At 66.0% G+C, this 42,779-nt stretch carries 41 protein-coding genes, 1 tRNA gene and 3 pseudogenes; 26 read left to right on the forward strand and 19 right to left on the reverse strand.

All coding sequences use genetic code 11. The annotated features are described in order from the left end of the window. Window positions 1-277 precede the first annotated feature (277 nt). The 9 genes from scpB (at window position 278) to lpxC (ending at window position 13,469) form a co-directional block, all read left to right on the forward strand. Window positions 278-940 (forward strand): SMC-Scp complex subunit ScpB, encoded by a 663-nt coding sequence (gene scpB / locus ACESMO_RS04930; protein ID WP_372707064.1) that lies wholly within the window; start codon window positions 278-280, stop codon window positions 938-940. A gap of 208 nt (window positions 941-1,148) precedes the next feature. Beyond that, the gene (gene murC / locus ACESMO_RS04935) at window positions 1,149-2,579 is read left to right on the forward strand and encodes a UDP-N-acetylmuramate--L-alanine ligase (protein WP_372707065.1); all 1,431 of its coding nucleotides are present in this window, start codon (window positions 1,149-1,151) and stop codon (window positions 2,577-2,579) included. Between the two features lie 12 nt (window positions 2,580-2,591). Continuing rightward, a complete protein-coding gene (gene murB, locus ACESMO_RS04940) occupies window positions 2,592-3,515 on the forward strand; it encodes a UDP-N-acetylmuramate dehydrogenase (protein ID WP_372707066.1) in 924 nt (307 codons plus the stop codon). Window positions 3,516-3,527: 12 nt separating this feature from the next. Continuing rightward, on the forward strand, window positions 3,528-4,463 hold the full coding sequence (locus ACESMO_RS04945) for a D-alanine--D-alanine ligase (RefSeq protein WP_372707067.1): 936 nt from the start codon (window positions 3,528-3,530) through the stop codon (window positions 4,461-4,463). Then, window positions 4,451-5,338: a cell division protein FtsQ/DivIB gene (locus tag ACESMO_RS04950; RefSeq protein WP_372707068.1), complete on the forward strand. Its 888-nt coding sequence runs from the start codon at window positions 4,451-4,453 to the stop codon at window positions 5,336-5,338. Before ACESMO_RS04945 ends, ACESMO_RS04950 begins: the two co-directional genes overlap by 13 nt. Window positions 5,339-5,350: 12 nt before the next feature. After that, window positions 5,351-6,679 carry a cell division protein FtsA gene (gene ftsA, locus ACESMO_RS04955; protein WP_372707069.1) on the forward strand — a complete coding sequence of 443 codons (1,329 nt, stop codon included), beginning with the start codon at window positions 5,351-5,353 and terminating at the stop codon, window positions 6,677-6,679. Between the two features lie 300 nt (window positions 6,680-6,979). After that, on the forward strand, window positions 6,980-10,366 hold the full coding sequence (locus ACESMO_RS04960) for a TonB-dependent receptor domain-containing protein (RefSeq protein WP_372707070.1): 3,387 nt from the start codon (window positions 6,980-6,982) through the stop codon (window positions 10,364-10,366). Between the two features lie 239 nt (window positions 10,367-10,605). Then, the gene (ftsZ, locus tag ACESMO_RS04965; RefSeq protein WP_372707071.1) at window positions 10,606-12,183 is read left to right on the forward strand and encodes a cell division protein FtsZ; all 1,578 of its coding nucleotides are present in this window, start codon (window positions 10,606-10,608) and stop codon (window positions 12,181-12,183) included. Window positions 12,184-12,569: 386 nt separating this feature from the next. After that, complete coding sequence (gene lpxC, locus ACESMO_RS04970; RefSeq protein ID WP_372707072.1) at window positions 12,570-13,469, forward strand: UDP-3-O-acyl-N-acetylglucosamine deacetylase; 900 nt, start codon at window positions 12,570-12,572, stop codon at window positions 13,467-13,469. A gap of 88 nt (window positions 13,470-13,557) precedes the next feature. Here the strand turns inward: lpxC and pgeF are convergent, their stop codons facing one another. From pgeF to lgt, 3 genes are read right to left on the reverse strand one after another with little or no spacing between them, the layout of a single operon-like run. Further along, on the reverse strand, window positions 13,558-14,328 hold the full coding sequence (pgeF, locus tag ACESMO_RS04975; protein WP_372707073.1) for a peptidoglycan editing factor PgeF: 771 nt from the start codon (window positions 14,326-14,328) through the stop codon (window positions 13,558-13,560). 2 nt (window positions 14,329-14,330) lie between these two features. Next, on the reverse strand, window positions 14,331-15,419 hold the full coding sequence (locus ACESMO_RS04980) for a class I SAM-dependent methyltransferase (protein WP_372707074.1): 1,089 nt from the start codon (window positions 15,417-15,419) through the stop codon (window positions 14,331-14,333). Window positions 15,420-15,423: 4 nt separating this feature from the next. Next, window positions 15,424-16,296, reverse strand: a complete 873-nt coding sequence (gene lgt, locus ACESMO_RS04985) for a prolipoprotein diacylglyceryl transferase (RefSeq protein ID WP_372707075.1) — start codon at window positions 16,294-16,296, stop codon at window positions 15,424-15,426. A 188-nt stretch (window positions 16,297-16,484) separates the two neighbouring features. On the opposite strand from lgt, the gene ACESMO_RS04990 reads away from it, so the two are divergent. From ACESMO_RS04990 to ACESMO_RS05000, 3 genes are all read left to right on the forward strand, one after another. Further along, window positions 16,485-16,772: an accessory factor UbiK family protein gene (locus tag ACESMO_RS04990; protein ID WP_372707076.1), complete on the forward strand. Its 288-nt coding sequence runs from the start codon at window positions 16,485-16,487 to the stop codon at window positions 16,770-16,772. Window positions 16,773-16,836: 64 nt separating this feature from the next. Beyond that, window positions 16,837-17,340 carry a YbjN domain-containing protein gene (locus ACESMO_RS04995; RefSeq protein WP_372707102.1) on the forward strand — a complete coding sequence of 168 codons (504 nt, stop codon included), beginning with the start codon at window positions 16,837-16,839 and terminating at the stop codon, window positions 17,338-17,340. Between the two features lie 5 nt (window positions 17,341-17,345). Then, window positions 17,346-18,167 (forward strand): pyrroline-5-carboxylate reductase family protein, encoded by an 822-nt coding sequence (locus ACESMO_RS05000; RefSeq protein WP_372707077.1) that lies wholly within the window; start codon window positions 17,346-17,348, stop codon window positions 18,165-18,167. On the opposite strand, the gene ACESMO_RS05005 is transcribed toward ACESMO_RS05000, so the two are convergent. The 3 genes from ACESMO_RS05005 to ACESMO_RS05015 form a co-directional block, all read right to left on the reverse strand. Continuing rightward, window positions 18,164-18,655 (reverse strand): hypothetical protein, encoded by a 492-nt coding sequence (locus ACESMO_RS05005; RefSeq protein WP_372707078.1) that lies wholly within the window; start codon window positions 18,653-18,655, stop codon window positions 18,164-18,166. The genes ACESMO_RS05000 and ACESMO_RS05005 overlap by 4 nt on opposite strands. Window positions 18,656-18,730: 75 nt before the next feature. Continuing rightward, a complete protein-coding gene (locus tag ACESMO_RS05010) occupies window positions 18,731-20,074 on the reverse strand; it encodes an ATP-binding protein (protein ID WP_372707079.1) in 1,344 nt (447 codons plus the stop codon). A 136-nt stretch (window positions 20,075-20,210) separates the two neighbouring features. Then, window positions 20,211-20,942, reverse strand: a complete 732-nt coding sequence (locus ACESMO_RS05015) for a response regulator (RefSeq protein ID WP_372707080.1) — start codon at window positions 20,940-20,942, stop codon at window positions 20,211-20,213. Between the two features lie 88 nt (window positions 20,943-21,030). Here ACESMO_RS05015 and ACESMO_RS05020 point away from each other — a divergent pair, with 88 nt between their 5' ends. Continuing rightward, entirely contained in the window at window positions 21,031-21,906 is an 876-nt protein-coding gene (locus ACESMO_RS05020; RefSeq protein WP_372707081.1) for a branched-chain amino acid aminotransferase, read from the forward strand. A 53-nt stretch (window positions 21,907-21,959) separates the two neighbouring features. Here ACESMO_RS05020 and ACESMO_RS05025 read toward each other — a convergent pair whose 3' ends face one another. Both ACESMO_RS05025 and ACESMO_RS05030 read right to left on the reverse strand, forming a co-directional pair. Further along, on the reverse strand, window positions 21,960-22,592 hold the full coding sequence (locus ACESMO_RS05025; protein WP_372707082.1) for an NrsF family protein: 633 nt from the start codon (window positions 22,590-22,592) through the stop codon (window positions 21,960-21,962). Then, on the reverse strand, window positions 22,582-23,091 hold the full coding sequence (locus ACESMO_RS05030; RefSeq protein ID WP_372707083.1) for a sigma-70 family RNA polymerase sigma factor: 510 nt from the start codon (window positions 23,089-23,091) through the stop codon (window positions 22,582-22,584). The genes ACESMO_RS05025 and ACESMO_RS05030 overlap by 11 nt, the downstream gene beginning before the upstream one ends. 196 nt (window positions 23,092-23,287) lie before the next feature. Between ACESMO_RS05030 and ACESMO_RS05035 the strand changes: the two genes are divergently transcribed. From ACESMO_RS05035 to ACESMO_RS05060, 6 genes are read left to right on the forward strand one after another with little or no spacing between them, the layout of a single operon-like run. Continuing rightward, complete coding sequence (locus tag ACESMO_RS05035; RefSeq protein ID WP_372707084.1) at window positions 23,288-23,569, forward strand: DUF2282 domain-containing protein; 282 nt, start codon at window positions 23,288-23,290, stop codon at window positions 23,567-23,569. A 3-nt stretch (window positions 23,570-23,572) separates the two neighbouring features. After that, window positions 23,573-24,424 carry a DUF692 domain-containing protein gene (locus tag ACESMO_RS05040; protein ID WP_372707085.1) on the forward strand — a complete coding sequence of 284 codons (852 nt, stop codon included), beginning with the start codon at window positions 23,573-23,575 and terminating at the stop codon, window positions 24,422-24,424. After that, complete coding sequence (locus ACESMO_RS05045) at window positions 24,421-25,209, forward strand: putative DNA-binding domain-containing protein (RefSeq protein ID WP_372707086.1); 789 nt, start codon at window positions 24,421-24,423, stop codon at window positions 25,207-25,209. Before ACESMO_RS05040 ends, ACESMO_RS05045 begins: the two co-directional genes overlap by 4 nt. Continuing rightward, on the forward strand, window positions 25,206-25,649 hold the full coding sequence (locus tag ACESMO_RS05050; protein WP_372707087.1) for a DoxX family protein: 444 nt from the start codon (window positions 25,206-25,208) through the stop codon (window positions 25,647-25,649). Before ACESMO_RS05045 ends, ACESMO_RS05050 begins: the two co-directional genes overlap by 4 nt. Before the next feature lie 60 nt (window positions 25,650-25,709). Beyond that, a complete protein-coding gene (locus ACESMO_RS05055) occupies window positions 25,710-26,981 on the forward strand; it encodes a NupC/NupG family nucleoside CNT transporter (RefSeq protein ID WP_372707088.1) in 1,272 nt (423 codons plus the stop codon). Window positions 26,982-27,010: 29 nt separating this feature from the next. Further along, window positions 27,011-27,631, forward strand: coding sequence for a glutathione S-transferase family protein (locus ACESMO_RS05060; RefSeq protein ID WP_372707103.1), 621 nt, complete (start codon window positions 27,011-27,013; stop codon window positions 27,629-27,631). A 58-nt stretch (window positions 27,632-27,689) separates the two neighbouring features. On the opposite strand, the gene ACESMO_RS05065 is transcribed toward ACESMO_RS05060, so the two are convergent. After that, window positions 27,690-27,827 (reverse strand): hypothetical protein, encoded by a 138-nt coding sequence (locus ACESMO_RS05065; protein WP_372707089.1) that lies wholly within the window; start codon window positions 27,825-27,827, stop codon window positions 27,690-27,692. Window positions 27,828-28,307: 480 nt separating this feature from the next. Between ACESMO_RS05065 and ACESMO_RS05070 the strand changes: the two genes are divergently transcribed. The 4 genes from ACESMO_RS05070 to ACESMO_RS05085 all read left to right on the forward strand — a co-directional run bounded on the left by ACESMO_RS05070 (window position 28,308) and on the right by ACESMO_RS05085 (window position 33,245). Continuing rightward, on the forward strand, window positions 28,308-28,481 hold the full coding sequence (locus ACESMO_RS05070) for a hypothetical protein (RefSeq protein WP_372707090.1): 174 nt from the start codon (window positions 28,308-28,310) through the stop codon (window positions 28,479-28,481). A gap of 65 nt (window positions 28,482-28,546) precedes the next feature. Continuing rightward, a complete protein-coding gene (locus ACESMO_RS05075) occupies window positions 28,547-30,880 on the forward strand; it encodes a heavy metal translocating P-type ATPase (RefSeq protein ID WP_372707091.1) in 2,334 nt (777 codons plus the stop codon). 381 nt (window positions 30,881-31,261) lie between these two features. Continuing rightward, on the forward strand, window positions 31,262-31,777 hold the full coding sequence (locus ACESMO_RS05080) for a cyclic nucleotide-binding/CBS domain-containing protein (protein ID WP_372707092.1): 516 nt from the start codon (window positions 31,262-31,264) through the stop codon (window positions 31,775-31,777). Window positions 31,778-31,952: 175 nt separating this feature from the next. Next, entirely contained in the window at window positions 31,953-33,245 is a 1,293-nt protein-coding gene (locus tag ACESMO_RS05085) for a DUF3422 family protein (protein ID WP_372707093.1), read from the forward strand. Between the two features lie 975 nt (window positions 33,246-34,220). Here the strand turns inward: ACESMO_RS05085 and ACESMO_RS05090 are convergent. The 9 genes and pseudogenes from ACESMO_RS05090 to ACESMO_RS05130 all read right to left on the reverse strand — a co-directional run. Continuing rightward, window positions 34,221-34,832: pseudogene (locus ACESMO_RS05090) on the reverse strand (IS6 family transposase); the annotation flags it as partial. Between the two features lie 272 nt (window positions 34,833-35,104). After that, window positions 35,105-35,194, reverse strand: a tRNA-Ser gene (locus tag ACESMO_RS05095). An 84-nt stretch (window positions 35,195-35,278) separates the two neighbouring features. Further along, the gene (locus tag ACESMO_RS05100; RefSeq protein ID WP_372707094.1) at window positions 35,279-36,217 is read right to left on the reverse strand and encodes an NAD regulator; all 939 of its coding nucleotides are present in this window, start codon (window positions 36,215-36,217) and stop codon (window positions 35,279-35,281) included. Window positions 36,218-36,219: 2 nt separating this feature from the next. After that, window positions 36,220-36,813 (reverse strand): YfbR-like 5'-deoxynucleotidase, encoded by a 594-nt coding sequence (locus ACESMO_RS05105; RefSeq protein ID WP_372707104.1) that lies wholly within the window; start codon window positions 36,811-36,813, stop codon window positions 36,220-36,222. Between the two features lie 123 nt (window positions 36,814-36,936). Next, window positions 36,937-37,779 (reverse strand): methyltransferase type 11, encoded by an 843-nt coding sequence (locus ACESMO_RS05110; RefSeq protein ID WP_372707095.1) that lies wholly within the window; start codon window positions 37,777-37,779, stop codon window positions 36,937-36,939. Window positions 37,780-37,885: 106 nt separating this feature from the next. Continuing rightward, window positions 37,886-38,758: an AAA family ATPase gene (locus ACESMO_RS05115; protein WP_372707096.1), complete on the reverse strand. Its 873-nt coding sequence runs from the start codon at window positions 38,756-38,758 to the stop codon at window positions 37,886-37,888. A 79-nt stretch (window positions 38,759-38,837) separates the two neighbouring features. Next, the gene (locus ACESMO_RS05120; RefSeq protein WP_372707097.1) at window positions 38,838-39,050 is read right to left on the reverse strand and encodes a hypothetical protein; all 213 of its coding nucleotides are present in this window, start codon (window positions 39,048-39,050) and stop codon (window positions 38,838-38,840) included. Window positions 39,051-39,061: 11 nt separating this feature from the next. After that, window positions 39,062-39,508 carry a hypothetical protein gene (locus ACESMO_RS05125; protein WP_372707098.1) on the reverse strand — a complete coding sequence of 149 codons (447 nt, stop codon included), beginning with the start codon at window positions 39,506-39,508 and terminating at the stop codon, window positions 39,062-39,064. A 35-nt stretch (window positions 39,509-39,543) separates the two neighbouring features. Continuing rightward, the gene (locus tag ACESMO_RS05130; RefSeq protein WP_372707099.1) at window positions 39,544-41,349 is read right to left on the reverse strand and encodes a tetratricopeptide repeat protein; all 1,806 of its coding nucleotides are present in this window, start codon (window positions 41,347-41,349) and stop codon (window positions 39,544-39,546) included. 130 nt (window positions 41,350-41,479) lie between these two features. Between ACESMO_RS05130 and flbT the strand changes: the two genes are divergently transcribed. The 3 genes and pseudogenes from flbT to ACESMO_RS05145 form a co-directional block, all read left to right on the forward strand. Then, the gene (flbT, locus tag ACESMO_RS05135; RefSeq protein ID WP_372707100.1) at window positions 41,480-41,902 is read left to right on the forward strand and encodes a flagellar biosynthesis repressor FlbT; all 423 of its coding nucleotides are present in this window, start codon (window positions 41,480-41,482) and stop codon (window positions 41,900-41,902) included. After that, the gene (flaF, locus tag ACESMO_RS05140) at window positions 41,862-42,230 is read left to right on the forward strand and encodes a flagellar biosynthesis regulator FlaF (protein WP_372707101.1); all 369 of its coding nucleotides are present in this window, start codon (window positions 41,862-41,864) and stop codon (window positions 42,228-42,230) included. Before flbT ends, flaF begins: the two co-directional genes overlap by 41 nt. A 179-nt stretch (window positions 42,231-42,409) precedes the next feature. Next, a pseudogene (locus tag ACESMO_RS05145) lies at window positions 42,410-42,654 on the forward strand (flagellin); the annotation flags it as partial. Between the two features lie 8 nt (window positions 42,655-42,662). Here ACESMO_RS05145 and ACESMO_RS05150 read toward each other — a convergent pair. After that, window positions 42,663-42,779 (reverse strand): annotated as a pseudogene (locus tag ACESMO_RS05150) (IS5/IS1182 family transposase); the annotation flags it as partial.

Raw genomic sequence — 42,779 nt, forward strand, 5'->3', positions numbered from 1 at the left:
ACCCGCTACGACCGATGCGCACACACCTTCATGTCTGCCATCACTATCGCCGCCACGGTGATCTTCTGGCTATGATCAATGAGTCCTGAGCCTAATCAAGTAGCCGCTTGTTGCATTCGACGAACAGTCCGTCCGGTAGGCCTTGATCGCGGAGAGGGCGCATATGGAGTGGCCCGTGACGCCCGGCTGTGGATGACGGGCGGAAGCTTTCCACCCAGATTTTTTGGTATGGGTTGTCTTGTGCCATCGTCCACCTTCCCAAAGATCAGCAAGCAGCATGAGCCTACAATTCGCCCCTGACCACCAAGAGATCGAGCGCCGCGTCGAGGCCCTGTTGTTCGCGGCGGCCGGGCCGCTGTCGGCGGCGGAAATCGCGCGTCGCCTGCCGGAAGGGGCGGATGTCGGCGGTGCCATCTCGGCCCTGCGCGAACGCTATCAGGGCCGGGGCGTCGAGCTGGACTGCGTCGCCGGGCGCTGGCGGTTTCGCACCGCGCCGGACCTGTCGTTCATGATGACGGAAGAGCGCGAGGAGCCGCGGCGGCTGTCGAAGGCCGCGCTCGAGACCCTGGCCATCATCGCCTATCACCAGCCCTGCACCCGGGCCGAGATCGAGAGCGTGCGCGGCGTGTCTCTGTCGCGGGGCACGCTGGATGTGCTGCTGGAGATGGGGTTCGTGCGGCTGCGCGGGCGGCGGCGCACGCCGGGCCGCCCGGTGACCTATGCCACCGCGGACAGGTTCCTGGAGCATTTCAGCCTGACCAGCCTGTACGACTTGCCCGGTGTGCAGGAGATGAAGGCGGCGGGCCTGCTGGACCTGTCCATCCCCGTCGGCTTCGAAATGCCCGATCCGTCGCGCGCCTCTGACAGCGACGACGAACCCCTGCTGCCCGGCGACGAGGACACGCCGGAGTTCGCTCAGGATTTCGTGGCCGAGGACTGATGAGTCCTCTCCCGACGGGGGAGGGGGACCGCCCCCGGGTCTCGCCTTCGGCGAGCCCGAGGACAGGCTCAGCGGTGGAGGGGGTTCACTCCAGACGCCGGGTTTTTGTGGTCGGCCCCCTCCACCATCCTTCGGATGGTCCCCCTCCCCCGACGGGTGAGGATTTTGGGGGTGTGCATTCCCTCCGAACCCTTGCTAATCGCTTCCGATGATCGCTCGCCTTCGCCCCGTCCCCTTCGACCTCGGCCCCGTCCATTTCGTCGGTATCGGCGGCATCGGCATGAGCGGCATCGCCGAGATCATGCTCAAGATCGGCTATTCGGTGCAGGGCTCCGACGCCAAGGCCAGCGCCAATACCGAGCGGCTGGAAAAGCTGGGGGCGCGGGTCTTCATCGGCCACGACCCGGACCACATCGGCGACGGCGTCTCGGCGGTGGTCTATTCGACGGCGGTCAAGCCGACCAATCCCGAGATGGTCGCGGCCCGCGAACGCCGCATCCCGCTGGTCCGCCGGGCCGAGATGCTGGCCGAGCTGATGCGGCTGCAGTTCTCGATCGCGGTCGGCGGCACCCACGGCAAGACCACGACCACTTCGCTGGTCGCCGCCATTCTCGACGCCGGCGGACTGGACCCCACCGTGGTCAACGGCGGCATCATCAACGCCTATGGCACCAACGCCAAGGTCGGCGACGGCGACTGGATCGTGGTCGAGGCCGACGAGAGCGACGGCAGCTTCCTGCGCCTCAAATCAACGGTCGCGATCGTCACCAACATCGACCCGGAACACCTGGACCACTACGGCGACTTCGACGCCTTGAGGAAGGCGTTCGTGGACTTCGTCGAGAACATCCCCTTCTACGGCTTCGCCGCCGTCTGCCTCGACCATCCCGAGGTACAGCGGCTGGTGGCCGCGATCGATAACCGGCGACTGGTGACCTATGGCATCAACCCCCAGGCCATGGTCCGGGCCGACAATGTCGAGATGAAGCCCGACGGCTGTCGCTTCGACGTGATCATACAAGGCCAGGGACTGGCCGCGCTGGACGAGCCGATCCGGATCGAGGGCCTGCATCTGCCCATGGCGGGCTGGCACAATGTCACCAACGCCCTGGCCGCCATCGCGGTAGCGCGCGAGCTGGACGTGTCGGACGAGGCGATCAAGGCCGGACTGGCCGGTTTCGGCGGGGTCAAGCGGCGCTTCACCACCACGGGCGTGGTCGGCGGGGTCCGCATCGTCGACGACTATGGCCACCACCCGGTCGAGATCGCCGCTGTGTTGAAGGCCGCGCGCCAGGTCGCCGAGGGGAGGGTCATCGCGGTGGTCCAGCCGCACCGCTTCACCCGGCTGGCCTCCCTGATGGAGGAGTTTTCGACCTGTTTCTCCGACGCTGACGCGGTGATCGTGGCCGACGTGTATGCGGCGGGCGAGAGCCCGATCGAGGGGATCGACAAGGACGCGCTGGTCGAGGGTATCCGCCGATTCGGGCACCGGTCGGTGCAGCCGCTGGAAAGCGTCGGGGCTCTGCCGGGGGTGATCGACGCCGAGGCGAAGGCGGGCGATCTGGTCGTCCTGCTGGGCGCGGGCGACATCACCCAGTGGGCCTATGCACTGCCGGGGCAGTTGGAGGAGCTGGGATGAGCGGAATTTCGAATGGTGGGGCGTGACTCCCTCCCTCCCGTGCGCGGCAAGCTGCTGCTTGACGAGCCGCTGGGGCCGTTCACCTGGTTTCGGGTCGGCGGAAAGGCCGACGTGCTGTTCATCCCGACCGACGGCGACGATCTGGCCGACTTCCTGAAGGCGCTCGATCCGGCCGTGCCGGTGACGGTGCTGGGCGTGGGCTCGAATGTCATCGTCCGCGACGGCGGGGTCGAGGGCGTGGTCGTCCGGCTGGCCGGGCGGCCGTTCGCGGGGATCACGACCGAGGGCGAGACGATCACCGCCGGGGCCGGTGCGCTGGATTCCATGGTGGCCAAGGCCTCGGCCAAGGCTGGGTTGGCGGGGCTGGAGTTCTATGCGGGCATCCCCGGCACGATCGGCGGGGCCCTGACCATGAATGCCGGCTGCTATGGTGCCGAGACCAAGGACATTCTCGTGACCGCTCGCGGCGTGAGGCGCTCGGGCGAGCGGGTCGAATTCGCCGTGGCGGACTTCGGCTATACTTATCGCCACTCCGAGGCGCCGGCCGACATCATCTGGCTGGAGGCGACCTATCGCGGCACGCCGGATGATCCCGAGGCCGTTGCCGCCCGCATCGGCGAGATCACCTCGCGCCGAGAACAGACCCAGCCGATCCGCGAAAAGACCGGCGGCTCGACCTTCAAGAACCCGCCGGGCCATTCGTCGTGGCAGCTGGTCGACGAGGCCGGGTGGCGCGGCAAGCTATATAAGGCGCCGGACGGTAAAGGCGGAGGCGGGGCGATGTTCAGCGAACTGCACGCCAACTTCATGATCAACCCCGGCGAGGCGACGGCCGCCGACATCGAGGGTCTGGGCGAAACCGTGCGCGCCGACGTTCAAAGTAAACGGAACGTAAACCTCGAATGGGAGATCAAGAGGATCGGCCGCCCGCTCTGAGTTGATCCCAACATGACCCGCCCGTTCGCAGACCTGCACGTCGCCGTCCTGATGGGCGGGCTGTCGTCCGAGCGCGAGGTGTCGCTGTCCTCGGGCAAGGGCTGCGCCGATGCGCTGGAAGGGCAGGTGGCGCAGGTCAGCCGCGTCGACGCTGGGCGCGACCTGGCCCAGGTCCTGACCGAACTTAAACCGGACGTCGTCTTCAACGCCCTGCATGGCGCATGGGGCGAGGACGGCTGCGTCCAGGGCGTGCTGGAGACACTGGGCCTTCCCTATACCCACTCCGGCGTGCTGGCCTCGGCCCTGGCCATGGACAAGGACAAGTCCAAGGCGGTGCTGAAGGCCGCAGGCATCATCGTGCCCGGCGGGGGGCTGTTCGACCGGCACGCGGTGGCGGCGGGCCACGTGATCCCGCCCCCTTATGTGATAAAGCCGAACGCCGAGGGTTCCTCCGTTGGCGTCTATCTGGTGCGCGCGGGCGAGCCGCCGTGCGCCGCGCCCGGCGAGGTGTCCTGGACCTGGGGCGAGCAGGTGATGGTCGAACCCTTCATCGCCGGCCAGGAACTGGCGGTCACTGTTCTTGGGGAGAAGTCCGGACCCCGCGCCCTGACCATCACCGACATCACGCCGACCAAGGGCTTTTACGACTATGAGGCCAAATACGCCCCGGGCGGCTCCATCCACGTGCTGCCGGCGAAGCTGCCGCCGCATGTTTTCGAGGCCGCGCTGCGCCAATCCGAGCGCGCCCACACCGCCATGGGGTGCCGCGGCGTGACCCGATCCGACTTTCGTTATGACGATATTAAGGACGAACTGGTCCTTCTGGAGGTCAACACCCAGCCGGGCATGACGCCGACCTCGCTCAGTCCCGAGCAGGCCGCCCATGTCGGGATGGATTATAAAACCCTGGTCCGGTGGATGGTGGAGGACGCGTCATGCCCGCGGTAGTTCGCGGCGGTCGGCGACAGAGTTCGAACCAGCCTCTGAAGCGCGGACCGTCCCCCAAGGGCGGCCGGGGTCGAGGCGCGGCCCGCAACGCACCCGCCACGCCCGCAAAGATGGCCGCCTTTGGCCGACTGGACCTGACGCCCCGCGCCGTCATGATCTCGATCGCCGCGGGCGTCGTCGTGCTGGTGGCCGTCCTGGCCACAGGCGCGCGCGCCGAGCGCATCGGCGCCTCCCTGTCGACGGGCATGGACGGCCTGGCCGTCGGTATGGGTCTGAAGCTGGAGCGGGTCTTCATCGAGGGCGAGTCCGCCGAGGCGACGGCCGCCATCGAACGTGCGGTCAATCTGAGCGGCGATCAGGCGATGACCTCGATCGACCTGAACGCCGTGCGCGAGCGGGTGGAGACGGTCGGCTGGGTCAAGTCGGCCAAGGTTTTGCGCCTGCTGCCCAACACCCTGATCGTGCACGTCGTCGAGCATGACCGGCTGGCCATCTGGCAGACCGGCGGGCGCAACGTCGTCATCGACGGCCACGGCCAGGTGATCGCGGGGGCCGACGCCGGTCGCTATCCCAACCTTCCGCTGATCGTCGGTCGCGGGGCCGAACAGGCGGCGTCCGAAGTGCTGCCGCTGATCGCCCAGCGCCCACGCCTGCAGAGCCGGGTCGAAGCCCTGGTGCGGGTCGACGAGCGGCGCTGGGACCTGCGCCTCAAGGACGGCAGTCTAATCCAGCTGCCCGCCACCGATCAGGACGCGGCCCTCATTCAGCTGGACGCGCTGGACCAGCGCGAGCGGCTGCTCGAACTGGGCTTCGCCCGCATCGATCTCAGAACGCCATCAGAGGTCGCCGTCCGGCCCTCCGACGACGACGCTTAGCAGGAACGACGAATGGCCGGACGGTCCGTGGACAAATCTGTGGAGAACGCCAAGGGCGCCGCCGGTCGCGCGCCCGTGGTGGCGGCGCTCGATCTGGGTCAGTCCAAGGTGGGCTGTTTCATCATGAAGCCCGAGGGCGTGCGTCATGCCGACCGCACCATCCGGGTCGCGGGCGCGGGTCACGTCCAGTCGCGCGGCATCCGCGGCGGCGGCATCGTCAATATGGACGAAGCGGCCCAGGCCATCGGTCACGCGGTCGAGCGGGCCGAGCGCGCGGCGGGATCGCCCGTGTCCGGCGTCGTGGTCACGACCGCCATCGGCCAGATGGCCAGTCACAGGGTTCAGGCGCGGGTCTCGCTGGGCGCCACGCCTGTCGGCGACGCCGATCTGGCGCGCGCCATCGGCATGGCGCTGGCCCAGATGCGCCTGCCCAATCGCCGCCCGATCCACGTCCTGCCGATCGCCTGGTCGGTGGACGGCGCGCGCGGCGTGCACGATCCGCGCGCCATGCGGGGACATTCGCTCGGCCTCGACCTGCTGGTCGTGTCGATGGCCGAGAGCGCCTTCACCGCCCTGAGCCATTGTCTGGAACTGGCCCATCTCGACCTGCAGGGCGTGGTGGCCGCGCCGGTCGCCTCGTCGCTGGCCGCGCTGGAAGACGATGAGATGGACCTGGGCTGCGTCTGCATCGACATGGGGGGAGGGGCCACCTCGGCCGCCGTCTGGGGCGGGCGGTCGCTGCTGCATATCGAGAGCCTGAACGTCGGCGGCGATCATGTGACCGCCGACATCGCCCGCGGTCTGTCCACGTCCAAGGCCGGCGCGGAGCGGTTGAAGACCCTGCACGGCTCTGCGATGGCCTCGGCCAACGAGGACCGCGAGATGCTGGAGGCCCCGCCGCGCGGCGAAGATCCGTCAGCGGGTCCGGTCGTGGTCCCGCGCGCCATGCTCAAGACCGTCATCGCGCCGCGCGTCGAGGAAACGCTGGAGCTGCTGCGTGACCGGCTGAGAAACGCGGGCGTGGGTCTCGAGCCCGGCGCGGGTCTGGTTCTGACCGGCGGTGCCAGCCAGCTGAACGGCGTCAGGGAACTGGCGGTGCGGGTGTTTGATCGCCCGGTCCGTCTCGGCAAGCCTCAGCGCGCGCCCCACCTGGCCGACGCGGCCTCGGGCCCCGCCTTCTGTTCCGCCGCCGGGGTGCTGCTGCGCGCCGCCTATGGTCCGCGGGAAGCGGTGTCGGCGCGCAAGCTGATGTCGCGCCAGATCACAGCGGCCGATGCGCCGCGTGTGCACCGTGGCGGGATCGTCGCGCGGGCGGCGGGCTGGTTGCGCGAAAACCTCTGACGCCGCGTGATTCTGGCCGAATGACGGTCGTCCGAAGGGCGGGATTGTGGTGATCCAGCGCCCTTGTCGTAGCGATACTGACCGCCACGCGGCCATTTTTTCAACCCTGACCCATTCAAATAACGATTCAACTGCGTGGCGATAGTGTGTCCGGAGTGTTACATTATGGGCCTTGATTTGACTTTCGGGTGCCACAATCGCTTGTGGACGGGGGCTTTGCTGATACCGTAGCCTCTCTAATCCGACTCCGTCGCAAGGCGGAGCGTGGGTTTTGCATTCACAACTGGTTGGGCCCGACACATGCTTCTCAAGCGCAAGTACCTCTTTGGCACGACGATTCTGGTGGGCGTCATGGCCGCAACGGCTCCGGCCCTGGCTCAGGCCACCCAGCTTCCGGGTGTCACCGTTCAGGGCCAGCAGGATCCTGAGGCCACCAAGGTCGAAGACGTGGTCGTCACCGGTTCGCGCATCCGGCGCGACCCGACCAACGCCCCAACCCCGCTGATCCAGGTCGCGCGCGAAGACCTGTTGAGCACGGGTCAGGCCACGGTCATCGACTATCTGGCCACCATTCCCGCCCTGGCCAACTCGCTGGTGCCTTCGGACACCACGGGTTCGGGCCTCAATGACGGCGGCCTCGAGTTCGCCAACCTGCGCTCGCTGGGTTCCGGCCGGACGCTGTCGCTGGTCGACGGTCGCCGCCACGTCGGCTCGCAGGCTGGCAACCTGGCGCTCGACGTTTCGACCGTTCCCCGCCTGCTGATCGAGAACATCGAGATCATCACCGGCGGCGCTTCGTCGGTTTACGGCGCCGACGCCGTTTCCGGCGTGGTCAACTACATCCTGCGCAAGGACTTCGAAGGTCTCGAGATCGACGCCAACTACGGCCAGCTGGTCCAGGGTGGCTCCGCCGACACCCGCCGCTTTTCGGTTCTGGCCGGCGCCAACCTGTTTGACGACCGTCTGAACATCTATGTTCACGGTGAATACGAGCGCGCCGAGGAAGTGTTCGCCGAGCACATCAACTGGCTGCGAGATGGCCGCATCCAACTGGGCGTCGATGCCGATCCGACCAATTCCCTGATCGGCCCGGTGAACGACGGCATCTTCGACGTTGGTCAGTTCTTCAACGCTCGCCGTCTGGACCGCCCGCAGTGGGGTTCGACGACGCTGGCCAACATGCAGCGCCCGAGCGCGACGAACGATCCGGACGTGCCGCTGCAAGACTGCCCGGGCGCCTCGTTCTCGGGCAACTGCTTCGCCGTCGATCCGGCCAAAACCTACTGGTACAACGGCACGGTCGGGCGCCTGGCCAATTTCGGCCAGCGCATCGGCGATACCGGCATCAGCCGTCCGTGGAACATCGGTGGCGACGGCGAGCTGGCGAACCAGACCGCCTTCAACCAGCGGTCGCGCTTCCCGTTCCAGGAAGCCAAGCGCTTCCAGGCCGGCGTGAACTTCGACCTGACCGACGCGATCCAGCTGTCGCTTGAAGCCAAATATACGACGGAAGACGCTTACGACCAAGGTCAGAAGTCGTTCTGGGACATCTTCGTCTCCGACTTCTCCTTTGCTAGCGGAACGGGCACCGCGACGACGCCGGGTCTGATTTCGGGAACGGCAACGTTCACCACCCGCCTGGACAACGCCTTCCTGCCGGCCAATGTGCGCGCGGCGATCGCGGGCAACACCTTCATTCGTTATGGTGCGCCGACGACCACAGCCCCGGGGGCGGTGATCAACGCCGCTCAAGCCGGCGCCATCGCAAACCACCGCGGCTTCGGCATCGATCGCGGCCAGCAGAACAACCGCGAACTAGAACGTTATGTGGCTGCCATCGACGGCAACTATGACCGTGTCGGCTTTATCGACAACTTCAACTGGAACATCTCCTACACTCGCGGCGAGATGAACAACACCAACCAGGAGTTCGGTGCGGACGCCGTCCGCTTCGGTCACGCCATGGACTCCGTCGTCGATACCGCCGGCCTCGTGAGCGGTCGCCCCGGAGAAATCGTCTGCCGCGTTCGTCTGCTGCGGGCCCAGGGCCTCGACGTTCGTGAGCAGAACCCCTTCACGGCCCGCACGTCCTACGGCGTCGGTGCCGCGATCACGGACCCGGAAGTCACCCAGTGTGTGCCGCTGAATGTGTTCGGCGCCGGAAATCAAAGCCGCGAGGCCCTGAATTTCTTCTCGACCTCCATCCGTGTTCGCGAAACGAACATCCAGGATGGCGCCATCGCCTCGATCTCGGGCCAGCTCTGGGACCTGTGGGGTGCCGGTCCGATCGGCGTCGCACTGGGCGCCGAATACCGGCGTGAATATACCGAAGCCATCGGCCGCAGCGCCGACACCAACAATCGTCTGTTGCAACTGAACACGGGCGCCGACTTGGCCGGTGTCGAGTATGAGACCGAGGAGTTCTTCGCCGAACTCGCGATCCCGCTGTTCCGCGACAGCTGGCTGGGCGAATACGCCGAGCTGAGCGGTTCCTATCGCCAGTTCGACTACACGACGGCCGGCGCAGGCGACGTTTATGGGGTGAACCTGGTCTATCGTCCGATCCAGGACATCACCTTCAAGACCAGCTTCAACACCTCGTTCCGCGCCCCGAACCTGGGCGAAAACTTCAAACCCCTCAGTCAGACTTTCGTCAACGGTTTCGTCGATCCCTGCGCTACGACCGTCATCGCCGGCTTCCAGGGCGACGACGCGGCCCAGATCAAGGCCAACCGGATCGCCAACTGCACCACGCTGGCGGCCGCCAGGGGTCTAACTTACGACTTCGCCGGTGCCACCGTCACCCAGCTCGACGACTTCCTGCCCTTCTACGCGTCCGGTATCGCCAGCGTGGTCGGCGGCAATCCGGGCCTGACGCCCGAAACCTCGGAATCCTTCACCTTCTCGACGGTTCTGCGTCCGCGTTTCTTCCCCGACCTGTCGATCGTGCTCGACTATTACGAGATCAGCTTGAAAGACGTGATCGTTACGCCGGGCGGTCAGTTCCTCGCCAACGATTGCGTCAACGGTGTTGGACTGAACACCCAGTCCTGCAACCTGGTGTTCCGGAACACGCCGGACCGGGGGACTGCCTTCGACGTCTTCATGGTCGGCGCTCGTACGGGCGATCCCGTCGGCGGCTTCATCCTGGCGGCGATCAACCGAGCCAAGCTGGAGACCCGCGGTCTGGACATCGCCATCAACTACCGTCTGGATCTCGAAGAGACGTTCGGCTGGAACCTCGGCCGCCTCAACTACAGCCTCAGCGGCCTGTGGCTGATCGATCAGAAGAACTTCCTGAATCCGGCCAACCCGAACATCTTTACCGACTCGACGACGGGTGTGTTCTTCCCCCGACTGGAAGGCGTCTCGCGTCTGACCTGGTCGCCGAACGACACCTGGGCCGTGACCTGGACCGCCGACTGGACCGTGTCGACGGATCTCAGCAAGTCGCGGGATCTGGTCGCCACGGGGAACCTCGATATCGAGGAGTCGTTCAAGAACACGACGGGTAACTTCGCCCGCCACGACTTCGCCGTTCGCTACAATCTGCGGGACAATCTGACCCTGCGGGCCGGCGTGACCAACGCCTTCGACGCCGAGCCGCCGCCCTACCTGGGCTTCGCCTCGAACATCGATCCCTACGGCCGTCGCTTCAACATCGGCCTGAACTTCCGCCCCTACTAAGACGGACAGACCAAGCGATACGGAAAGGGCGGCTCGAAAGAGCCGCCCTTTCTCGTTGTCCACAGACCGGAAACCGTGCCGAAGGTTAACAATTTCCGTGGCCAGACGGCCGACTCATCCTATCCGGTAACACTCCCTTAAGCAGTTCGGGCGTTTCCTTAACGCGCTCATAACCAATGCGAATCGGCGGGTTTTCGCATCGGGATCGCAAGGGCAGGGTCAACAGGTCGGATATAAATATGTCACTCTCGCTGGTGCGGCCGCAGGCCACGGATTTAAAGCCCCGGATCGTCGTGTTCGGCGTCGGTGGCGCAGGCGGCAACGCCGTCAACAACATGATCGACGCCGGTCTGGAGGGCGTCGAGTTCGTCGTCGCCAACACCGACGCGCAGCATCTGTCGTTCGCCAAGACCGACCGCCGCGTCCAGCTGGGCGAGACCATCACGCAAGGCCTGGGCGCCGGCGCCCACCCCGAGGTCGGCATGAACGCCGCCGAGGAATCCGCCGACGAAATTCATGGGCACCTTGAAGGCGCCCATATGGTCTTCATCACCGCAGGCATGGGCGGCGGCACCGGCACTGGCGCGGCCCCCGTCATCGCCAAATGCGCCCGCGACCGCGGCATCCTGACGGTCGGCGTGGTGACCAAGCCCTTCACCTTCGAGGGCCGTCATCGCATGCGGCTGGCCGACGCGGGCATCGCCGAGCTGCAACGCTATGTCGACACCCTGATCGTCATTCCGAACCAGAACCTGTTCCGCGTCGCCAATGAGCGCACCACCTTCGCCGACGCCTTCGGCATGGCCGACCAGGTGCTGCATTCGGGCGTGCGCTCGATCACCGACCTGATGATCCTGCCCGGCCTGATCAACCTCGACTTCGCCGACGTCCGCGCCGTCATGTCCGAAATGGGCAAGGCGATGATGGGCACGGGCGAGGCCTCGGGCGACGACCGCGCGCTGCAGGCCGCCCAGAACGCCATCGCCAACCCGCTGCTCGACGAGACCAGCCTCAAAGGCGCCAAGGCCGTGCTGGTCAACATCACCGGCGGCATGGACATGACCCTGCTGGAAGTCGACGAGGCCGCCAACGCCATCGCCGGCGAGGTCGATGCCGACGCCAACATCATCTTCGGAGCCGCCTTCGACCCGGCCCTGGACGGCAAGATCCGCGTCTCGGTCGTGGCCACGGGCATGGAAGACCTGTCCGCCGCCAAGGGCACGCCGACCGCCTCGGGCGCGACCTTCGACACCCGCCGTCCAGCCGCGCCCTACGCCGCCTCGCGCGCCGAGCCGGTCCGCGCCGAGCTCTCGCGTCAGCCCGAGCCCGCGCCCGTCGTCCCGACCTTTCAGTCGTCACAGCCCCCCTACGGTGCCGCGGCCCGCGCGCCGGAGCCCAGGTTGGAACCTCGCCCCGAGCCGGTGATCCACGTCGCTGAAGAGCGCAAGCTGGAGCCCATCGTCGATCCCTGGGTCGAGGAGTTCGAATCCTCGCCCCGCGTCGCGACCGCCGCCCAGGGCCAGGGCGACCTGTATATGGACCGTGGCGCATCCAATCCCGCGCCGCAGTCCGCTCCGACCCTCGCCGAGCCGGCCTTTGACGACTATGACGACCGCGACCATCGCAAGAGCGGCTGGAGCCTGTTCGGACGCGGCAAGCGTCAGCAGACGCAGCCGAACTATGCGGCCGAGCCGCGCCACAACGACACCACCTCGCAGATGCGCTCGACCAGCTCGGCGCAGCTGCAGGAGCCGGAACCGGTCGAGGCCCAGGACGATCTGGAAATCCCCTCCTTCCTGCGTCGCCTGGCCAACTAGACCACTTTTGCTTCAGGTCGAATCGACCTGAATCCAAAAAATGGTCCAGAATCATGCTGGAGCGAAATCTGAGCCTTGATGGACTGCGTCCATCAAGACCGATTTCGCTCTAGACCACTTTTGCTTCAGGTCGAATCGACCTGAATCCAAAAAATGGTCCAGAATCATGCTGGAGCGAAATCTGAGCCTTGATGGACTGCGTCCATCAAGACCGATTTCGCTCTAGAACCCGCGTCTCCCTCCCCATCATCGGGAGGGAGAGGGTTATCGAAACCGAAACAATCCGAAACCCGACTTTCATTTTCTGCTGGTCCCCCGCTCGCTAAACGGTTCGTGGGGCGGGGTCCGTATGTTTAACGGGCCGCTGATTTGAAGAGAGCTTGAGTTTGTCGGTCAGCAACGACCATCGCCAGAGGACGACCGTCGCCCCAGCGATCATCGCTGGCGTGGGCGTGCACACGGGCGACAGGGTGCGACTGGCCGTGCGTCCGGCGCCGGTCGGCACGGGCATCGTCTTCGTGCGGACGGACATCAAGGACCGCAACAACCGTATCCCGGTCTCGGGTGAGGCCGTCGTCGACGCCCGCCTGAATACGAAGATCCAGAACGCCGCCGGTGCCAGCCTGTCGACTATCGAACACCTGATGGCCGCCTTCGCCGCCCTGGGCGTATCCAACGCCGTGATTGAGGTGGACGGGCCTGAGTTGCCGATCCTCGACGGCTCGGCCTTGCAGTTCGTCCAACTGCTGGACCGCGCCGGCTTCCGCCGTCAGGAAGCCCCGGTCCGCTATATCGAGATACTCGAGCCGATCCGGGTGCAGGAAGGCGACAAGACCGCCGCCCTGCTGCCGTGCGACCGCTATGAGATGCGGTTCGAGATCGACTTCCCGACGCCGGTGATCGGCCACCAGGTGGTGGACTTCGTCGTCGACGAGCAGACCTTCCGCGACGAGATCATGGCCGCCCGCACCTTCGGCTTCGCCCATGAGGTCGAGGCCCTGCGTGCCGCCGGTCTGGCGCGTGGCGGCAGCCTCGAGAACTGCGTCGTCATCGACGGCGACCAGATTCTGAACCCCGGCGGCCTGCGGATGGAACGTGAGTTCGTCAAGCACAAGGCGCTGGATGCCATCGGCGACCTGTATGTGCTGGGCGCGCCTTTGCTCGGTCGCTACGAAGGCGTCAAGGCGGGCCACCACATCAACAACCTGCTGGTCCGCCAGCTGCTGGCCAGCCCGCAGGCCTGGCGCGACGTCAGCCGCGTGCCCGAATTGGCGATGGCGGGGTAAGTCTGGCCTTCGCGCGATGAGGAATTCAGATACCCGCAACGGATGATTTCGAAGACCGGATTCGAGGATTTGGAAGACAACGGTGCCTTCAGCCCAGACTGATCGCGCTCATCAACCGCCCGAAATCGGACTCTCCATCCAGATAGGCCCGGCGGTTGGAGAAGAACCGCGTCTCGTCCGTCCGCGTGTCGTGCCCGGTCCAGGCCGCGTCTCCGACGCCCGCCTGTTCCAGCCGCCACAGGACGAAGCCGGGCAGGTCGAACAGGCGTTTGTCCGGCGCGATGCCGGGAATGAAGAACCGTCCGCTACCGCTGTCGTGATGCACGAATCGGTCCCGGAAGGCGGTATCGACCTCATAGCTGGTCTGGGCGATGCAGGGACCGACGACGGCGACGATGCGGCGGGGGTCGGCCCCCAGGGTCTGCATGGCCGTGACCGTGGACTGGACGATGCCGCCCAGAGCGCCCTTCCATCCGGCGTGGGCGGCGCCGACGACCCCCGCCTCGGCGTCGACAAGAAGCACGGGCGCGCAGTCGGCGGTCAGGACGGCGCAGATGACGCCCGGTGTCGCCGTGACCGTGGCATCGCCCTCGGGCCGCTCGCCCTTCCAGCCCAATTCGGCGACCCGGGCGACGGCGGAGTGGGTCTGGTAGCAGGCGGCGAGGTCGTCGGGGACGCCGTCAAGATGCGCGGTGACGCGGCGCCGGTTTTCGGAGACGGCGGCGGGATCGTCGGCCGAGCCGACGCCGGTGTTCAGGCTGTCGTAGAGGCCCGTCGAGACGCCGCCGTGGCGCGTGAAGAAGCCGTGGCGGACCCCGACCTTGTCGAGCAGCGGATGGGTGATGGGGCCCAGCGCCATGGTCAGGCCTCGAAGCCGGGCACGACCAGCGTGCTCGGAAAGAAGATCGCGCAGGCCTTGAACAGGGTTCCCATCTGATCGGGGGCGACCAACCGGTTCAGCTGACGATCAATGACGGCGGCGGCGTCGGCGCGACCCGCCTCGGTCACCCCGGCCTTGAGACGCGCCGCCCGGTGCTCGATACCGAGCAGGGTCAAGAACTCGCCCTGGCCGATGGCGCCGGTCACGTCGCCGCCCGCACGCACGGCGGCCTCCAGCACGGTCGGGAAGTCGGCCCACTGGGTCACGTCCGCCTCGCCCGGCGTGGCCAGCGGGTCGACCTTCTGGTGACGACGCAGGGCCTGGAGCGTGTCGCCGGCCTCGGCGCGCGCGCGGCCGTAGTCGACCAGCAGGGCCGCGCCGGATGCGGCCTTGACCAGCGCCGCCACGTCGCGGCCGAATGCGGCCTGCTGGTCGGACATTTCCACCGTCTGGCCCGGCGCGACATCGAGGGCCGGTCGCTTGAAGCCGCCGCTGATCTTTACCAGACCAAAGTGGAGCTCGCCGTCGTCCGTGACGCCGACGCGGCGCTCGGCCCAGCCGTCGTCTGTCTTCACGAACTGCCGGGCGGGCAGGCAGTCCAGCACCTCATTGGCGATCAAGATCACCGGCGCGTCCGTCTCCACCCGGTCGAGCGCCGAGACCCAGCGGGGATGGACGTCGCTCTCGCCCAGCATGCGGGCCTGCGCCTGCCGCAAAGGCGGGCTGGGCTCGATCAGGACGAGGTCGACGGCTTCCTGGAAGGCCGGCTCCAGACGGGCGGCGCGCAGGGCGTCAGCCATCAAGGTGCCGTCGCCGGGACCGACCTCGACCAGCCGGACCCGCTCTGGCGCGCCGAGCCTGTGCCACATCTCGACCGCCCACAGACCGATCAACTCGCCGAACATCTGGCTGATCATCGGCGCGGTGATGAAGTCGCCGGTCGCGCCGATGGCCGGCCGGGTCGCATAATAGCCGTCCTGCGGATCGTGCAGGCAGCGATTGACGTAGTCGGCGACAGTCATCGGCCCGGTCAGAGCGATCTCGCGCGCCAGACGGTCCTTCAGGGCCACGGGATCAGCCCGCGACCGACGGACGGCTCCAGGCCCGCCAGATCAGCCAGGCGCCGATCAGCATCATCGGCACCGACAGCATCATGCCCATGGTCAGCCCCAGCGGCAGTTCGGACAGCTTGCCCGCGTCCGGCTCGCGCACAGTCTCCAGCGACGCCCGGATGAGACCGTAGCCGAACAGGAAGATGCCGGTGACGTAGCCGGGCTTTCGCAGCAGCTTCGCCTTGTAGACGGCAAACCAGAGCACGCCGAGCAGGAGAAGCCCCTCGAGGCCGGCCTGGTAGAGCTGGCTGGGGTGACGCGGCTCATTGCCTGCGGGGCAGAAACCATACATCTGCTCGATCCGGGCGTTGCAGAAGCGGACGGCCCAGGGGACGGTCGTTTCGCGGCCCCACAGCTCGCCGTTGGTGAAGTTGGCCAGACGACCGAAGAGCAGGCCCAGCGGCACGACGGGCGCGACCAGGTCGCCGAGGCTGAGCAGATTGACCTTGTTGCGACGCGCGTAGGCAACGATAGCGATGGCCACGCCGATCAGGCCGCCGTGGAAGGCCATGCCGCCGTCCCACAGGCGGAACAGCCCCATTCGCTCGCCCCAGTCGGCCCCGGTGAACAGGTCCGCGTAGAGCGAAGGCTTGTAGAAGAGCGCATAGCCCAGGCGGCCGCCGAGAATGATGCCGAGCACGATCCACAGCACCAGATCGTCCAGCTGGACCGTGGTGACCGGGGGCTTGGCGGGCTGCCACAGGGCATTGGCCCGGGCCAGTCGATTGGCGTACCACCATCCGCCAACGATGCCCGCCACATAGGCGAGCGCGTACCAGCGGATGTCCAGCGGGCCGATACTGAACAGCACCGGGTCGAACTCGGGAAATTGCACGGGCGCTCCTGATGGCCGTTCGTCATCTGCCGTTTAGCAAGCGGACCGGCCCCCGTCCCTGAAATTTCGGCGGGATGCCGAAGGGCGGCGCCATTCTGTCGCCATCGGTCGCATCGACAGCAAGGTTTCGTTCACCATATCGGGTGAACCTTCGTTAACAACGCTCATCACTTTGAGTCGGAGCCGCCATGCAGACCCGCAATCCCATCCTTGACGAGTTCGCCAAGCTGACGACCGGCGCCATGGGCCTGGCCCAGGCGGCGGGCGAGGAGGCCAAGACGGCGTTCCGGGCACAGACGGATCGCATGGCTGCGGATCTGGATCTGGTGCGGCGCGACGAGTTCGACGCCCTGAAGGCTGAAATCGCCGCGCTGCGGGCCGAGATCGCGACCGTGAAGGGTCCCGCCAAGACCATAAAGAAGCCTGCCACGGGAACGTCCACAGGCCCAGTTCCCCCTCAGGACGCAGCCGGTTGAGCCGAATCTGCGAACCCGCCTACCGTTCCCCGACAGGGCGTGAGTCGCGCCCGGAGATGACTTGATGGACGCCGTCCGGCCCGAAGAAACCGATGTCCCGCACGATCCGCTGGACGTCGTCGAACATGTGCTCGTGGCCGAGAACCTGCCGTTCGACCGCACCGACGACGGCGATCTGGCCTTTGCACTGGCCGGCGACTGGAAGGACTATGAGCTGTGGTTCGCCTGGCGTCCGGAAGGCGACTGCCTGCAGTTGTGCTGTGCCCTCGATCTGCAGGCGTCCAAGTCCAAGCGCGCCGCCGCCTATGAACTGGTCGGCCTGATCAATCAGCGCACCTGGATGGGCCATTTCGAAGTCTGGGCCGAGGACGGCGAGATCGTCTTCCGCCATTCGCTGGCCCTGCCCATGGGCGAGCGCCCGACGCTGGCCCAGGCCGCGTCGATGATCGACGCGGCGGTTGAGGCGGCGGATCGATATTATCCGGCCTTCGACTTCATGATCCGCGGGTCGAAGAAGCCGCAGGAGGCGATCGACGCCTGCCTGTTCGAGACCGTCGGCACGGCCTGACGGCCATGGCCTCCCAGCGCGAACCCAGACCCGTTGTCCTGGTGGGCTGCGGTCGGCTGGGTTCGGCCATTCTCGAAGGTTGGTTGGCGACGGGGACGGTCGCGCCGTCGGCTTTGGTCATCCTTACCCCATCGCAAAAGCCCGCCGCCCAAGCGGCGCTGGCGCTTGGCGCGCGGGTTAATCCGCCGACCGTGGCGTTGGCGCGGGCGACAACGCTGGTGCTGGCCGTGAAACCCGCGATGTGGCGGGCGGCCATTGAGCCCTTGGCGGAGGCGTTAGCCCCCGATGCCGTCGTCGTGTCCGTCATGGCCGGGGTGAAGGCGGGGGACATCGCGTTGGCCATCGGCCGACGGGTGGCGCGGGTCATGCCGACGACCGGGGTGGCTCAGGCGCGAGGCGTTGCGGCGATCTGGAGCGACGTCGATGTGGCGCGCGAGGTCGCTGCGGGACTGTTCCGGCCCATAGCGGAACTGGTGGACCTCGCTGACGAGGGTCTGATGGACGCGGCGACCGCGACGGCGGGGTCGGCGCCGGCCTTTATCCTGGCCTTTACGCAGGCCCTGGCGCGGGCGGGGGTAGCTCAGGGGCTGGATGCCGACGCTGCCATCCGGCTGGTCGGAGGCGCGCTAAGGTCGGCGGCCGCTGGGCTGGAGGCGGGTGAGACCATCGAGGCGCTGATCGCACGGATCGCTTCGCCGGGGGGAACGACCAGCGCGGGCCTGCACGCCATGACGACTTCGGGCGACCTTGATCGCGTCGCAGCCGCCGCTATCGACGCGGCCGTGGCCCGGGCAAGGACGCTCTATCCCGGGACCACACATCTCTAGCGGCGGACGTAACGTCCGTCGGCAAGATTGACGGCCAGCCGGCGATAGGCGCGGTCGGCGTCCTGCCAGGTGTTGAAGCCGCGCACATTATCAATGCTGGACGAATACCAGTCGTACCGGACAGGCCTCACCGCGCCGTCCGCAGTGGTGATCTGACCTTCGATGGTCGCGCCGCCGATGGATATGCTGCGGATTCCATCGAGACCGGGTCGGTCGACCAGTTGCTGGAAGGTGGGACGGTTAGGCTTCAAGTCAGTCAGGATCAGGTCGATCCGGGCCCCGTCCAGGGCTCCTCGTTTCGCCAGGGTGCGCGCCACGATCTGCGCCAGACGGTCGGTCTGTTCGGTCACGTCACGCCGGCCCAGCGTCTCGACCCGATCCTGAAGATCAGGGCCGAGGGTGACGGTGACGGCGGCGGGCTCGGCCAGGGCCGGAGCGGCGACCGCCAATGCGGCGGCGAGCGGAGCAAAGAAGGCGAGGCTGCGCATGGGTTCCTCCATTGGGGTCGGACCCAAAGATGCTCCAGCCCGCCAAGCTTGGCCAGAGCTCGCGCGCAAATGTGATCAGCCGGGCAGGCGGATCAGGGCTCGCAGGCCACCCATGTCGCTGCGCTCCAGGGTGATGTCGCCGCCGTGACCGCGCGCCACGTCGCGGGCGATGGCCAGCCCCAGGCCGACGCCTTTGTGGTTCTGGTTCCGCGAGGCGTCGAGGCGGGAGAAGGGGCTGAACGCCTCCTCGTGCATGTCATCGGGAATGCCGGGGCCGTCATCCTCGACGACCAGTTCCAATCCGCCCGAGGGCAGGGTCCGGCCGGACAGGCGAATGCGCTCGCCATGAGCGGCGGCGTTGCCGGCCAGATTGGTCAGGGCGCGCTTGAAGGCCATCGGACGTAAGGAGGCGGTCAGGCCCGCCGGAACGGACACCTCGACCTCGGCACCGGCGCGCCGGGCGTCCTCGCCGGCGGCGGCCAGAAGGTCCGGGATGGAGACGTCCTGCGCCGCCTCGCCGGCCTCGCCCCGGGCGAAGGCGAGATATTCGTCGATCATTTGCTCCATCTCGTCCATGTCGCTCTGCATCGCCTTGGCCCGTTTGAACGGCGGGGCCAGGGCCAGCTCAAGGCGGAGGCGGGTCAGGGGCGTGCGCAGGTCGTGGCTGACGGAGGCCAGCAGGGCCGTGCGCTGGTCGATATGGCGCTGGATACGGTCGCGCATGTCCATGAAGGCGCGAGCGGCGGCACGGACCTCGCGCGCGCCGGACGGCTTGAAGCGCTCGCGCGGTTCGCCTCGCCCGAAGGCCTCGGCCGCGTCGGCCAGACGCTCGATGGCGCGGACCTGGTTGCGGATGAACAGGATGGCGACGCCCATCAGCAGGACGGTCGCGATCAGCAGCCACAGCACGAAAATATGAGCCTGGGTGGCTACGGCGCGCTCGCGCGGGGCGATGATGCGCAGCACGCCCTGCGGCTGCTGGACACGAATGTCGACGTAGGCAGGATAGCGGATGGTGTCGAACCAGAACGGCTGGTCCAGTCGAGCGGCGAGGGCCTTCTCCAGGGTGCGATCGACGACGCCGACCGGGCCGCGCCGGCGCTCCCCAGGCAGGGTCGCTTCCTCCTGGAGCGCCACGGACAGGGACATGGTACGTTCGGCGCGGCCTGAAATGACCATCAGGTTCTCGGCCGTAGGCTCGTCGCGCCAGCTCTCGGCTACCCAGGCGATGTCGCCGGCCAGGCCGTCGGACAGGCGGGCGGTCACCGTCTGCCAGTGCATGTCGAAAAAGGCCCACGTCACCGCCACCTGCATGACCAGAACGGGCAAGACGATGATCAGCAGCGATCGGCCCCACAGCGAGGTCGGCAGGCGCCGCTTCAGCACCCGGGCCCAGACGCCGGCGGGAAGCAGTCTCATGGTCGTCCTCGCCCAACGGAGGAGGGGGACCATCCGAAGGATGGTGGAGGGGGCAGGATCGGGAAACGGTGCCTGGGGCGGGGCCCCTCCACCGCTTCGCGGTCCCCCTCCCCCGTGGGGGGAGGACAGTGATCCATCAATCCGGAGCCAGCATATAGCCGACGCCGCGCACCGTCTGGAGGTAACGCGGATTCTTGGGGTCCGCCTCCAGCTTGCGACGCAGTCGCGTGACCTGCACGTCAACCGCCCGGCCGGTGATGTCGGCGGTGTCGGGCGACAGGCTCATGCGTTCGACCGCTGAGTGGGCGTGGATGGCCAAGGTCTTCAGAAGCTGCGCCTCGGCCTCGGTCAGGCGCTGCATCTTGCCGTCGCGCATCAGCTCCAGCCGTTCCATGTCAAACACTGCCGGCCCCAGCTTGATCTCGCGCGGCGTCAGGGGTTTGCCGCCGGTTCGCCTGAGGATCGCATCGACCCGCAGCGCCAGCTCGCGAGGGTCAAACGGCTTGGACATATAGTCGTCGGCGCCGCGCGACAGGCCCTCGATCCGGTCGTCGGGATCGCCTCGCGCGGTCAGCAGCAGGACCGGCGTCTTCGACGTCTCGGCCCTGCCCCGGACCCAGGTGGTCAGGTCGAAGCCGCTCTCGCCTGGCATCATGACGTCCAGAACGACCAGGTCGAACTCGATCAGCTCCATCATCCGCTTCGCCGCCGCGGCGTGGGCGGCCCCGGTGACGCGATAGCCTTCGCGGGCCAGAAATTCCTTCAGCAACTCGCGGATGCGGTCGTCGTCATCGACGACCAGCAGATGGCGGCCCGCGCCGGGTCCGGCGATCGGACCAGAGCGTCCATGGGGTCGAGCGTCGCTCATCGCGATGCAGCCCTCGACGCGCCCCGGGCGTTGACCTGAGCGGTTCCGGCGGGTCTAACCCGGAGAGCTTTGCGGGAGACGTTCTTCAATGGCCTTCGTTCCTTTCGACGATCGTGATGGCTGGATCTGGATGGACGGCGATTTCGTGCCCTGGAGGGAAGCGAAAACGCACGTTCTGACCCATGCCCTTCATTACGGATCGTCGGTGTTCGAGGGTGAGCGTATGTACAGCGGCGAAATCTTCAAGCTGACCCCGCATAGCGAACGCCTGAAGCGCTCTGCAAACCTGCTCGATTTCGACCTTCCGTACAGCGTGGCCGAGATCGACGCCGCCTGCAAGGCGACCTGCGAGAAGATGGGGCTGTCCGACTGTTATGTCCGCCCGCTCGCCTATCTCGGACCGGAACAGGTCAGCGTCTCGGCCGCCAACAACAAGACCCATGTGGCCATAGCCGTATGGGAATGGCCGAGCTATTTCGACGCCGAGACCAAGGCGAAGGGCATCCGTCTGGAGTGGGCCAAATGGCGCCGCCCCGACCCGATGACCGCCCCCTCGTCGGCCAAGGCCGCGGGCCTCTACATGATCTGCACCATGTCCAAGACCGCGGCGGAAAAGCGCGGCTATGCCGACGCCATGATGCTGGACTGGCGCGGCTATGTCGCCGAGGCCACCGGGGCCAATGTCTTCTTCGTCCAGGACGGCGTGCTGCACACCCCGCCGGTCGACGCCATCCTGGACGGCATCACCCGGCAGACCGTCATCGAGATGGCTGCGGCCAAGGGCATCGAGGTGGTCGTGCGCCACATCCGCCCCGAGGAACTGTCCACCTTCAGCGAATGCTTCGTCACCGGCACCGCCGCCGAGGTGACGCCGGTGAGCGAGATCGGCGAATACCGATTCACCCCCGGCGCCCTCAGCCTCGGCCTGATGGAAGACTACGGGCGGCTGGTGCGGCGGCTTTAAGCCGTCGCGACGGATTCAGGGCTGAAGCGCGGCTTTTGCGGACGCCTTTCGACCTACCAGCGAAGAGCGAAGCGTCCGATGACGGCTCCGAGTGCGGCGGCGGCGACCATGCCAAGAGTGTACCAGGTGGCCACGAAGGCAGCCGTGGCCTCGGGACAGTACAGGCCATAGGCGGTTGCGGCGACGGCACCAGTCAACAGGCCCGTAGCGGCACCGGCCTGCAAAGGACGGGTGGGGGCTAGCCGGCGAGCGGCGAGAAAGGTCAGCGGGGCGGTGAAGGCCGAAACCTTGAGGATGTTGATGGCGCAGACCTTCCAGTTGAAGCCCAGCCAGTCGTCGACCCGCGCCTCAGGCGGCAGGAGGAGCAACTCGATCGCGCCGATCAGGCCCGCCAGGCCCACAATAGCCAACACAGACCATCCAGCCATTCCTATGGACGCGCCGGGCCGTCCGAGCCGGGTTACCAGCCAGAGAGAGGCAATGGCGAGCGCGCCGGTATAGATGGCCTTGGCCCAGAAGGTCGGACCCTGGACGACCTCGGCCAGATCCGGCCGGATGCCGAACATCAGTACCACCACCGTAACGGCGACGGCCAGCGCCCCGCCGACCATCCAGGGTGAAAGGCGCGCTGGCTTCACCGGCTGAATGCCAGCGGCGAGGGCTTCGATCAGATCATCAGTCTTCATGGTTTTGTACGCTGGCGGACAGCGTCTTCATGCTGCGGTGAACGCTCACCTTGGCGGCCCCTTCGGTAAATCCATTGCGCGCGGCGGCTTCGGCCACGCTGAAGCCGCCGATGCGGACATCCTCGACGAGGCGGCGCTGGCGGTTCGGCAGGATGGCCAGAACCCGGGTCAGGTCGCGGCGAACGACGCCGTCCTCGACCGTATGTTCGGCCAGAAGGACGAAGGAGTCCTCCAGCGGAACCGTGCCGCGCCGGCCCTGACGACGCAGATGGTCGATCAGCTTGTAACGCGCGATCGCATAGGCCCAGGCCGTGAACGGCATGGATCGATCAAAGGTCGCCCGTTTGGCGTGAATGGCGATCAGACAGTTCTGCACAAGATCCTCGGCATCGGCTTCGCAACCGATCAGCCGCCGCTTGAAAAAGGCGGCCATGGCCGGCCGGATATCGGACAGCAGGGCACGCCAGGCCTTGGAGTCGCCGTCCAGGCCAAGCAACATCAGACGCTTTAGATGAGCTTCCCGTTCGACCACGTTGTCTCGTCATACGCTCCCGCCGCCTCAAGCGTTACATCATCGGGCATGAAAGGCGCGGCGCAAATTTCCGAAGCGTCGCCGGTAACCCGGTCGACTTCGGCGACGAACTCCCTCCTGTCCGACCGGCACTCCGACCGGTCAATCTCAGGAGACCACCCTCATGAACACTCCCACAAAGATCGTAATCGGCGCCGGTGCCTTGCTGGCCATCGGTGCCTCCGCCGCGATGGCCCAGCCGCAGGCGCGTCCTGAAATGGACAAATGCTACGGCGTCTCCAAGGCTGGCCAGAATGACTGCGCCGCCGGACCCGGCACCTCGTGCGCCGGTACCTCGACCCGCGACTGGCAGGGCAATGCCTGGAAGCTGGTCGCCAAGGGCACCTGCGCTACCATCCGCACGCCTGCGGGCAATGGCTCGCTGACGCCGATCCCGGGCCGCTGAGTCTTGGCTTTCGCCCCGACCGCCGGATTGAGTCTGAAGCCCCGGCACTATGCCGAGGCCGAGGCATGTCCCGTGGTCGGTGCTCAGGCCGGCCTGTGGTTTGAGGTCCACCCCGAAAACTACATGGCCGAAGGCGGGCCACGATTGCATTGGCTGGAGCGAATCCGGCGGGCACGGCCGCTGTCCCTGCACGGCGTCGGCCTGTCGCTGGCGGGAGACGAGCGGCCGGATCGTGCCCATCTGGCGCGGTTCCGGGCGCTGATCGACCGGTTTGAACCCTTCGTCGTCTCCGAACACCTGGCCTGGTCGCGGCGCGGCGGCGTCTATCATCCCGACCTGCTGCCCATCCCGCGTAACGACGAGATGCTGGCGCTGGTCTGTGACCATATCGATGAGGCCCAGAGCGCGCTGGGCCGAAGACTCCTGATCGAGAACCCGGCCGCCTACCTGGCCCTGACCGGCCACGACTGGGACGAGGTCGATTTCCTTGCCGAGGTTGCACGGCGAACCGGATGCGGTCTGCTGATCGACGTCAACAATGTCCATGTCAGCGCCTCGAACATGGGCTTTTCCGCCGAGACCTGGATCGATGCGGTCCCGGCCGAGCTGGTCGGCGAAATCCATCTGGCCGGCCATACGCCGGACCCCGTCTGGGGCGAGCGACTGCTGATCGACAGCCATGACACACCCGTGTCCGAGGCCGTCTGGGCCCTGCACGCGCGGCTGACGGACCGGATCGGCAACCGCCCGACCCTGATCGAGCGCGACGGCGCGATTCCCGAATTCGCTGTCCTGCTGGCCGAACAGGCCCGCGCCGCTCAGGCGCTGGCTGCCGCAACGAGGCTTGCCGCATGACCGCCTTTCACGCCGTCTTCGCCGACGCGCTCGACGGTCGTCCGGACGCGCTGTGGTCCGAGATGGCGGATGACGACCGATCGCGGGCGGCGCTGGACGTTTATCGCAACACCACGGTCAAGGCGCGGATTGACGCCCTTCAGGCCAACTATCCGACCGTGGCCGAGTTGACCGGCGATGAATGGTTTCGCGCCGCCGCCCACGCCTTCACGGATACGGCGCCCGGAGACGATCCGGCCATGGCAGCGTTTGGCGAGGGTTTTCCCGCTTGGCTGGAGCGGTTCGCGCCGGCCCAGAGCCTGCCCTACCTCGCGCCGGTCGCTCGACTGGACCGGGCCTGGACCGAGGCCCACCTGGCTCCAGACGCCACGCCGCTGACGTCGGATCAGGCGGCGGAGCTCGGTCTGGCGCTGGCGGGCGTGGTCCTGCGCCTGCATCCGTCGCTTCGCCTGTTCCGTTTCGACTGGTCGGCACCCTCGCTCTGGTTGGCGCATCGCTATCCAGAGCTGGACGGCAGTCTCGAGTGGCTGCCCGCAGCCGAAGGGCTGATCATCTGGCGACCCGGACTGGAGGTGCGGGCCCGTCGCATCTCCCCGGCGGAATACGCTTTCCTGCAGGCTTGCCGGCTGGGCCGACCGCTGGCCGTCGCCGCAGCCGCTGCCCAAGGTCCCGCCCAAGGCTCCGCCCCGTCCGGCCGTGTTGGGCGCTCGGACAACTCATCCCTCTTCGCCGATCTGATCCAGGCCGGCGTCTTCGCCCCGGTTGTTCCAGGACCCACACCATGATCTCCGCTGCCGAAAATCCCATCGCCCGCATCCACGACCGGATCACCGCCCTCGTCCCGGAGTCCGCGATCGCCCTGCTGATGCGGATCGGCATCGCGGTTCCGTTCTTCCTCTCGGGCCGCACCAAGGTCGATGGCCTGCTGACGCTCAAGGACTCGACCTTCTACCTCTTCGCCGAGGAATACCGCGTCCCCCTGCTGTCGTCGGACCTTGCGGCCTATGCTGCGACATACGCCGAGCACGGCTTGCCGATCCTGATCGTGCTGGGCTTGTTGACCCGGCCCGCCGCCATCGGCCTTCTGGTCATGACGGCGGTGATTCAGTTGTTCGTCGTGCCCGCCGGGTGGCCCACCCATCTGCTGTGGCTGGCGCCGCTGGTGTATCTGATCGCGCGCGGACCCGGAGCCTGGAGCGCCGACCGACTGCTCAAGCTCGACTGACGCCGCTTGCGCTGATTCACCGTCTCCGGCAGCAAAGGGGGCGATGCGGGGGAGTCGGCCATGTTCAGTGTTCTGAACCTACAAAGCCTGTTGGGCCTCGTCGTCATCGTCGGGGCCTGCTGGGCCCTGTCCGAGAACCGGCGGGCGTTTCCCTGGCGGCTGACACTGGGCGCGGTCGCGGTGCAGGCGGCGCTGGTGCTGGCGCTGTTCGCCATCCCTGGGTCCCAGGTCGTGCTAGCGGCCATCACGGGAGCCGTCGACGGTCTGGCGGTCGCCACCAACCGCGGGACGCAGTTCGTGTTCGGCTATCTGGCGGGCGGGGACCAACCCTATGTCATCGGCAACGAGGGCGCGCTGTTCACCTTCGCCTTTCAGGTCCTGCCGCTGATCCTGGTGATCTCGGCACTTTCGGCCCTGTTGTGGCACTGGAAGATATTGAAGTGGATCACCCACGGCTTTGGCTTCCTGTTCCAGCGGACCATGGGACTGGGCGGAGCCTCGGCCCTGGCCGTGGCGGCCAACATCTTTCTGGGCATGATCGAAAGCCCGATCGTGATCCGCGCCTATCTCGACAAACTGACCCGGTCCGAGCTGTTTCTGATGATGGTGGTCGGTCTGGCCACGGTCGCGGGGTCCACCATGGTGGCCTATGCAGCAATCCTTCAGGCGGTCCTGCCCAATGCGGCGGGCCATGTGCTGGTCGCCTCCATCGTGTCGGCACCGGCGGGTGTGCTGCTGGCCAGGATCATGATTCCCGAGACGCCGGGGCAGGGCGGCGCGGTCGCTGACTATGACTCCGCGCTGAAATACGACAGCGCCGTCGACGCCATCGTCAGGGGTACGGCGGACGGCCTGATGGTAGTGCTGAACATCTCGGCGGTGCTGATCGTGTTCGTGGCGCTGGTGGCACTGGTCAATGTGATGATGGGCGGCCTGTGGCTGTTCGACGGGCCGGTGACGGTCGAGCGGCTGCTGGGCTGGCTGTTCATGCCGCTGGCCTGGTTGATGGGGGTGGAGTGGTCCGAGGCGGGCAAGGCCGGCTGGCTGCTGGGGGTCAAGTTGACCCTCACCGAGTTCGTTGCCTTCATCGAACTGGGCAAGGTGCCCGCCGGCGAGATGAGTGAGCGGACGCGCATCCTGATGACCTATGCATTGTGCGGCTTCGCCAACATCGGCTCGGTCGGGATCACGGTGACCGGGCTTTCGGTCCTGATGCCTGAACGGCGCGAAGAGGTGCTGGGTATGGTGTGGAAGGGGTTGTTCGCCGGCTTTCTGGCGACGGTGATGACCGCCTGCGTCGTCGGTGCCTTGCCGGGCATCATCTTCCGCTGATAGCGTTGCGATAGGAAACGGAGATGAAGATGCAGCTCTACACGTCACACCGCGCGCCCAATCCCCGCCGGGTCCGCTGGGTGATGGCCGAGAAGGGCATCGCCGACGTCGAGGTGGTCGAGGTCGACATCATGCTCGGCGAGCACAAGACGGCTGAATACCGCACGCGCGTCGGCGTGCCCCACTTGCCCGCGCTGTCGCTGGATGACGGCACGACCATCTCGGAATCGATCGCCATCTGTCGCTATCTGGAGGCCCTCTATCCGGAACCGAATCTGTTTGGCCACGATGCGCGCGAACAGGCCATCGTCGAGATGTGGACGCGGCGCTGCGAATTCTATCTGGCCAATCCGATCATGCTGAGCGTGCGCCATTCGCATCCGGCGCTGGCCGCGCTGGAGCCAACCCAGATGCCGCAACTGGCCGACTACAACCGGGTCGCGGCCGAGAAATTCATGAAGACGCTGGACCGGCATCTGGCCGACCACGACTTCATCGCCCTGGACCGCTTCACCATCGCCGACGTCGTGGCGGTGGTCGGTCTGGACTTCGCGCGGCTGATCAAATACCGGCCACCGGAGGAATTCGGCAACCTGGCGCGCTGGCTGGAGGCGTGCAGAGCGCGTCCGGCAGCGACCGCGGGCGCCTAGTAAGGAAGTTAAAACGACTGGCCCCTGTCGGAGCGGGCCGTGGCGAACAAGCCAGCCTTCAAGTTGAGTAGCGCCCAGCCTCGAAAAAGGCCAGAAGCGCGCCCGCCGTGTCATTGGCCCCGAAGATCGCTCCGGTCAGGGCAAGAGTGCCGACCGGGGTGCGGCTTCGAACGGTTGCCTCCACGCCGCTCAGCATCACCTGTTCGGTAATCCAGCTGTTGATCGCGGAGGGGGTGATGGTGTCGTTCCTCCTTCGGGGTAGGATCTGAAGTCTGCAACTCCAGCTTCCTCGGCCTGGACCGGATGGGCAACCTATTGAGAGCTCACACCTAGCGCTTTCTCACCCGTAACGCCCCGTCCACGACACCTTCAACACCCGGCGTCATCCGATCAGCGGAACCACCCCTCGCCGCTTTCGCGCCGACGCGGCGACCGCGTTGTCGGCCGCCGTTGACTGAAGCAGGGTGGGGACGGGTGGCTTCGACCTGGCGAAACTACCCTGACAGGGCTGCTCTCGGTTTACACCATCGTGATCGCAGGCGTCCTGACGGTCCTTTTTGATCTCAGCCGCACCGCCTCACGCGGCGCATAATTTTGCCCGGTGGTGGATAACATCACTCACTGAGGCGTTCACCGATGTCTCCGCCACAACATCGGGGCGCGAGGGTGGGTTCTGTTGAGGGCGATTGCCCTCGACGCCGTGGCTCTCGTGGCCTTCGTGTTCAACAAATGGAAGTCCGATCCCATGATCGTCGTCCTTGGTCTGGCCGGCATGACGTCGGCACTCCTGTTCGAGTGTTTCTTTCTGGCACGCAGTTCCGGCGGCGCAGGTGTTCGCGATCACCATTGAACAGAGCCTGAGAATCCAGTCGCCGGGGCCCGGGCCGCGACCAGAATGATGAAGGCAGGCAGAAGATGGAACACGATCATCAGCACGCGAAGCCCGTCGTTCCGGAGGGGGCCAAGACCGCAAAGGACCCGGTCTGCGGGATGACGGTCGCGGTCGGGCCCGAGACCCGCCACGCGGAGTTCCAGGACAAGACGTTCCATTTCTGCTCCGAGAAATGCCAGACGAAGTTCAAGGCGGATTACTGGTTCTACGCCTCGGGCCGCGCCGCCGGGCAAACGAAGTCCGCCCCCGCTAACGTCCAGTACACCTGCCCGATGCACCCCGAGATTGTTCGGGACGCGCCGGGGCCCTGTCCGATCTGCGGCATGGCCCTGGAGCCGATGCTGCCCTCGGACGAGCCCAGCCATGAACTGACCGATTTCACGCATCGTATGTGGATTTCTGCGGCGGCGGCGGTTCCGCTGATCGTGCTGACCATGGGGCCGATGGTGGGCCTGCCCGTGCGCGACTGGATCGGCCATCAGGCGGCAAGCTATGTGGAGTTCGCGCTGGCGACCCCGATCATCCTGTGGGCGGCGCTGCCATTCTTCCGCCGGGGATGGGACTCGCTCGTAAACCGATCGCCCAACATGTGGACGCTGATTTCGCTCGGCGTGGCGGCGGCCTATCTCTATTCGATCGTGGCGACTTTCCTGCCGGGCCTCTTCCCCGAAGTCTACCGGATGGGCCACGGCGTCGGCACCTATTTCGAGGCGGCGGTGGTGATCGTGGCCCTGGTTTTTGTCGGCCAGGTGCTGGAGCTGCGGGCGCGGGAGCGCACCGGTGACGCTATCCGGGCGCTGCTCGACCTCGCGCCGAAAACTGCGCGGCGCATCCTGCCGGATGGGACGGAATACGACGCGCCACTGGAAAACATCATGGAGGGCGACCGGTTGCGGGTGCGCCCCGGTGACGCGGTGCCGGTCGATGGCGTGGTGATCGAGGGGCGGTCTTCGCTGGACGAAAGCATGCTGACCGGCGAGTCCATGCCGGTCGAAAAGGGTCCGGGCGATGCGGTAACCGGGGCCACGATCAACAAGAACGGCAGTCTGGTGATGGCGGCGGGCAAGGTCGGCGCCGATACGGTGCTGGCGCAGATCGTGGCCATGGTGTCGAACGCGCGACGGTCGCGGGCGCCGATCCAGGGCCTGGCCGACCGGGTGTCAGCGGTGTTCGTGCCGACCGTGGTCGGGGTGGCGATCTTCGCTTTCATCATGTGGATGATCTTCGGGCCTGAACCCGCGCTGGTCTTTGCCATCGCCTCGGCCGTCTCGGTGCTGATCATCGCCTGCCCTTGCGCGCTGGGCCTCGCCACGCCGATCTCCATCACCACGGCCGCCGGACGCGGGGCGCAGGCGGGGGTGTTGATCAAGGATGCCGAGGCGCTGGAACGCATGGCGGGCGTCGATACGCTGATCGTCGACAAGACGGGCACATTGACCATGGGCAGGCCAAAGCTGACCGACACCCTGGCGCTTGGCGACGTTACCGAAGCCGACATTCTTTCCCTGGCCGCCGCGCTCGAACGCGGCTCGGAACATCCTCTCGCCGAAGCCATCGTTGAAGGTGCCGAGGCGCAAGGCGCGGCCTGGCAGGAGGCGGCGGATTTCGAGGCGGTCACCGGCAAGGGCGTGCGCGGAACGATCAGCGGACGCGCGGTCGCGCTCGGCAACACCGCGATGATGCAGGAGATGGGCCTGGACACGACTCAGGCCGAGGCAAGGGCCGACGTCCTGCGCGGCGAAGGAAAGACGGCGATGTTCGTCGCCGTCGACGGGGTCCTCGCGGGCATTGTCGCAGTGGCCGATCCCATCAAGGACAGTACGGCGCAGGCGATCCGCGAACTGCACGCGCAAGGGCTGCGCGTCATCATGGCGACCGGCGACAATGAACGCACCGCCCAGGCCGTGGCGGGGAAACTGGGTATCGACGAGGTGCGTGCGGGCGTCCTGCCGGAAGACAAGAAGACGCTGATCGACCAGTTGCGCAAGGAAGGCCACAAGATCGCCATGGCCGGCGACGGGGTGAATGACGCCCCCGCACTGGCCGCGGCCGATGTCGGTATCGCCATGGGCACCGGCGCCGATGTCGCGATGGAGAGCGCGGGGATCACCCTGCTGGGCGGCGACCTGATGGGCATCGTGCGGGCAAGGAAACTGGCCCGCGCCACACTGCGCAACATCAAGCAGAACCTGTTTTTCGCCTTCGCCTACAATGCGCTTGGCGTCCCGATCGCGGCCGGGCTGCTCTATCCTGTCACCGGGCTGCTGCTGTCGCCGATGATCGCGGCGGCGGCGATGAGTTTGTCTTCGGTCTCGGTCATCACCAACGCCTTACGCCTCAGGCGCGTTGATCTGTGAGAACGGTGCCATCAGTCGACTTGCGGGTGGTGCGGCTTCGACAGACCGACGCGACGTCGCCGGTCTCCGCCAATCCGTTGATGTTTGCTGGTTTCCCGTTGACGAGACGCCAACGGGAAACAATTTGACGTGACCCCCGTTTCTCATCCCGGATTAACCAAGGGCGTTGGGTGATGCGAGCCGTGATTTTTGTGTCACAAGAGGCTGGCCCGCACAGCCATCGGCCCGCGCGGCAGGCCGCCGGTCTGCCCGGTGACGAAGCGATATGGGCGGTGATGCGTCAATTTGACCCCGATCCAATTACAGGAGACTGCGCGACCTTGATCCGTCGTGTGTGCCGCTGGGTCGTCCCGACCAAGATGCCGCGAGAGGGACGTCGTCGTGAAGATCAAGGACAGGCCGGAGTTCCGGAGTAAAGCGCCCGTTCTGACGTTTGGGCCTGATGCCCTCGTCGCCGATGCCGTTGCCGTCATGAGCGAGAAGAATTACGGGGCGGCCGTTATCGTTGGTCCGGACCGCAAACCCTTGGGGATCGTGACAGAGCGCGATTTCATGAGACGTCTTCTCAACAAGCGCATGAACCCGGACAAGACGACCCTCTCCCAGATCATGACCACAGAGCTGAAGGTGGCCCGGGCCGATGACGACCTCCTGGACTGGCTTCGTCTCATGTCCAACGAGAGATTCCGCCACCTTCCGGTCGTCGACGACGAGGGCATCGTCATCAGTATGATGAGCCAGGGCGACTTCGTGAGCTACACTTGGCCGGAGTTGCTGGGAAGACTGGGGGAGCAGGCCAAGGCCACTTTCGATGTGAGCCCCTCGCTGGTCCTGATGATCGCCGGTATCGCTGTCTTCGCAGCATCAGTCGTCACAATCTTTAGCCAGCTCCGCTGATCCAGGGTTCTGCCGGGACGTGGTTGGCAGGACGGGCCCTCAAACCCGGCACATTGGCCACTGACCTGCTCCTGACGTCATCGCCTGAAACGCCCTTGTCAGCGCAAACCGTTCGGTCAGTGAGCGATGGCCTCCTGTCGTTAGGTCCAAGCGCAGTATTTTTTGGAGTATCGGCATGACGGACACCGCGACCGGTGCGAACACCCGTTGGCGCTATCATCCTCAGCGCGACGCGCTGCTGTCCGAAGCCCACGCCCGCCCGTTCACACCGATGGTGGGGCCGGCGCTGGTGGCACGCATCGCGACCCTGTCCGGTCAGGATGGCGAGACCGCCGATCGACAACATATGGCATCCTTGTGCCGTCGCGTCGGACAGCCCGAACCCGGGCCGACGTCGCGGTGGTGCGCCCTCGACGCGGGTGGCTGGCGGCTGCGCTGGGAGCGCCATACAGAGCTATCGACCTGGACTTTTTTCCGCGCGCCCAGCGGGACAGCTCCCTTCGTCGAGACCGCGCTCGGCATGGTACCCGAGGACTGGCTTTCAAGCCTGCCGGGAGAAGTGCTGGTCGCGACCCGCCTGGAGGTCTGGCCCGAGGTCGACGAGCGCGCCGCCGCCGCCCTGTTCGGGCTGGAAGTGGTCGGCGCGCGGCTGGCCGACGGCTCGGCCATCGCCCTGACGGACTTCCGCACCGACGCCCAGGGCATGACCCGCTACCTGATGCTGGCTCATGCCGGCGACGCGGCCCTGACCGGGCGTCTGGTCCAGAGTCTGCTTGAAATCGAGACCTATCGCCTGCTTGCCCTTCTGGCATTTCCGGTCGCCGGACAGACGGGCAAGGAACTGAGCGCTATCGAGGCGACGGCGGCCGAACTGGCCCACAAACTGACCGAGGACGCGGACCCGCAGGCGGACCGTCTGCTGCTGGATCGCCTCTCTGCGCTGGCCGGAGAAACCGAAGCCCTGATCGGACGGACCAGCTTTCGCTTCGATGCGGCGGCCGCCTATCACGGCATCGTCCGCGAGCGGATCGAGATGCTGCGCGAGCACCATATCAAGGGCCTGCTGACGCTCGGCGAATTCATGCAGCGCAGGCTCGACCCGGCCATGCGAACCTGCGACGCCGTGGCCGAACGCCAGCGGGCCACCATCGGCCGGATCGCCCGGATGGCCCAGATGCTGAACACCCGCGTGGAGGTGGCGGCGGAGGCCACCAGCGCCGCATTGCTGGCCTCCATGGACCGCCGGGCGGGAACCTCTTTAAAGCTGCAAAGGGCGGTGGAGGGATTGTCGACCGTGGCTATCGCCTATTATGCGGCGGCTCTGCTGGGCTTTCCGCTGAAGGCGGTGGAGCATGTGTGGCACCGGTTCGACGCGACGCTGGCCCAGGGAATCGTCGCGCCGGTACTCGCCGTGACGGTCTGGCTCGGCCTGTCGGCTTGGCGCAAGGGACTGGAAAAAGAACTCTGATGCAGAGTTCGAGTGCCGGGAGTGGCGGCGTTCCGGGGGCCGCCGCGCAGCGGCTAAAGTCGAGATTGCCATGGATAAAAGCGGTGGCGGTGCTGGCAGTCTAGCGCCAGCTTGTCTCCGGTTTGGGCCGAATGGCCGGGAGGCGTGCTGCATCCGATCAGTTTCAAGCGCCACCGGTTCTTGGGAGCCGTGATCTGGCAGGATGTAAGCCGGGAAGGGCAGGGCGTTTTTCGACCCGAGCGTGTCAACCTGTCAGCACCTGCGCGAGCGCCGGACGGATGGGCGGGAGGAGATCCTTTCTGAATTCACGTTAGGCAAAGCAGAATCCTGTCGGGTAGCCGCATCGAAGAGTCAGCAAGACAATATGATAAACTTGCAACAATAGCGCGGCCACAGGGAGAGCCATCAGCAATATCCGCACCCGCCGCGACATTCTCCCGCGCACGACTGTAGTCAGCACTATTATTTGAACAGCAATAAGTAGGATGAACGGCAGCCGATAAAACGAATAAAGCAACTCTGATGGCATGACGAGGGGCAAAACAGGCAGTACGTACATGGCCAATATTGCCGATTTACCCGCCGCTTTCATTGCTAGCACCGTCCATAATGGTCTTCGTGAACGCCGGCTCCGCCTTCGTGATTTAAGCCGGAGAGGGTCGTATAGTTGCAAGCGCGCCGATCTAACCAGTAATGGCCGCCAAAAGCGTTCCAAAAGCCGGCAAGATAATCGCTCCGCCCGCCTTAATGTAGCGCTTCATGTATCATGATGCGGGCGATCTCGGATGGGTATTTGAAAAGACATGATTATGGTGGCCCACCTTGGACACCGATTCACAGAGAAAGACTTGGAAATTTAGACAATCGCGCGTGTAGCGCATTGATCTGAAACGGGAAATGAGAGCGCATGGCGGTGGTGTCAGTCCAACGACAACTTGTCTCCAGCAGGCGAGGGTGGGGCAGGGGGCGTGATCCTCAGCCGGCGAGCGTCTTCCACTCGGCAAATGCGGCCGATCGTCGGGCTTTGAAATCGTCTCGGTTGATGAGGTGGCGGTCCTGGTTGAAGTGGTTGTGGAAGGCGGCGTGGACGGAGCTGAACTTCTGCAAAGTCTTCATTTGCCGGAAGCGCAGCATGGCCCGCTCTCGTCGTCGAAACGGCAGGTGTGAGTTCTCACATCGGTTGTTGGCCCAGCGACCGACGACCTGTTTTTCAGCATTGCCGAGGACGTTCATGGCCGCCCGATATGAGCGCAATTCGTCCGTGACGATTGCCTTGGGAGACCCGTGGCGCTTCATGGCCTTCTTGATGAATTTGAGGGCGGCCGCCTTGTCCCTGGTCCGTGTGACAAACGATTCCAGCACCTCGCCCTCGTGATCGACGGCCCGCCAGAGGTAGCGCATCTCGCCGTTTGTCCGGACGTAGACCTCGTCCAGATGCCAGCGCCAGTGGGTGTAGGCGCGCATGTGATCGACCCGCTTCCTGCGGATCTCCGCGGCGAACATCGGACCGAACCGGTTCCACCACAGGCGGACGGTTTCGTGGCAAATGTCGATACCGCGCTCGGCCAGAAGGTCCTCTACGTTCCGGAGCGAGAGCGGTTACTTCACGTACATGAGAACGACGAGACAGATCACCTCGGGCGAGCTGTCAAACCAGCGGAACGGGTTGGTGGATTTGGCCATGTCGAGAGGCTAGGCGCGAGGACCGCGACCGGCAATCAGTTTGGGCTGACAGAGCCTTTGCGGCCGTTAAACGCCCGCTATGTCTGGCGATTGCACCACTTTGCGCCCTGCAAGAGTCGAGTTTGCGGGGCGGGAGGTGTTGTCCGTTTATTGTGGAGAAACAGTGACTTAGGCGGTGGCGGAGAGGGTGGGATTCGAACCCACGGTACCCGTAAAGGCACGCCGCATTTCGAGTGCGGTACATTCGACCACTCTGCCACCTCTCCGCGGGGCCGAAGTCGCTTGGTCGAGCGAGGGGCCTCTCTAATGACAGGCGCGGCGCGCCGCAAGCCGCGTGGCGGAAAAATCGGTCAGCGCAGGCCCGGCAGGGGAAGTCCCAGCGCCTCGCCGGCGGACAGGTCGCCGTCGATGACCCGGAACAGCTCGGCCGGGCGGCCCCCGGTGGCGGAGGACATACGGCCGGTTGGCTGGACCAGGCCAGTGCGTTCGACGCCTCGACGAAAATTCTGCTTGTGCAGCGACAGACCCGCGACCGCTTCAGCTGCGGCCTGAAGCCCTGACAGGGTGAAGGTCTCGGGCATCAGGTCGAACAGGACCGGACGGTACTTCAGCTTGTTGCGCAGACGTCCCAGTCCGGTGGCGAGGATGCGGCGGTGATCCGAGGCCATGGGTCGGCCGGGGGCACCGGCGGGAGCGGCGCGGTCCTGGTCCCGCGCGGCCTCGGCGACCAGACCGGCCTCATAGAGCAGTTCATAGCGGTCCAGCACCTGGCCCTCGTTCCAGCGGTGGGCGGGCGTGGTGGCGAACAGGGTCTCAACCCGGGCCTGACGTCGGGGGTCGGCTTCAGCCCAGGCGGTCAGGTCGGCGATCAGGGGCGTGACGCAGGCGGGAGCACCTTCGCGGCGGTCTTCCCACGGAAAGATTTCCAGCGCCGGGGTCCAGCGGGCCTCGGCCTGGGGGGCATCCGCGGCGTCGGCGGTGAGGGCCAGATAGCCGACCGAGACCTCGCGGCGGCGTTCGGGTCCGGGGGTGGCCCGGGGGCTGGCGCGGCCGAGATCGCCGAAGGTGTAGAGCTGTTCTACGAAACCGAGACGGAAACCGGTCTGGGCGGTGACGAAGTCGCGCAGCGCCCGTTCGAAGGTGCGATCGCGGTCCGGATCGAAGGGGCCGAACGGCAGGGCGGCGGCGTCTTCGCCCGTCGTGGTCAGGACGCAGGCCTTGCGGTCGCGCAGGGCGATAACGACCGCCGACAGACCGATGCGCACGCCCTGTTCCGACGGCCCAGCCATGGTTACTCCGTGTCCCAGGCGTCAGTCGCCGGGACCAGACCGACGGCTTCGGCAAGGACCCGATAACGCTCGAGATAGCGCTGCTGGGCCAGAGGAGCGGACAGGGGGGCGATGGTCAGGTCGTAGCCGGCCGGCGGCACGCCGAACAGGCCCAGCGACTCCGGCCGGGTGAAGCCGGCCAGCTGGGTGGCCTCGAAAAAGGCGCAGGCGCGGTCGGCCTTCTTGATCAGCGTCTTGATCGCGACGGGCGTTTTGGGCGGCAGGCCGAAACGGAGGTGGATGGCCCCTTCGAGACGGGCCTCGAAATCCTTGTAGTTGACGCCCAGAGCGGACTTGAACGGTGAGATCATGTCGCCGATCACATATTCCGAGGCGTCATGCAGCAGGGCCGCGAGTCGCCATTTCGGCTCAAGGTCGGGCTTGATATGGGCCGCGATTTCCTCGACCACGCAGGAATGCTGGGCGACAGAAAAGGCGTGTTGGCCGATCGTCTGGCCGTTCCAGCGGGCGACCCGAGCCAGGCCGTGGGCAATGTCCTCGATCTCGATGTCTAAAGGCGACGGGTCGAGCAGGTCGAGACGGCGGCCCGACAGCATGCGCTGCCATGCGCGCGGCGCTTTCGCGGATGCGGTTCGGGTTGTGACGGCCAAGGCGTTTTCCTGTTCGCGTGGCCCGGTCTGGTGGACCATGCGCGCCGCGGGATCAAGGGCGGTGGAGGCCTATTCGCCCACGTTCAGCGTCACCAGGTCCTTGGCGTCCTCGAAGACGCTTCCGCGGTCGCGATCCCTGGAGCGGACGGTGGCGACGACGATGGGTCCGCGGGCGGGTCCGCGCGCCTCATAGCCGACCAAGCGCCATCCCTCGGCAGAGGGGCGGTTATCGGTCAGGATCCAGCTGGCCCGGGTGGCGTCGCCTCCGGCGCGGGTGCGGATTTCGGCCGAGTCCTGATGGGCCTGGACGCTGACCTCGTCACCACCGTGGGCGCCCCGGATATCGACCGTGCCCTCGGTATCGTTGGCATCGATGTGGAAGCCGCCGATGCGCACGCTGGACTGGTCGCCCCTGGTTTCGATCCGCAAGCCGGGCAGGCGAACGGACGCATCGTCTTCCTTGGTCTGAATGTCGACGCCCGGGCCGCGCACCGAGGCCGTCTCGCCCGCCGTCGCCGTGGCAGAAGCGGTCGCTTCGCTGGTCGAGGGTTCAGATCGGAATGAGGCTTTCAGTTGCGCCACGGCCTCGGGCAGTGACTGTGACAGCCGTCCTTCAAACCCCTTGAGGGCTTCGGCCGGTGCCGCGCCATCCAGCGTTACGAGATGCAGGCTGACTTCCGCGCCTCGCGGACCGGAATAGGTGCAGATTGTGCCCTCGGCCGAGGCCGCGCCCTTGCGGGTCAGCGAACCCACAGTCTGCGGGCACTGCAGGGTCTCCACGACCTTGAGTACGCCGCTGGAGTCCGGATGCTCGGTCCGGGTCGAGCTGATACGCACTGTTTTCTCGTCGCAAGCCCCGGCCGAGGCCGCGACGGCGCAGAGGGCGGCAACCAGAAAGGGACGAAACGTCATCGTCTTGTATCCTTGACCTGTCTTCATCCTGCGCGCCCCCCGGCGGGAATCCAGTGAAATCGCGGTAACTGACGTGACGAAACCTGTCCTTGACTCGGGCGAACGGTTAAACGCCCGGCCGCGATATTTCCCTTCGGCCCAGGAAGGCCAGCCGTTCGAACAGATGGACGTCTTGCTCGTTCTTGAGCAGCGCCCCGTGAAGCGGAGGGATCAGCTTGTGCGGAGAGGTCTCGCGCAGCGTGGCCGGATCGACGTCATCCACCAATAGAAGCTTGAGCCAGTCCAGAAGTTCCGACGTGGACGGTTTCTTCTTCAGCCCCGGCGTGTCGCGGATCTCATAGAAGGTTTTCAGCGCCTCGGACACCAGTCGCGGCTTGATGCCCGGGAAATGGACGTCGACGATGGCTTTCATCGTCTCGTCGTCGGGGAAGCTGATGTAATGGAAGAAGCACCGGCGCAGAAAGGCGTCCGGTAGCTCTTTCTCATTGTTCGAGGTGATGACCACGATCGGCCGCACGGCGGCGCGGATCGTCTCTCCGGTTTCCTGGACGAAGAACTCCATCCGGTCGAGCTCCTGGAGCAGGTCGTTGGGAAACTCGATGTCGGCCTTGTCGATCTCGTCGATCAGCAGGACGGGTCGATTCGGGGCGGTGAAGGCCTCCCACAGCTTGCCGGGCTTCAGGTAGTTGCGGACGTCATGGACCCGTTCCTCGCCCAGTTGACTGTCTCGCAGCCGCGAGACGGCGTCGTATTCGTACAGACCGTTGTGGGCCTTGGTCGTCGACTTGATGTGCCAGGTGATTAGCGCCGCGTTCATGGCCCGGGCGATCTCATAGGCCAGCACGGTCTTGCCGGTGCCGGGCTCGCCCTTGATCAACAGCGGGCGTTCCAGAGCGACGGCGGCGTTGACCGCGATCTTCAGGTCGTCGGTGGCGATGTAGTTCGAGGTGCCCTCGAACCGGTCGGCGGGTCGCGACATGATCGGCTCCGGTCGGTGTCCAACCCCGGTTAGCGAAGCCGGGCCGGGTCAGCAACGATCAAGTCGCGGATGGAGCGGATCAGATGATGCGCATCACCGAGACAGGGTCGCTGGCGGGGAAGGTTTCCTCGAGGCCCTGGTCGATCAGGGCCTCCTGGCGGTCTTCGGCCTGGCGGTCCTTTTCGCACAGCTGGTCCGGCTCGCCAGTCTCGCGTTCGGCGCCGCGTGCGTGCCGCGTGTCGTCGGCGGGCGTTTGCTGATGGTCGGGATGGCCCTTGGGCGTCGAGTTCATGGGAACGTCTTTCAGGTGGCTGGATGATCTTCGGCCTCGTCAGGGCCGTAACCCAGGCCGGCGATGTCGTCGTCGGAGAGGCGTTTGGCCTCCCAGTGGGCGGCGCTGGCCTGGGCACCGCGCGCGTTTTCCAACAGGCCCGAGTAGATCAGCTCGACCTCATCGGTTCCGCGACCGCCGGCGCTTTCCGCATCGATCTCATTGAGCCGCTCGGGATCAAGCCCCAGCAGGGCGTCGGCCTCCGCCTCGATGCCCGACGCGCCTTGGACCTCGCCGAGATCGTCAGGCTCGTCCTCGTCGAAGTCCTCCTGGTCGGCGTCGCCCTCGGCCTGGGTCACGTCCAGCACGGGATCGGCCTCGTCTAGCAGGAAGTCACCGTCGCCCTCGTCGTCGAGATGGGTTTCGTCGAAGGTTTCGGACTGGTCCTGGTCGTCGGCCGTATTGTAGATGTTGGGCATGATGGCCTCCCTGTCGGGAGATCAACGCCGCGCGATCAGGCGGCGTTCCCGCGCGCCCGCTCGGTCACCCAGCCGTCGAGAGCGGCGCCGACGCGCGCCATCGCGCCCTCCCACTCGCCGAATCCCTCGATCGGGAAAATACGCGTCGAGGGGTAGCAGGGAAACCGGTCGGTGCCGAAACGTTGCCAGTCATCGGGCGTGCTGAAAGCCCACCACGGCACGCCGCAGGCCGCGCCAATGTTCACGGTCGCATTCGGTGGGCCGACCATCAGGTCCAAGGCGCAGGTCAGAGCCGCCAGATCGTCGAGATCGTCCTTCAGATCGATGCCCGGCGGGGTCCACAGAGAGATTCCGTTGGCCTTCGCCGTCTCGATCTCAGCCGCGACGTCGCCGTACTGCAGGTTCACGAACACCGCCCCCGGCGTCGTCAGCACCGGCCGCCAAAGGTCGAAAGGCGCGAAATACCGAAGACGCATCCCCTCCAGCCGCAGACTCTTCCAAACCACGCCGATCTTGGGACCGGCCCCGGCGAGAGCCAGCTCGCCCCGCCAATGGGCAACGCGGTCCGGGTCGGGACCCAGATAGCAGCCGGTGGCCGGAAAGGCGTCGGGCGTACGACGGAACCGGCGGAAAAGACTGGCTATCGGCGTCCAGGCGTCCGGGGGCGGCGCCCCCTCCGGCCGGTCCGCAACGCGGGTCAGGCGGCCTTCGATACGCGCGGTGCGGTGCGGAACGACGGTCGCGCCCGGAAAGCTACGTCGCATCAGGGGGACGAGGCGATGTTCCACCGCCAGGGTCATGTAGCCGTCCGGCCCGAGCGCCGCGATCAGGTCCGGCAGCACATTGGCGAACAGCACCTCGTCTCCAAGCCCTTGCTCGCCAATCACCAGCAGGTGCCGGCCCGCAAGTTCGGCACCCTGCTCCAGCCGCAGGCAGTCGGTGACGAAACGCACTGAATTCTCGAGGTGGGGCGACAGTCGCGCCTCGTAGTTCTCGAAGCCATCCTCGAGCTGGCCGACGAACATCTGCGTCATCGACTTGGCCATGCGCATGGTTTCGATCTCAATCGGTTCGTCGACCTGTGACATCGCGGCGTCGATGTCGATCAACGATTCGTGGACCTCCCCCAGCGCCATCCTGACATTGGCCCGGTTATACAGCGCCTTGCTGAAACCTGAATCCAGCCGCAGGGCCTCGTCGAAGAATACCAGTGACTGGACCATGTCGCCCCGGTCGCTCAACACGGAGCCGAGCGTGTTCCACAGCATGGGCTCGTCCGGCGTCAGCGCCAGCAGAGCCTTCAGGGTTTCGATGGCGTCGCCGTAGCGCCCTTGGTCGCGCTGAACGCAGGCCAGGTTGTTGGTCGATTCGAGATTGCCGGGATGCTTCGCCAGGTGTTTGAGGAACAGCTTGTCGGCGATTTCCAGATAGCCCAGCCTCTGCGCCAAACGGCCCAGATCGGCGGCGATGGCGGACTCGTCCGGCAGCAGTTTGAGGGCGGCCTCGTAGGCTGCGATGGCCTGGGCGGCGTCGCCGGCCTTGTCTCGGGCGATCGCCAGGATGTGCCAGGCCAGACCGTTGGTCTCGTCCACCTGCAGGGCGTCCAAAGCGCACTGGGCGGCGGAGAGGTAATCGCGCTTTTCGATGGCGGCGACTGCCGCCTTCATCAACACGATCGCTTTATGCAGCTTCTTCGCCCCCTGCGATCGGCGATGCGACTGGGCGAGGCTTCGCTTTAGCCGGCTCAGCGCCGCCGATGAGGCCGCATCGCCGGCCGGTCCGTCGGGCTTGAGCTCCAGGGGTTGCGCCGCTCCGACCGGCGCGGGCGAATGGGCGAGCATGGCGAACTCCGTGACTGGACCCCTCTGTCTCCCAAGCCTCCACAATGAATGGTTAACCACGTTTGTTTAACCTGCCTTTGTTCCCAGCTTCCTAACGTCGAGCCGGGCCTGTCAGGAGACGCTTCCCCCAATGCCGCTCAAGCTGTCGCTAAAGCCAGGCGAGAAGTTCGTGTTGAACGGAGCGGTCGTCCAGAACGGCGACCGTCGCGGCGTACTTATTCTCCAGAACAAGGCCAGCGTGCTTCGCGAGAAGGACATCCTTCAGCCGGAGGACGCCGACTCGCCAGCCAAACGCATCTATTTCCCGGTCATGATGATGTATCTGGACGAGAGCGCTGCCCCCAAGGTCTATGACGAATTCGCCATGCGACTGTCGGAGTTCATGGGTGCCACGCGCAATCCGGTCGTCTTGGCCGATTGCGTGGCGGCGTCTCGGTACGTGATGGCGCGCGAATACTACAAGGCCCTGATGGCGGCTCGCAAACTTGTTGATTACGAGGAAGGTCTGGCGAATGTCGCTTCAGGCGTACAAGACCGCGGCCACCCGGGCTGAAAACCCGCGTGAGATGGAGTACCGGCTTTTCGGGCAGGTTACCCGGGCGCTGTTGCATGCTTCCACCGTCGATCCGACGGATATCGCCACGCGGATCGACGCGCTGGACTGGAACCGCCGTCTCTGGTCGGCGCTGGCCACCGACTGCGCCAATCCGGACAACGCCATGGACAAGGCGCTGCGCGCCCGGATCATCTCGATCAGCCTGTTCGTCAGCAAGCATTCGTCGGTGGTCATGCGCGGCGACGATGATTTCGAAGCGCTGATCGACATTAACCGCATGATCATGCAGGGCCTTGCCGGGCCGAGCGGCCAGCAAGCGGCCTGAACCGCCGCGCCCTGCCGAAAAGGCGGGTCAAAACTGCCGGGCGGCAAGGCTCGATGGCCTGGTCTTTAGATAAAACAACGACATGGACAGGCCCGTTCCTTGCGTGAGCGTGCGCGAACCAGAACTGGTTCGGCGGCCAGAAGGCCGTTCCTCACCCGACCAGAATGGAAGGATAGCCGATGTTTTTGTCGGTCAACACCAACGTGGGCGCGCAAGTCGCGCTCCAGAACCTGAACGCGACCAACGCCCTGCTGAGCATCACGCAGAACCGGATCAACACCGGTAAAAAGTGGCCAGCGCGAAGGACAACGGGGCCATCTGGGCTATCGCCCAAGGCCAACGGGCCGACATCGGGGCGCTGAACGCGGTGAAACAGTCGCTCGACCGTGGCATCGCCGCGGTGGATGTGGCTCTAGGCTCAGGACTCATTGATCATAGCCAGAAGATCACCGTGGCGGCGATAGTGATGGCAGACATGAAGGTGTGTGCGCATCGGTCGTAGCGGGTATGGATGCGTCGCCAGTCCTTGAGCCTGCCGAACATGTTCTC

It is taken from the genome of Brevundimonas sp. (assembly GCF_041688735.1).
Taxonomy (GTDB): Bacteria; Pseudomonadota; Alphaproteobacteria; order Caulobacterales; family Caulobacteraceae; genus Brevundimonas.

Coding starts and splice junctions, on each gene's coding strand:
- ACESMO_RS05130 (WP_372707099.1), bottom strand. CDS start 41,349: ATGCTCGCCCATTCGCCCGCGCCGGTCGGAGCGGCGCAACCCCTGGAG.
- ACESMO_RS04995 (WP_372707102.1), top strand. CDS start 16,837: ATGGACGCCGTCCGGCCCGAAGAAACCGATGTCCCGCACGATCCGCTG.
- ACESMO_RS05030 (WP_372707083.1), bottom strand. CDS start 23,091: ATGTTGCTTGGCCTGGACGGCGACTCCAAGGCCTGGCGTGCCCTGCTG.
- ACESMO_RS05085 (WP_372707093.1), top strand. CDS start 31,953: ATGACGGACACCGCGACCGGTGCGAACACCCGTTGGCGCTATCATCCT.
- ACESMO_RS04950 (WP_372707068.1), top strand. CDS start 4,451: ATGCCCGCGGTAGTTCGCGGCGGTCGGCGACAGAGTTCGAACCAGCCT.
- ACESMO_RS05075 (WP_372707091.1), top strand. CDS start 28,547: ATGGAACACGATCATCAGCACGCGAAGCCCGTCGTTCCGGAGGGGGCC.
- ACESMO_RS05115 (WP_372707096.1), bottom strand. CDS start 38,758: ATGTCGCGACCCGCCGACCGGTTCGAGGGCACCTCGAACTACATCGCC.
- pgeF (WP_372707073.1), bottom strand. CDS start 14,328: ATGGCGCTGGGCCCCATCACCCATCCGCTGCTCGACAAGGTCGGGGTC.
- ftsA (WP_372707069.1), top strand. CDS start 5,351: ATGGCCGGACGGTCCGTGGACAAATCTGTGGAGAACGCCAAGGGCGCC.
- flbT (WP_372707100.1), top strand. CDS start 41,480: ATGCCGCTCAAGCTGTCGCTAAAGCCAGGCGAGAAGTTCGTGTTGAAC.
- ACESMO_RS05035 (WP_372707084.1), top strand. CDS start 23,288: ATGAACACTCCCACAAAGATCGTAATCGGCGCCGGTGCCTTGCTGGCC.
- ACESMO_RS05000 (WP_372707077.1), top strand. CDS start 17,346: ATGGCCTCCCAGCGCGAACCCAGACCCGTTGTCCTGGTGGGCTGCGGT.
- ACESMO_RS04960 (WP_372707070.1), top strand. CDS start 6,980: ATGCTTCTCAAGCGCAAGTACCTCTTTGGCACGACGATTCTGGTGGGC.
- ftsZ (WP_372707071.1), top strand. CDS start 10,606: ATGTCACTCTCGCTGGTGCGGCCGCAGGCCACGGATTTAAAGCCCCGG.
- ACESMO_RS04945 (WP_372707067.1), top strand. CDS start 3,528: ATGACCCGCCCGTTCGCAGACCTGCACGTCGCCGTCCTGATGGGCGGG.
- ACESMO_RS05105 (WP_372707104.1), bottom strand. CDS start 36,813: ATGCTGTCGGGCCGCCGTCTCGACCTGCTCGACCCGTCGCCTTTAGAC.
- ACESMO_RS05110 (WP_372707095.1), bottom strand. CDS start 37,779: ATGACGTTTCGTCCCTTTCTGGTTGCCGCCCTCTGCGCCGTCGCGGCC.
- ACESMO_RS05010 (WP_372707079.1), bottom strand. CDS start 20,074: ATGAGACTGCTTCCCGCCGGCGTCTGGGCCCGGGTGCTGAAGCGGCGC.
- ACESMO_RS05125 (WP_372707098.1), bottom strand. CDS start 39,508: ATGCCCAACATCTACAATACGGCCGACGACCAGGACCAGTCCGAAACC.
- ACESMO_RS05065 (WP_372707089.1), bottom strand. CDS start 27,827: ATGCTGAGCGGCGTGGAGGCAACCGTTCGAAGCCGCACCCCGGTCGGC.
- ACESMO_RS05050 (WP_372707087.1), top strand. CDS start 25,206: ATGATCTCCGCTGCCGAAAATCCCATCGCCCGCATCCACGACCGGATC.
- ACESMO_RS04990 (WP_372707076.1), top strand. CDS start 16,485: ATGCAGACCCGCAATCCCATCCTTGACGAGTTCGCCAAGCTGACGACC.
- ACESMO_RS05055 (WP_372707088.1), top strand. CDS start 25,710: ATGTTCAGTGTTCTGAACCTACAAAGCCTGTTGGGCCTCGTCGTCATC.
- ACESMO_RS05060 (WP_372707103.1), top strand. CDS start 27,011: ATGCAGCTCTACACGTCACACCGCGCGCCCAATCCCCGCCGGGTCCGC.
- flaF (WP_372707101.1), top strand. CDS start 41,862: ATGTCGCTTCAGGCGTACAAGACCGCGGCCACCCGGGCTGAAAACCCG.
- murC (WP_372707065.1), top strand. CDS start 1,149: ATGATCGCTCGCCTTCGCCCCGTCCCCTTCGACCTCGGCCCCGTCCAT.
- ACESMO_RS05045 (WP_372707086.1), top strand. CDS start 24,421: ATGACCGCCTTTCACGCCGTCTTCGCCGACGCGCTCGACGGTCGTCCG.
- ACESMO_RS05120 (WP_372707097.1), bottom strand. CDS start 39,050: ATGAACTCGACGCCCAAGGGCCATCCCGACCATCAGCAAACGCCCGCC.
- ACESMO_RS05015 (WP_372707080.1), bottom strand. CDS start 20,942: ATGAGCGACGCTCGACCCCATGGACGCTCTGGTCCGATCGCCGGACCC.
- murB (WP_372707066.1), top strand. CDS start 2,592: ATGGTGGGGCGTGACTCCCTCCCTCCCGTGCGCGGCAAGCTGCTGCTT.
- ACESMO_RS05005 (WP_372707078.1), bottom strand. CDS start 18,655: ATGCGCAGCCTCGCCTTCTTTGCTCCGCTCGCCGCCGCATTGGCGGTC.
- ACESMO_RS05020 (WP_372707081.1), top strand. CDS start 21,031: ATGGCCTTCGTTCCTTTCGACGATCGTGATGGCTGGATCTGGATGGAC.
- scpB (WP_372707064.1), top strand. CDS start 278: ATGAGCCTACAATTCGCCCCTGACCACCAAGAGATCGAGCGCCGCGTC.
- ACESMO_RS05025 (WP_372707082.1), bottom strand. CDS start 22,592: ATGAAGACTGATGATCTGATCGAAGCCCTCGCCGCTGGCATTCAGCCG.
- ACESMO_RS05100 (WP_372707094.1), bottom strand. CDS start 36,217: ATGGCTGGGCCGTCGGAACAGGGCGTGCGCATCGGTCTGTCGGCGGTC.